General features: G+C 67.3%; 55 protein-coding genes, 1 tRNA gene and 1 pseudogene (1 of these 57 running past the window's edge). 8 read left to right on the forward strand and 49 right to left on the reverse strand.

Annotation, left to right across the window (positions count from 1 at the left end; translation table 11 throughout):
- The 3 genes and pseudogenes from AC36XV_RS09130 to AC36XV_RS09140 all read right to left on the reverse strand — a co-directional run.
- Positions 1–281, reverse strand: a pseudogene (locus AC36XV_RS09130) (hypothetical protein); the annotation flags it as partial.
- Positions 278–1,627 (reverse strand): TolC family protein, encoded by a 1,350-nt coding sequence (locus AC36XV_RS09135; RefSeq protein WP_492203378.1) that lies wholly within the window; start codon positions 1,625–1,627, stop codon positions 278–280. The pseudogene AC36XV_RS09130 and the gene AC36XV_RS09135, both read right to left, overlap by 4 nt.
- Entirely contained in the window at positions 1,624–2,253 is a 630-nt protein-coding gene (locus tag AC36XV_RS09140; protein WP_492203379.1) for a TetR/AcrR family transcriptional regulator, read from the reverse strand. The genes AC36XV_RS09135 and AC36XV_RS09140 overlap by 4 nt, the downstream gene beginning before the upstream one ends.
- A gap of 179 nt (positions 2,254–2,432) precedes the next feature.
- Here AC36XV_RS09140 and AC36XV_RS09145 point away from each other — a divergent pair, with 179 nt between their 5' ends.
- Positions 2,433–2,900, forward strand: a complete 468-nt coding sequence (locus AC36XV_RS09145; RefSeq protein ID WP_492203380.1) for a hypothetical protein — start codon at positions 2,433–2,435, stop codon at positions 2,898–2,900.
- An 82-nt stretch (positions 2,901–2,982) separates the two neighbouring features.
- Here the strand turns inward: AC36XV_RS09145 and AC36XV_RS09150 are convergent, their stop codons facing one another.
- The 7 genes from AC36XV_RS09150 to AC36XV_RS09180 form a co-directional block, all read right to left on the reverse strand.
- Complete coding sequence (locus tag AC36XV_RS09150; RefSeq protein ID WP_492203381.1) at positions 2,983–4,236, reverse strand: NHL repeat-containing protein; 1,254 nt, start codon at positions 4,234–4,236, stop codon at positions 2,983–2,985.
- A gap of 84 nt (positions 4,237–4,320) precedes the next feature.
- A complete protein-coding gene (locus AC36XV_RS09155; protein ID WP_492203382.1) occupies positions 4,321–7,476 on the reverse strand; it encodes an efflux RND transporter permease subunit in 3,156 nt (1,051 codons plus the stop codon).
- 72 nt (positions 7,477–7,548) lie between these two features.
- A complete protein-coding gene (locus AC36XV_RS09160) occupies positions 7,549–10,851 on the reverse strand; it encodes an efflux RND transporter permease subunit (RefSeq protein WP_492203383.1) in 3,303 nt (1,100 codons plus the stop codon).
- The gene (locus AC36XV_RS09165) at positions 10,848–12,224 is read right to left on the reverse strand and encodes a TolC family protein (RefSeq protein ID WP_492203384.1); all 1,377 of its coding nucleotides are present in this window, start codon (positions 12,222–12,224) and stop codon (positions 10,848–10,850) included. Before AC36XV_RS09165 ends, AC36XV_RS09160 begins: the two co-directional genes overlap by 4 nt.
- Complete coding sequence (locus tag AC36XV_RS09170) at positions 12,221–13,420, reverse strand: efflux RND transporter periplasmic adaptor subunit (protein ID WP_492203385.1); 1,200 nt, start codon at positions 13,418–13,420, stop codon at positions 12,221–12,223. Before AC36XV_RS09170 ends, AC36XV_RS09165 begins: the two co-directional genes overlap by 4 nt.
- 213 nt (positions 13,421–13,633) lie before the next feature.
- On the reverse strand, positions 13,634–14,758 hold the full coding sequence (gene cax, locus AC36XV_RS09175) for a calcium/proton exchanger (RefSeq protein ID WP_492203386.1): 1,125 nt from the start codon (positions 14,756–14,758) through the stop codon (positions 13,634–13,636).
- Between the two features lie 95 nt (positions 14,759–14,853).
- Positions 14,854–14,924 (reverse strand) — tRNA-Cys (locus AC36XV_RS09180).
- Positions 14,925–15,079: 155 nt separating this feature from the next.
- Here AC36XV_RS09180 and AC36XV_RS09185 point away from each other — a divergent pair.
- Positions 15,080–16,861, forward strand: coding sequence for a hypothetical protein (locus AC36XV_RS09185; RefSeq protein ID WP_492203387.1), 1,782 nt, complete (start codon positions 15,080–15,082; stop codon positions 16,859–16,861).
- Here AC36XV_RS09185 and recN read toward each other — a convergent pair.
- The 15 genes from recN to AC36XV_RS09260 form a co-directional block, all read right to left on the reverse strand.
- Positions 16,853–18,511 carry a DNA repair protein RecN gene (gene recN, locus AC36XV_RS09190; RefSeq protein ID WP_492203388.1) on the reverse strand — a complete coding sequence of 553 codons (1,659 nt, stop codon included), beginning with the start codon at positions 18,509–18,511 and terminating at the stop codon, positions 16,853–16,855. The two genes, AC36XV_RS09185 and recN, sit on opposite strands and share 9 nt — an antisense overlap.
- 7 nt (positions 18,512–18,518) lie before the next feature.
- Positions 18,519–19,406 carry an NAD(+)/NADH kinase gene (locus AC36XV_RS09195; RefSeq protein WP_492203389.1) on the reverse strand — a complete coding sequence of 296 codons (888 nt, stop codon included), beginning with the start codon at positions 19,404–19,406 and terminating at the stop codon, positions 18,519–18,521.
- A 1-nt stretch (position 19,407) separates the two neighbouring features.
- Positions 19,408–20,310, reverse strand: coding sequence for a polyprenyl synthetase family protein (locus tag AC36XV_RS09200; RefSeq protein ID WP_492203390.1), 903 nt, complete (start codon positions 20,308–20,310; stop codon positions 19,408–19,410).
- Between the two features lie 24 nt (positions 20,311–20,334).
- The gene (gene xseB / locus AC36XV_RS09205; protein WP_492203391.1) at positions 20,335–20,595 is read right to left on the reverse strand and encodes an exodeoxyribonuclease VII small subunit; all 261 of its coding nucleotides are present in this window, start codon (positions 20,593–20,595) and stop codon (positions 20,335–20,337) included.
- Positions 20,592–21,779, reverse strand: a complete 1,188-nt coding sequence (gene xseA / locus AC36XV_RS09210; protein WP_492203443.1) for an exodeoxyribonuclease VII large subunit — start codon at positions 21,777–21,779, stop codon at positions 20,592–20,594. Before xseA ends, xseB begins: the two co-directional genes overlap by 4 nt.
- A gap of 10 nt (positions 21,780–21,789) precedes the next feature.
- Positions 21,790–22,680 carry a bifunctional methylenetetrahydrofolate dehydrogenase/methenyltetrahydrofolate cyclohydrolase FolD gene (folD, locus tag AC36XV_RS09215; RefSeq protein ID WP_492203392.1) on the reverse strand — a complete coding sequence of 297 codons (891 nt, stop codon included), beginning with the start codon at positions 22,678–22,680 and terminating at the stop codon, positions 21,790–21,792.
- Between the two features lie 48 nt (positions 22,681–22,728).
- Complete coding sequence (gene rny / locus AC36XV_RS09220) at positions 22,729–24,294, reverse strand: ribonuclease Y (RefSeq protein ID WP_492203393.1); 1,566 nt, start codon at positions 24,292–24,294, stop codon at positions 22,729–22,731.
- A 243-nt stretch (positions 24,295–24,537) separates the two neighbouring features.
- On the reverse strand, positions 24,538–24,864 hold the full coding sequence (locus AC36XV_RS09225; RefSeq protein ID WP_492203394.1) for a cell division protein ZapA: 327 nt from the start codon (positions 24,862–24,864) through the stop codon (positions 24,538–24,540).
- 10 nt (positions 24,865–24,874) lie between these two features.
- Entirely contained in the window at positions 24,875–25,192 is a 318-nt protein-coding gene (locus tag AC36XV_RS09230) for a hypothetical protein (RefSeq protein ID WP_492203395.1), read from the reverse strand.
- The gene (gene pheT / locus AC36XV_RS09235) at positions 25,170–27,596 is read right to left on the reverse strand and encodes a phenylalanine--tRNA ligase subunit beta (protein WP_492203396.1); all 2,427 of its coding nucleotides are present in this window, start codon (positions 27,594–27,596) and stop codon (positions 25,170–25,172) included. The genes AC36XV_RS09230 and pheT overlap by 23 nt, the downstream gene beginning before the upstream one ends.
- Positions 27,596–28,639 (reverse strand): phenylalanine--tRNA ligase subunit alpha, encoded by a 1,044-nt coding sequence (gene pheS / locus AC36XV_RS09240; RefSeq protein ID WP_492203397.1) that lies wholly within the window; start codon positions 28,637–28,639, stop codon positions 27,596–27,598. Before pheS ends, pheT begins: the two co-directional genes overlap by 1 nt.
- Positions 28,636–28,992, reverse strand: coding sequence for a 50S ribosomal protein L20 (rplT, locus tag AC36XV_RS09245; RefSeq protein ID WP_492203398.1), 357 nt, complete (start codon positions 28,990–28,992; stop codon positions 28,636–28,638). Before rplT ends, pheS begins: the two co-directional genes overlap by 4 nt.
- 72 nt (positions 28,993–29,064) lie before the next feature.
- Positions 29,065–29,259, reverse strand: a complete 195-nt coding sequence (gene rpmI, locus AC36XV_RS09250; protein ID WP_492203399.1) for a 50S ribosomal protein L35 — start codon at positions 29,257–29,259, stop codon at positions 29,065–29,067.
- A gap of 19 nt (positions 29,260–29,278) precedes the next feature.
- Positions 29,279–29,791 carry a translation initiation factor IF-3 gene (gene infC, locus AC36XV_RS09255; protein ID WP_492203400.1) on the reverse strand — a complete coding sequence of 171 codons (513 nt, stop codon included), beginning with the start codon at positions 29,789–29,791 and terminating at the stop codon, positions 29,279–29,281.
- A 234-nt stretch (positions 29,792–30,025) separates the two neighbouring features.
- Entirely contained in the window at positions 30,026–31,222 is a 1,197-nt protein-coding gene (locus AC36XV_RS09260; protein WP_492203401.1) for an NHL repeat-containing protein, read from the reverse strand.
- 478 nt (positions 31,223–31,700) lie between these two features.
- Between AC36XV_RS09260 and AC36XV_RS09265 the strand changes: the two genes are divergently transcribed.
- Positions 31,701–32,972, forward strand: a complete 1,272-nt coding sequence (locus AC36XV_RS09265) for a 6-bladed beta-propeller (RefSeq protein WP_492203402.1) — start codon at positions 31,701–31,703, stop codon at positions 32,970–32,972.
- On the opposite strand, the gene AC36XV_RS09270 is transcribed toward AC36XV_RS09265, so the two are convergent.
- On the reverse strand, positions 32,969–33,739 hold the full coding sequence (locus AC36XV_RS09270; protein WP_492203444.1) for a nucleotidyltransferase family protein: 771 nt from the start codon (positions 33,737–33,739) through the stop codon (positions 32,969–32,971). The genes AC36XV_RS09265 and AC36XV_RS09270 overlap by 4 nt on opposite strands.
- Before the next feature lie 19 nt (positions 33,740–33,758).
- The gene (locus AC36XV_RS09275) at positions 33,759–35,204 is read right to left on the reverse strand and encodes a RapZ C-terminal domain-containing protein (RefSeq protein WP_492203403.1); all 1,446 of its coding nucleotides are present in this window, start codon (positions 35,202–35,204) and stop codon (positions 33,759–33,761) included.
- A gap of 16 nt (positions 35,205–35,220) precedes the next feature.
- Between AC36XV_RS09275 and AC36XV_RS09280 the strand changes: the two genes are divergently transcribed.
- Complete coding sequence (locus AC36XV_RS09280) at positions 35,221–35,850, forward strand: DUF6624 domain-containing protein (protein WP_492203404.1); 630 nt, start codon at positions 35,221–35,223, stop codon at positions 35,848–35,850.
- A gap of 32 nt (positions 35,851–35,882) precedes the next feature.
- Positions 35,883–36,548, forward strand: a complete 666-nt coding sequence (locus AC36XV_RS09285) for a CDGSH iron-sulfur domain-containing protein (RefSeq protein WP_492203405.1) — start codon at positions 35,883–35,885, stop codon at positions 36,546–36,548.
- Positions 36,549–36,612: 64 nt separating this feature from the next.
- Here AC36XV_RS09285 and AC36XV_RS09290 read toward each other — a convergent pair whose 3' ends face one another.
- Positions 36,613–38,334, reverse strand: a complete 1,722-nt coding sequence (locus tag AC36XV_RS09290; protein ID WP_492203406.1) for an aminotransferase class V-fold PLP-dependent enzyme — start codon at positions 38,332–38,334, stop codon at positions 36,613–36,615.
- Positions 38,331–39,413 carry an AI-2E family transporter gene (locus AC36XV_RS09295; protein ID WP_492203407.1) on the reverse strand — a complete coding sequence of 361 codons (1,083 nt, stop codon included), beginning with the start codon at positions 39,411–39,413 and terminating at the stop codon, positions 38,331–38,333. The genes AC36XV_RS09290 and AC36XV_RS09295 overlap by 4 nt, the downstream gene beginning before the upstream one ends.
- Before the next feature lie 120 nt (positions 39,414–39,533).
- On the opposite strand from AC36XV_RS09295, the gene AC36XV_RS09300 reads away from it, so the two are divergent.
- The 3 genes from AC36XV_RS09300 (at position 39,534) to AC36XV_RS09310 (ending at position 42,998) form a co-directional block, all read left to right on the forward strand.
- Positions 39,534–40,976, forward strand: a complete 1,443-nt coding sequence (locus tag AC36XV_RS09300; RefSeq protein ID WP_492203408.1) for a phospholipase D-like domain-containing protein — start codon at positions 39,534–39,536, stop codon at positions 40,974–40,976.
- 97 nt (positions 40,977–41,073) lie between these two features.
- Positions 41,074–42,174: an S-methyl-5-thioribose-1-phosphate isomerase gene (gene mtnA, locus AC36XV_RS09305; RefSeq protein ID WP_492203409.1), complete on the forward strand. Its 1,101-nt coding sequence runs from the start codon at positions 41,074–41,076 to the stop codon at positions 42,172–42,174.
- Positions 42,175–42,191: 17 nt separating this feature from the next.
- Positions 42,192–42,998, forward strand: coding sequence for a PhzF family phenazine biosynthesis protein (locus tag AC36XV_RS09310; RefSeq protein WP_492203410.1), 807 nt, complete (start codon positions 42,192–42,194; stop codon positions 42,996–42,998).
- On the opposite strand, the gene AC36XV_RS09315 is transcribed toward AC36XV_RS09310, so the two are convergent.
- The 20 genes from AC36XV_RS09315 to AC36XV_RS09410 form a co-directional block, all read right to left on the reverse strand.
- A complete protein-coding gene (locus AC36XV_RS09315) occupies positions 42,967–43,977 on the reverse strand; it encodes an NAD(P)H-dependent flavin oxidoreductase (protein WP_492203411.1) in 1,011 nt (336 codons plus the stop codon). The genes AC36XV_RS09310 and AC36XV_RS09315 overlap by 32 nt on opposite strands.
- The gene (locus tag AC36XV_RS09320) at positions 43,974–44,927 is read right to left on the reverse strand and encodes an MBL fold metallo-hydrolase (protein WP_492203412.1); all 954 of its coding nucleotides are present in this window, start codon (positions 44,925–44,927) and stop codon (positions 43,974–43,976) included. Before AC36XV_RS09320 ends, AC36XV_RS09315 begins: the two co-directional genes overlap by 4 nt.
- On the reverse strand, positions 44,924–46,864 hold the full coding sequence (thrS, locus tag AC36XV_RS09325; protein ID WP_492203413.1) for a threonine--tRNA ligase: 1,941 nt from the start codon (positions 46,862–46,864) through the stop codon (positions 44,924–44,926). The genes AC36XV_RS09320 and thrS overlap by 4 nt, the downstream gene beginning before the upstream one ends.
- 133 nt (positions 46,865–46,997) lie before the next feature.
- Positions 46,998–47,360: a cupin domain-containing protein gene (locus tag AC36XV_RS09330; protein ID WP_492203414.1), complete on the reverse strand. Its 363-nt coding sequence runs from the start codon at positions 47,358–47,360 to the stop codon at positions 46,998–47,000.
- A gap of 101 nt (positions 47,361–47,461) precedes the next feature.
- A complete protein-coding gene (locus tag AC36XV_RS09335) occupies positions 47,462–47,965 on the reverse strand; it encodes a hypothetical protein (protein WP_492203415.1) in 504 nt (167 codons plus the stop codon).
- Positions 47,966–48,037: 72 nt separating this feature from the next.
- Positions 48,038–48,967: a DNA-3-methyladenine glycosylase family protein gene (locus tag AC36XV_RS09340; RefSeq protein ID WP_492203416.1), complete on the reverse strand. Its 930-nt coding sequence runs from the start codon at positions 48,965–48,967 to the stop codon at positions 48,038–48,040.
- Positions 48,968–48,999: 32 nt separating this feature from the next.
- Positions 49,000–49,695 (reverse strand): VOC family protein, encoded by a 696-nt coding sequence (locus AC36XV_RS09345; RefSeq protein ID WP_492203417.1) that lies wholly within the window; start codon positions 49,693–49,695, stop codon positions 49,000–49,002.
- A 131-nt stretch (positions 49,696–49,826) separates the two neighbouring features.
- The gene (locus AC36XV_RS09350) at positions 49,827–50,693 is read right to left on the reverse strand and encodes an NHL repeat-containing protein (protein WP_492203418.1); all 867 of its coding nucleotides are present in this window, start codon (positions 50,691–50,693) and stop codon (positions 49,827–49,829) included.
- 80 nt (positions 50,694–50,773) lie between these two features.
- Positions 50,774–51,358, reverse strand: coding sequence for an AmmeMemoRadiSam system protein A (gene amrA, locus AC36XV_RS09355; protein WP_492203445.1), 585 nt, complete (start codon positions 51,356–51,358; stop codon positions 50,774–50,776).
- 2 nt (positions 51,359–51,360) lie between these two features.
- A complete protein-coding gene (locus tag AC36XV_RS09360) occupies positions 51,361–52,050 on the reverse strand; it encodes a class I SAM-dependent methyltransferase (RefSeq protein WP_492203419.1) in 690 nt (229 codons plus the stop codon).
- Positions 52,051–52,067: 17 nt separating this feature from the next.
- Positions 52,068–52,589, reverse strand: a complete 522-nt coding sequence (locus tag AC36XV_RS09365; protein ID WP_492203420.1) for a nuclear transport factor 2 family protein — start codon at positions 52,587–52,589, stop codon at positions 52,068–52,070.
- A gap of 119 nt (positions 52,590–52,708) precedes the next feature.
- Positions 52,709–52,975 (reverse strand): hypothetical protein, encoded by a 267-nt coding sequence (locus AC36XV_RS09370; RefSeq protein ID WP_492203421.1) that lies wholly within the window; start codon positions 52,973–52,975, stop codon positions 52,709–52,711.
- Positions 52,972–54,141 carry a serine hydrolase domain-containing protein gene (locus AC36XV_RS09375; RefSeq protein ID WP_492203422.1) on the reverse strand — a complete coding sequence of 390 codons (1,170 nt, stop codon included), beginning with the start codon at positions 54,139–54,141 and terminating at the stop codon, positions 52,972–52,974. The genes AC36XV_RS09370 and AC36XV_RS09375 overlap by 4 nt, the downstream gene beginning before the upstream one ends.
- Positions 54,142–54,197: 56 nt before the next feature.
- Positions 54,198–54,569 (reverse strand): VOC family protein, encoded by a 372-nt coding sequence (locus tag AC36XV_RS09380; protein WP_492203446.1) that lies wholly within the window; start codon positions 54,567–54,569, stop codon positions 54,198–54,200.
- A gap of 2 nt (positions 54,570–54,571) precedes the next feature.
- Positions 54,572–55,063, reverse strand: a complete 492-nt coding sequence (locus tag AC36XV_RS09385) for a bacterioferritin (RefSeq protein WP_492203423.1) — start codon at positions 55,061–55,063, stop codon at positions 54,572–54,574.
- A gap of 43 nt (positions 55,064–55,106) precedes the next feature.
- Positions 55,107–55,376 carry a DUF2277 domain-containing protein gene (locus AC36XV_RS09390; RefSeq protein ID WP_492203424.1) on the reverse strand — a complete coding sequence of 90 codons (270 nt, stop codon included), beginning with the start codon at positions 55,374–55,376 and terminating at the stop codon, positions 55,107–55,109.
- Entirely contained in the window at positions 55,366–55,929 is a 564-nt protein-coding gene (locus tag AC36XV_RS09395) for a dihydrofolate reductase family protein (protein ID WP_492203425.1), read from the reverse strand. Before AC36XV_RS09395 ends, AC36XV_RS09390 begins: the two co-directional genes overlap by 11 nt.
- A gap of 2 nt (positions 55,930–55,931) precedes the next feature.
- A complete protein-coding gene (locus AC36XV_RS09400; protein WP_492203426.1) occupies positions 55,932–56,219 on the reverse strand; it encodes a DUF3467 domain-containing protein in 288 nt (95 codons plus the stop codon).
- Positions 56,220–56,289: 70 nt separating this feature from the next.
- Positions 56,290–56,727: a DoxX family protein gene (locus tag AC36XV_RS09405; protein ID WP_492203427.1), complete on the reverse strand. Its 438-nt coding sequence runs from the start codon at positions 56,725–56,727 to the stop codon at positions 56,290–56,292.
- A gap of 38 nt (positions 56,728–56,765) precedes the next feature.
- Positions 56,766–57,071, reverse strand: the end of a protein-coding gene (locus tag AC36XV_RS09410; protein ID WP_492203447.1) for a saccharopine dehydrogenase family protein. Its footprint extends 831 nt past the window's final position; 306 of the gene's 1,137 nt are visible here — the last part of the coding sequence; the start codon falls outside the window, past its right edge; its stop codon occupies positions 56,766–56,768.

Genomic DNA, 57,071 nt, shown 5'->3' on the forward strand with positions numbered 1-57,071 from the left:
GCGGCCTGGGACCGTGCCGCCCGGAGAGCCGCGTTCAGTTCCGCCTGATCCAGCGAGGCGAGCTTCTCTCCGTTCGTGACGGGGTCGCCTTCGCGCACCGAGATCTCGGCCACCCGTCCGGCGATCTCGAATCCGAGGTCGGCCTCCGTGGCCTCGACCGTTCCGGAGGCCACGATGCCCTCGCCGTTGCCGTCGCCGCTGAGAAGCCGCCACACCGCGAAGGCCAGCGCCGCGAGGAGGAGGACAGGCAGCACGACGCGCAGCACACGCTTCGGTGTCATGGTAGGGTCTCCACGTTGTCTCGGACCCAGTCCGAGGTGAGCGTGCCGCGAGCACGCGCCAGCTCGGCTCTCGCCGCGATGTGCAGGTTGACCGCCCGCGCACGCGCGGCGCGAGTCTCCGCGAGATCGGCTTCGGCTCGTAGATAGTCGGTCTGAACGCCCGCGCCTTCATCGAGGGCTAGACGCTCGATACGCACGACTTCCACCAAGTGACGTTCAGCCGTGGCGAGCGCCTCCGCCGAAGCGGCGGCCCCGCGTACCGCTTCGAGCGCCCGATCGACCCGGTCGGCGACGACGAGCTCCGTCGTCCGGAGATCCTCGCGAGCCGCGACTTCCGCGGCCGACGCGGCCTGGACGCGGTGCGACCGGGCAAAGCCGCTGAAGATCGGGTACTCCAACCCGAGTGAGGCCTGCCATTCGGTGGTGAAGTCGGTGCTTCCGCCGCCGTAGGACCGCAGTCCCCCGGCCACGTACAGCCGAGGAAACCACTCCGAAGACACCTCGCTGTGGTCCGCTTCCGCCGCCTTCAGGGCCGACTGCGCGGCGACGATCTCCGGCACGACGACCTGGCCGTCCGACGCATCCGCCCGCGCGGTGGATTCGGGATCCGCCGTGGCCAGCGCCACCGCCTGGAGCATGTCGGGCAGCAGAATGCCATCCGGGAGGCCGACGAGGCGCCCGAGCTCGTGCGTCCTGGCGAGAAGCCCGGCCTCCAACTCCGCCACATCGGCCTCGGCGCGAGCGATCGAGGCTTCCGCCCGAAATCGTTCCACCTCGGCCGCCCGGCCCTGCGCGAGCAGCCGATCGACTCGATCCCGCTCCGCGTGCAGAGCGACCAGTCGGGCCTGCTGAGCGTCCCGCGCGGTCCGAAGGGTGAGCAGCCCGGTGTAGACGTTCACCACCCGCGACGTCAGATCCTGTCGCACCCCCTCCGCCCGGGCAGCCGCCGATCCGTACCGGGCTTCGGCCCCTCGGACGCGGGCCGATCGCCCCCCTCCCTCGAACAGGGTCCAGGTGAGGTCCACGTTCCCCCGGTAGAGGGTGCGATCGAATGCGGGAAGGACGGTGAAGTCGAGCCCGTGCAGCGGCGCCACCAGCATGGAGTCCTGAAACCGCGTGCCGACCGCCGACACCCCGAGGCTCGGGAACCACTGGGAGCTCGCGATTCCCTGTCGCGCCTCGACACCTTCGGCGCGCGCCTCCGCGGCGGCCACCGACGGGTACGTCTCGAGAGCCCGTCGCACGGCCTCCTCCAGCGGAAGGGACTCCTGCCCCGACACACTCCGCACAGGTACGACAAGAAGCGCGATGAAGACCAGGGTGGCACGCACAACGGTGGGGTTCATCGGGATCTCTCCGAACGGCTCGTGTGGGAAACGCTCAGCCCGGCCCGTACGAAACAGACGGCATTCTCCACCAGCTCATCGAGGGCGTCATCACGGTCGACGTCGATCATCCCCGATCCCCGGATGGCGGGCCGGGCGAGCCACAGCGTCAGAGGCTGCGAGGCGACGGCGAGTGCCAGCAGCTGAGGATCTCCGTCTCGGATGGAGCCCTCGCGCTGCCCGGTCTCGATGAGGGAGCGCATGGTACTGCTGTTGAACCGGATCGTCTCGAGCGCCGGCGGCGGCAGGGGCGGCGCCGAGGCGAGCACGTGGAGCATCAGCCCGTTCATCTCCGGGTGCTCCCGTGCGTAGGCGAACAGAGCACGCACGGCTTGCTCGATCCGTTCGAGCGCTGTGCCCTCGCTCGCTGCCGCCTCCGCCATCGTCTCCCGGAGGGGGCCGAGCTTGCTCTCCAGCACCGCGATCCAGAGACCGTGTTTGGACCCGAAGTGGTAGCCTATGGCCGCGAGGTTCGCGTCGGCCCGATGGGTGATCTCCCGCACGGAAGCACCGTCGAACCCCCGTGTGGAGAAGAGCTCCGTTCCGGCCGCGATCAGCGCACCCGCCGTACTCGACGATTCATACATACGTTTGAAACAGTACGGCGGTCGCGATCGCCGGTCAAGGCTCGCCCCGGGAGGCTCGTCTGCCGTTCGATCGATCGTGCTTGACCGCTTGCAGATCGGACACTTGTCCGCTATCGTCGCAACAGTGATTTTACGGTGTTCGGATCGACACCCGAGACGACCACACGCGGAGGACCTCGATGAAGAAGTTCGCAGTTGCGGCGGCTCTCGCCCTGATGTTCGTCTGGACGCCGGAGGCCCAGGCGCAGGACATGACGGTAGCGAACTACAAGGGCATGTGGACGCCGATCGGCCAGCTTCCGGCCGGCGTGCGCCACGTGACCAAGAATGCTCAGGAAGTCGGCGTGATCCTGCAGATCGAGACGAACAACCCGCGGGGCGCACTGCTCATGGGGAATTCGCAGTATCAGTGGAAGAACGTCGCGACTACCGGCACGCCGCCGGTGGATCACTTCTCGTTTTCCATGGAACTGCGCCCGGATTACTGGGTCAGCTGCACGCTGGCCAAGCGCGAAGCGGATGGAGCCCGCTACAGCGGTCTCTGCTGGGACGAGGCGCGCACCGAGGGCTGGCTCCAGATGAGCCGCCGCGCCGGTGCGACCAACCAGCCCGAGCCGGGACAGGGACGGCCGGACTCCGGCAAGTGACCCTGGGGCAGGTCCTCCTGCCTGTATAGCCTGAATCCACACGAAGGGGAGCCGTCGGCGCCGACGGCTTCCCTTTCGTGTGTCAGGCGTCGTTGCCGTCCTGCTCCCGTAGATCCCGGAACGGACGAACCACCCGGTAGCGGCGCGCAAACGGAACATCCAGGTCATCGGTCCACACTCCGTAGAGGTCATCGCCGCTCACCGCCGTGAGGCGGAACCCGTCCGGAAGGTCCAGGCGTCCCAGATACCTCCCGTCCGGCTCGAACACGTCGAGGGCGTTCACCCAGCCTTCGCCGGGAACGCTTCCCTCCTCCACGAACCTCTCTCCATCGTGGACCCCGATCCACAAACGCCCGTCCGGATCGGACACCCACACCCGGAGCACCTCCGGGACCGACGGTTCGTACACGGCATCCGCCAAAACCTGGTCGACCTTCCAGGCCGGGGCTCCACCGCTCGCCATCGTCCGCCGGAGGCGACCTTCTTCGTACGAACGGTGCTTCTCGGTGACCCGGGCCGGCTCGATGTCCCGTCGGACCAGGCGGAACAGCCCGGCCGAGGTTGCATGCAGCTCGATCTCGTAGGGCGATCCGGCGGACAGGGCGATCGTCCCATCCGGACCCGGCATCCAGGTCGTGATCGGCTCGAAGACCCGGGTCGCCTGTCCCGGATCGGCGTTCCACGTCCAGCGCAGCAGGGTATCCGCAGGCGCGTCGGCCTCCGGCTGCACTTCGAGGAGTTGGACAGGCATCTGACCGGCGGGCGCCGACGGGTCGATCACCTGGACCTGCACGAAGACTCGCCCCCCGCTGGTCACCTGCCAGAGCCCGAACTTACCGATCGTCATCGTGCCGGATTCGCCCCGGGCGGCCGGCAGGTAGGTGGTTCGCTCGTAAGTCCCATCGCTGCCCAACCAGTGAAGAGCGGGCGGGAACGTCTCAGCCACGGCGTAGCGCCCATCGGACAGCCGGGTGACGGTGGCCGGTCGCCGGAACTCTCCCGGCCCTTCGCCGACTCCGCCGAATCGGAGAACCGGAGTTCCGGCCGAATCGAAGACGTGCACCAGACTCGACTGCCCGTCGAGAACGAGTATGCCACGCCCGGGACCCGGAGCCACCCATCGGACCCGCCCGAACGCCAGAGGACCGTCCCGTTCCCCTACCTGGAGGTCCGGCTCGAGCCGCCAGCGTTCCCTTCTCGGCGATCCGGCACGGTGGTTCCAGACGATTTCGATTCCGGCCGAGTCCCGAACCTCGAAATCTTCGAGGCCCGAGACCACCGTCTCTTCGCCACCTTCACAAGCGGAGACCCCGGCCAGGCAGACGGCGACGAACATCGAGAACCGAACGGTTCGGAGTGACCCGGGGCGAGCCGCCCCGCGTCGTGAGGTGAAGTCCATGCGCCCCCCGAGATGGGTTGGTCAGGCCCTCCTGGCTACCAGGTACCGATAGGCCACGGGAATGGCCACGAGTACGAATAAAGTACTCGAGATCAGACCGCCTATCGTAGCCAGTGCCAATGAATTCCAAATGTTTTCATCCTGCGACTGCGCGAACAGGACCAGTGGAAGCAACCCGAAGACCGTGGTGAAGGTGGTCATCAGGATTGGGCGCACGCGTTCCAGGGTTCCCTGCAGGATGGCTTCGCGGGTCGGCAATCGCTGCCGGAGCTCGCCGATGTGATAGACGATGAGTATCGCGTTGTTCACCACGATCCCTGCCATCATGATCGTCCCGATGTAGGCCGTTCGTGTGAACGTAGCGTCTGCGTAGAAGAAGATCAGAAAGACGCCGATGAGGGCCAGCGGCAGGGTGAGCAGGACCACGAAGGGCGCCGCGAGCGATTCGAACAGTGCGGCCGTGACCATGTAGATGAGCAGGACGGCGAAGACGATGGCCACGTAGACCTGCGCCTTTTCCTCTTCGTCCCACCCCCACCGATCGTCTTCCTCGATCTTGTACCCGGGAGGCAGCGTCGTAGCCTCCACCACGGCGTCCCGAATCAGGTCGCCGAGTTTGCGTGGCCCCCTGAACTCCCAGGCCACGGTGCGCTGATACTGCTGATCCTCCCGGAGGATTCGAGACAGCACGTTGCGCCGCTGAACGCTCGCCACGTCCGCGAGACGAACCTCGCTCCCATCTCCGGCCGGGACGCGAAGCTGTCGCATGTCGATCAGATCGAAGTCGCGATAGCCCCCGAGCTTCACGGCGAACGGCAGCTCCTCTGCTCCGACGCGCAGCACCTGGGTGCGGGGCCGGTCGCTGGGCAGGTTGGCGGACACGAACCGAAGCAGCTCTTCGACCGAGATGTCGTGGCGTCCGAGCGCCTCACGGTCGACCTCGAGGTAGTATTCGAACTCCTTGTCCCGCTCGAACCAGCGCCCGCTGGCGTTCGGGTCCACGTCCTGGATCCGGCTGAATCTCTTGAGCCGGGAGGCCAGATCGTCGGCCAGCTCCTGGACCTCGAGATAGTTGTACCCGAGGATCTTGAGCGAGTAGTTGGGTGGGCTGCTCCCCCCGCCGTAGAAGGATGGCCCGTACCCGAACACGCGCACCTCGGCCCCCGAGAACTGGTAGCTGTAGGCGACCATCTGCTCCTTGATCGCGACCGGCACCTGCGTCGTCTCGAGCTCGGCGGGGAAGGTGATCCGCATGAACGCATACTGCGGCTGAACATACGTCTCGTACCGTTTGATCTCCGGCAGCGAGGAAACCTTGCCCTCGAAGGCCCGTGCCAGCTCGTCCGTGCGCTCGAGCCCGGCGCCGCGCGGAAACGTGATCTGCACGCTGATGTAGGTATCCTGGCCCCAGAACGCCGACCACCGGATCCCCCGGGTGACGTGCTTGTCGAACAGCCACCAGCTGCCACCGAGCGCAGCCAGACAGACGGCGCTCACCAGGAGCGGGTGGTCCAGCGCGAATCCCAGCACGGCGCGGTAGGCCCGGATGTAGGCGGGAACGACGGGCGCTCCGCTGCCCGTCCGAGGCCGGATTGATTCGACGGATTCCGAAATCGCTTCTTGCCCGGTCTCTGGCCCGTTCCGCCCACCGTTCCGGCCGCTGACCCCGTAGACCCGGGCCCGCCAATGATGGATCCGCCCCGCCATGGTAGGCACGAAGGTGAAGGCGACGAACAGGCTGGCCACGATCGAAAAGGCGACCGCGAATGCCAGGGGCAGGTAATAGATCCTGAGCTCACCCTGAAGGAACAGGAAGGGAACGAGGACGATTGCCGTCGTGGCCGTCGCCGCGACCACCGGCAGCATCACCTGTCGGGCCCCGTCGGACGCCGCCTGCTTCGCCGACTTCCCGAGATGCGAATGCCTCTCGACGTTCTCGAGCACCACGATCCCGTTGTCCACGATGAGGCCGAAGCCCCAGGCAAGTCCAGCCAGGGTCAAAACGTTGAGCGAAAAACCGCCGATGTAGAGAAGATTGACGGCGATCAAAACGCTGAACCCGATCGTGGCGAACACGACCAGGACCGCCCCCAGAGATCGAAGGAAGAGGGTCAGCACGAGGAAGATCACGATGGCAGCGGCGATCGCCCGGAGCCGCAGATCGGTGAGCTGCTGACGGATCTCCTTGCTCTGGTCCTCGTCCAGCTCCAGCGAGGCGCCAGGAGGCATGCGATCGACCAGCGGAGCTACGGCCTCCTTGACCGCGTCCGCCACGCGTACGGCATTCGTCCCCGACTCCCGGCTGATCAGGATGGAAATCGTGGGCTGCCCGTTGATCCGGAAGTATGAGGTCGGATCAGCCTCCTGCTCACGGATCGTTCCCAGATCGCGGAGTCGGACCGCGCCCTCCGGCCGCTGAAGGATGACCAGTTCCTCGAGCTCCGAGACCCGGTTGACGCGCGTCCGAACGGCGAGCGTCACCTGCCGACCTTCGAGCACCAGCGAGCCAGGGGCACGGAGAGTGGACAGATCCCGGATGCGCTGCTCCACGACCTCCGGCCTCAGGTTCAGGGCATCCAGCTTCGCCCTGTCCAGCTCGATGGCCACCTCCCGGTCCTGGTCTCCCCAGATCATCACTCCGGCCACGCCATCGACGGCGGCCAGGACCGGCTCGATCTCCTCCTCCGCCACCTCGGCGAGCCGGCCAAAAGTGTACGGGCCGTGCAGCTGGTAGCTCAGGAATCGCTGCTCTTCATCCGAGAATTCACGGGGCACGTAGGGCTGAATCTGCGGGTACACGGCCGGAGGCAGCTCATCCCTCAGGGACGCGAACCGTTCGCTCAGGTCCAGCTGCGCGAAGTCCATGCGCGCGTCGCGATCGAACTCGATGTCGATCTCCGCCCGCGATCCCGTGCCCCTCGGGTCGGCGCGCGAGGTGGACGTGATCTTCCGGACGCCCTTGACCTGCTGAGCGGCCGACTCGAGTGGCGACGTGACGAACGCCTCCATCGCCTCGGGCGACGCGCCCCCCCATGAGGCGTTGACCGTAAGACGGGGATAATCGACGTCCGGCAGAAGCTCCACCGGTATGAGCCGGAAGCTGTAGGCGCCGAGCGCCACCAGAGCGACGTAGATCGCCGCCGTGGCCACCGGCCTCTTGATCGACAGGTCGATCATATTGCCCCGCCCTCCTCTCCTCCCGCACACCGGCGAACGACGACAACCTCCCGGTCCCGCGTCATCGGATCCTCAAGACGGTCCGAGGGTCGCTTCCGACAACCGGGGCGCCGCCGAACGCCCTTTGCCGGAGTCCGGCGAAGTTCCGGCCCCGACGGCTTCGGTCGGCGACACCAGAAGCGAATACACCACGGGCACCACGATGAGCGTGAGGAAGGTGGCCGAGATCAGCCCTCCGATCACGGCTACGGCCAGCGGAGCCCTGAGGTCCGCGCCGGCTCCCCACCCGAGCGCCATCGGGAGGAGGCCGAACACGGTCGTGATCGTGGTCATGATGATCGGACGGAGCCTCAGGCGCCCGGCCTCGAGAATCGCTTCCCGCTTGGACGCGCCCTCGCCGCGCTTCTGGTTGATGAAGTCCACCTTGATGATGGCGTCGTTGACGACGATCCCGATCAGGATCACCAGGCCGATTCCGCTCATCGCATTGAGCCCGTCGCGGGCCAGCGCGAGGGCCGCCACCGCTCCGATAGCCGCGAGCGGGACGGACACCAGGACCACGATCGGCTGCACGAGCGACTCGAATTTCGCCGCCATGATCAGAAAGACCAGGAACAGCGCCAGTCCGAACGCGAAGACGAGCGAGCGGAAGCTGTCCCGCATCTCCTCGTTCTCCCCTCCCACCGTGAGAGCGGTGAGCGGCGGCATGTCGATGTCCGAAACGGCCGCTTCGATCGACGCCACGGCCGAGGCGATTCCGCCCCCTCGAACCTCGGCCAGGACCTGAACGGTCCGGTTCTGGTCGCTGCGCCGGATCTCCACCGGCCCATAGCCCTCTCTCGCCCTGACCAGCTCCCTCACGGGGACACCGTTCAGCGTGAGCCTCATCACGTCACCGAGCGCCTGCCGCTCTCCCTCGGGCAGCCGGACCCGTATGTCGATCTTTTCCGAAAACTCCGTGTAGGGCCGGTCCGTCTCGGCCCCGCGAAGATAGGCCTCGATGGCATCGGCGACTTCCGTGACCGACAGGCCGTAGCGAGCCGCCGCGGCCCGATCGACTTCGATCTCGAGCTCGGGCTGGGTGAGCTCGAGATCGAGTCTGGCGTCCGCGATGTTCGGCAAATCGCGGATCCGGACCAGCACCTCGTCCGCCACTCTCACGAGGCTGTCCAGCTCCTGTCCCCGCACCTTCACGGCGACATCGGCATCGCCGAGCCCGATGGCGCGGCCGAGCGACGTCGCCCTTCCGGTCTCGATCGTCACCAGCCGGGGATCGATCCCGCTCGCCACCACGATCGCCCTGAACTCGTCGACCACTTCGGTGACGTGGCGACCGCCCTCTTCGAGCCGAACGTCCAGCGCCGCGCTGTTCAACCCGGTCAGCTCCCGCGTGGCGAGCTCCGCCTCCCGCGCCCGGCCGACCCGGCTGAACACGGCCTCCACCCCGTTCATGTCGAGGAGAGCCGACTCGAGCCGGCCGGCTGCCTCGGCCGTCACCTCCAGCGGCGTCCCGACCGGAAGGTTGATCTCCACCCGGAAGGCCCCCTCATCCACCTCGGGCATCAGACTTCGCGGAAGGAACTGCCCCCCGAACACGGCGACCGCCAGCGCGGCAAAAGCGATCAGAAGCACCTGGCCCCGGTTCTCCAGTGCCCGCTCGAGCGATCTCTCGTACTGCTCGGCGAACCAGGCGAACCCGCGATCGAATCCGTCCAGCAGAGGATTGAAGAGAGCACGCAGGGCTCTCCCGAGAACCCCGAGGAGGTCGGAAAAAGTCAGTCGAACCGAGTCCACGACGAAGCGGAATCCGCGCCGCAGCCATGAGCCCGCCCGCCGCAGGATGCGAATCGGCAGCCAACCTCCGACCTGGACCTGCCCGGGCTGTGGCACCGGGCGCTCTTCGCGGACGCGGCCGACTCGGGCTGCCAGCACCGGCAGGAGGGTGAGCGCCACCAGCAGCGAGGCGAGGAGAGAAAACGCGACGGCGAGGCTCAGGTCTGCGAAGAGGGCTCCGGCCACACCCTTCACGTAGAGCACCGGGCCGAACACGGCGATCGTCGTGAACGTCGACGCGGCGATCGCTCCCGCGACCTCGTTCGCCCCGACCGACGCGGAGCGCTCGGCATCGACGCCCAGCTCCTCCCGGTGGCGAAACACGTTCTCCAGCACGACGATGGAGTTGTCCACCAGCATCCCGACGCCGAGGGCGAGCCCTCCCAGCGACATGACGTTGAGGCTCACGTCGAAGATGTAGCACAGCGCGAACGCCGCCATCACGGAAATCGGGATGGCGAGCCCGATCGCGACGGGGTACCGGGGGTCCCGGAGAAAGAAGAACAGCACGAGAAAGGCCAGCATGCCTCCGAACAGCAGCGCCTGCACGACGTTCGAGATCGCGTCGGCGATGAAGGTAGCCTGGCTGGAGGCCACCTCGATCCCAACCTCGGGGAACTCCTCGCGCAGCTGGTTCAGGGTTTCGTCCACCTGGTCGGCCACGCGGACCGTGTTGGATCCCGACTCCTTGTACACGAGCAGGCCGATCGCCGGCTCCCCGTTGAATCGCGCCTCCGTCTCACGCTCCGCTTCGCCCTCGTAGATCCGCGCGACATCCCGGAGACGGACGACTCCCCCACCCTGCGGGCGCGCCACGACCACGTCGCCGAGCTCCTCGACCTTCTGGAACTCTCCGAGCGTGCGCAGGCTGTAGCGAAAGCGTCCGCGGCGGATGCTGCCGCCCGGAGCGCTGTAATTGGCCCGGTCGAGGGCCTGCGTCACCTGGGCGATGGTGACGCCGTTCAAAGAGAGTCGATCCGCATCGACCTCGACCTGGATCTCCCGCACCGGCCCACCGGTGATGGAAGCCATGGCCACGCCGTCCAGCTGTTCGAGGCGGCGCTTGAACACGGCGTCCGAGAGGTCCCTCAGCTCTGCCAGATCGGCTCCGGTGATGGCGAGCGAGAGGATCGGGTCGTTCGTCGGGTCGGAGGTGAGAATGACCGGGCGCTCGGCGCTCTCGGGGAGAGTCCCGACCAGGTTGTCGAGGCGCTCCCGGACGTGGAGCATGGCGAACTCCATGTCCGTCCCCCAGTGAAACTGCAGTCGCACCAGCGACTGGCCTTCCCTCGACCTCGAGTCCACGGAGCGGACCGCAGGCACGCGGCTCACCACCTCCTCCACGGGCTCGGTGACGAAGCGCTCGACCTCCGCCGGACCCGCGTCCGGGTACGTGGTCCACACCGACAGGGTCGGGAACGCCACGTCGGGCAGGAGGTCGATGGGAAGTCGGGCGAACGAGACGACGCCCAGCACACCGATCGCCAGGTACAGCATGGCCGTGGCCACGGGCCGGCGAATCGACAGGTCGGGAAGCGTCATTGACCCGCTCCTGCGCTCATGTCCCCCCCGACCTTCTCCTCGAGGTTGGCCCAGCCGATCAGGTAGTCGTACTGCTCCCGGAAGAGCTCCTGCTCGCTCAGCGTGAGCTGGTCGATGGCCTGCTGAAGATTGAAGTACGGGATGCTCCCGAGACGGTACTGCTCCCGGGCGAGCTCGAGCCTCTCGCGCGCGAGCTCGACGCTCCGTGCGAGGATCTCGTATCGCTGGCTGCGTCGCTTGAGCTCTTCGACCAGATCGCGCACGTCCTTCTCGAGCTGCAGCTGGCCGGCCGTGAGCTGTGCGGCCGCCTGCCGCTTGCGCAGGTCGGCCTGTGCCGTCTGTCGCTTGCGGCTGAACCCGGAGAACAGGTTCCACGAACCCGAGATCACGAGCCCGTCGGAGGTGTTGGCGGGACTGAAGTCGAACAGGCTCTCGTCGCGCCCCAGCTCCTTGGACCGGCCGAACGAGTATCCGATGTTGATCGTCGGCAGATAGCTCGCCTTCGCGGACCAGAGCTCCGCGGCCGCCGCCTTCTCATCCATTTGCAGGGCGAGCAGCGTCGGGTTCGCCTCGACGGCTCCGGCCACCAGACGGTCGGAATTCAGCGGAGCCGCGTCGGGAATCTGCTCCACGTCGACCAGCTTCATCGAGTCGGGATCCGCTCGCGTGACCTGGACGCCCAGATTCACCTGGAGCTGGCGCAGAGCCATGGAGAGGGCGTCCTCCGAATCCAGCACCCGCAACTCTGCGTTGCTGAGGTCGATCTGGGCTCCGAGCAGGTCGCTCCGCGACGCAGCGGCGATCCGGTACCGCTGCTCCGTGACCTCCAGGTCCTGGCGTCTCGCCTCCAGCTGTCGCCTCGACACGTCGAGAAGGCGCACCTGCTTGAGAGCCTCGAAGTAGGCCCGTTTCACGTCGCGGACGACCGTCCTCTCCGTGGCGCTGAGCCGGTAGTTGGCGGCGTCCTCCCGGGCGCTGCCCGCCTTCACGTTCGAGATACGCTCCGGGTTCAGGATGGCGAGCCCGAAGGAGAGACTGCCCGAGCTGTTCTTGCGGGTCGACGTAATCGCCGGGTCGACCTCCTGGGCTACGCCGGTGGGATCCACGTAGGTGACCGTCGTGAAGTCCGTCTGCGAGAGCGAGGCCCTCAGGTCGACGGTCGGCAGAAAGGCTCCCCAGTCGGCCCATCGGGAGGACGAAGCCGCAGCCGCGGCGGCATTCGACGACTCGATGTTCGGATTCCGGGAAAGCGCCGTCCCGATTGCCGCCTCCAGCGTCGTCACCTGCTGGGCGGGCGCCGCCCGGGGGCTGATCGACAAGAGGGTCAACGACCCGAGAGCAAGGACCTTCAGGACCCCGATCGCGTTCTTCATGACGCGCCCTCCGACTCTCCGGCGGGCTCGGCGAGTCGTACGATCGCGTCGTGAGTGAGGGTCGTGTGGCCCCCGACGAGGACGATCTCCCCCTCCTCGAGCATGTCCGTTTCCTCGGAAGGCACGATCTCGACCGCATCTTCATTCTCGAGACCGGTCGTCACGTATCGCCACTTGGCACGACCGGTGTCCGACCCTTCGGCGTCGGGCTCGAACACGAACACTACCTCACGGCGACTGCGCTCCACGATGGCTTCCTTCGGCACCGACACCCGGTCTTCGAACAGTCGCCCCGCGATGCGAACGTTCGCGTGCATTCCGGGAAGAATGCGGGCCCCCGGATTGCGTAGCCGCACGGTCGCACGGCCGACGTGGCTGACCGGATCGACGACGGGATTCAGCGTCACGACCTCGCCGTGGAACTCTTCCCCCGGGAAAGCCGTGAAGGTGACGGTGGCCTCGCGACCCACGTCGAGTGCCGCGATCTCGCTCTCGAGGACCTGCACATCCACCTCGACGCTCGAGAGATCGACGATCGTAGCGATGGAGTCGTTGACGTTGAGCCGGGTACCCACGTCTACCGCGAGATTGGCCAGGCGTCCGGCGTAGGGCGCCCGGATGACCGTCTTCTCGAGGTTGTACTCGGCCTGCTCCAGGCGAGCCTCGGCCCCGACCAGGCCGCTCCGGATTCTCGCCTGGGCCTGCCGGTCGGCCAGGAGGTCCGCGTCGGCGATCGCCTCGTCTCCGAGCGTCAGATCCTGGTACGTGGCCTCCGCCTGTTCCAGCGCGCCCTGGGCCTCCTTGCGGCTGATCTCGTACTCGGTGGGGTCTACCCTCGCGATGACGTCACCCGCCGCCACCCAGCTGCCCTCCCGGACGGGAACCTCGACGACCGCTCCGGAGACCTGTGCGTGAAGTGGCGCCTCGCGCAGCGCCGCCGCCTGGCCTTCGGCATTGACCCACAGGACGAAGGTGCCTCGCTCTACCTCGGCCCCCTCCACCGGCACGGCCACCCCGGTCGCGAAAGCGGTAGCCGCGGCCGTGGACTGGGCTGCGGTGCGCGCCGAATCGACCGTCGCGCTGTCCGCCTCCTCCGGCGGCTCTTCGCTGTTCTCTTTCAGCCGCAGATAGATCCCGCCGAGGGCGGCCGCCGCGACCACGAACACCAGGATCGTCACGAGGTAACGAGACTTCATGGATCAGCGTCCCGGTTCAATGTTCACACAACTCGGTATACACCCTGGGGCGCAGAATCTTCTCGGATGGGTGTGCCGGTACGACATCAGTATTACAACACACGGCCCGGTCCGGGTGCTGAGCGCCCGCGCCGTTCTTGTCACGTTAGACCCGGCAGCCCCGTCCTCGGGTTGCCCCGGTCACCGGGCCGGCGGGCCGGCTCTGCAGGCGCTTCAGATGGGGAGAAAGAAGAACGCCAGCCCCAGCATCACGTACACCGCCAGGAGTTGGACTCCCTCCAGCCAGTGCGATTCACCGTCCAGCGAAACCAGGGCCATGACGCCACTGGACAGCACCACGGCCACGACTTCCAGCGAGGTGAAGTGCAGGTCCATCGGAGCCGGCCCGACGGCATAGCTCAGGAAGACCAGCAGCGGGGCCACGAACATGGCGATCTGTATCGACGAGCCCACCGCGATGTTCACGGCGAGATCCATCTTGTCCTTGGCCGCCATCAGCACGGCCGTAGAGTGCTCCGCCGCATTGCCGACCAGTGCGACGAGGATGACGCCCACGAACACCTGGTTCATGCCCAGATCGTGGGATGCCTCCTCGAGGGCACCCACCATGATTTCGGACATCAGTCCCACGGCGGCGGCCGAGAGCAGGAGCAGTCCGGCTGCTCGCCGGGCTCCGCCGCCGGAGTGTGAGTCTCCCTCGTCGTCGACGGTGGCAACGGCGGCCCCGGTACCCAGATACAGGTGGGAGTGCGTACGGAAGCTGAACAGGAGACCGAGTACGTACGTTGCCATCAGAACGATCGAGATGTCCAGGCTGAGGCCCCGCTCGAGCCGGGCCGCATCGTTCCCCGCCACCTCGTGAAAGATCGCGGGCAGCACGAGACCCGCCGAGGCGAGCAGGAGCATGGTGGCCCCCATGCTGGCTGCCGTGCGGTTGAACCGCTGAATCGGAGGATGTCGCAGCCCCCCCACCAGGATGCTGAGCCCGAGGACGAGGAGAACGTTTCCGATGATCGAACCGGTGAGCGAGGCCTTGACGACGTCGACGAGTCCAGCTCGCAGGGCCACGATGGCGATGATGAGCTCGGCGGCGTTGCCGAAGGTCGCGTTCAGGAAGCCCCCCCAGCCGGCGCCCACCTGCTCGGCCAGTCGCTCGGTGGCCCGACCCATGTAGCCGGCCAGCGGTACGATCGCCACGGCGCTGGCGATGAAGACGGGCGTCCCGTTCAGCCCGAGACCCCAGCGCATCGACAGAGTCAGGGGGACGGCCAACAGGAGGAGCAGTAGCACCCGGTCGACCGTCAGAACTCGGCTGTCCGCAGAGGTTGGACCGGTCACCTGCCCTCCCGGCTCGTCCGATCGGCCCCGAGGGTGAAGGCCCGGGAGGCCCGGGCGCAAAGCACAGGCCCTCTTGCCGGCCGTCGTGAAGGAGAAGGCGCCGTCCGGATTCGAACCGGAGTAGGGGGCTTTGCAGGCCCCTGCCTAGCCACTCGGCCACGGCGCCGCTGAAGGAACCCTCAGGCTCCCGCGGCGCGGAAAGTAGCGGCTTCCGGAACCCGTGGCCAGAGTGAAGTTTCGCTTGTGCGCTCTACCGGCGCGCCTCTATACTCCGGTCTTCGCGCACCACGAAGTGAGCAGGTTCACGCCACGGGAGAACACATGTCCCGGAGTCCGGCTCCAATCTGGCGTCGCCCCGGCTGGGCGGCCGGCGTCGCACTGGCGGCACTGGTCCTGGGTCCGGGCAGTCTCCTCGGACAGCAGAGGGACCGGGACGCCCGGATTCCGCAGGCGGGATCCCTCTGGATCGAGTTCGCACCCGAGTTTTACAGCTGGAACGAGCAGTTCGCCGAAGACAGCGATGTGGCGGACGATGGCCAGAGGGAGCCGGTCTACGCACACTACGACGGCACCCTGACGGAGAGGCTGTTTCCAGGCCTCGACCCGATGCTCGCGGTGGTGAACCAGGATGCCGGGGCGCTCGGGTTCACTCCGATCACCGCGGAACAGCTGAACCTGGGCGCTCTCGATTTCGGAAGCATCGATGTATTCGAGCGGCGAATTCCACTCGGGCTCCAGTTCGGCATCGGTGGCTTCGCCGCGATCGAGGTTTCCGCCCCCCTGGTGAAGACGGAGGTGGAAATCGGATTCAGCTTCGATTCCGCGGCCGCAGAACTCGTGCGCGGAAACTCGGTTCTGGCCGACCCGTCGACCTTCTTTTCCCAGTTCGACGCGGCCCAGGCCGAGCTTCAGGCGGTGCTCGACGGCGGCGGTCTGTCACCGGCGGATTCGGCGACCGTGCTTCAGCTCCTGGCGGATTCGCAGGCCTTCGAGGACGCCCTCGGCGCCCGGGTGATGTCCGGGCAATACCTGTTTACGTCGGGAAGCGCCGCCGGACAGGAGATCACCGGGACGTACGGGGGCTTCGAGACCGGCTTCCAGTCGTTCGGTGTCACGCTGCCCGGATTCAGCCTTCCGGCCTCGGCCGCCCGCGCGGACCTGAATGCCTACTTTCAATACGACCCCGTACTCGGCCAGCCGCTGCAGAACGTGACGCGCGGCTGGGCCATTCCGGAAATCGAGCTCGGGGTGCGCTTCAAACTGCTGGACACCTTCGGCTGGCCGGAACGTCCCGAGCCCGCCGCCGCGCCCGAGGAACCCATTGACCTGGAGCCGGTCACCGCAGGTGGACCGGCAGAGACCGATTCGACGGCCGCGGCCCCGGACACGGCCTCTGCGCCCCAGGACACGGCCACTGCGCCCCCGGACACGACCTCTACGGCCGCCCCGGATACGACCTCCGTCGTTCCTCCCTCTCCAGGAGTTCGCTGGCGCACGACCGTGGGCGCCCGGTATCGGCTCCCGCTCGGGAGTCCCGACGAAGACCCGTACACGAATCCGGACGTCTTCCTTCAGCAGCCGGTGGGAACGGGGACGGCCGACTTCGAACTGGAGATCTTCCAGGACATCGGGGTGGGGCAGCGGTTCCTCGCCGTGATCGGCGCGACGCTCGGCATACAGATGTCCGACGAACTCGTCCGACGGGTGGCCGCGCCGGGAGCTCCCTACGCGTATGCCTCCCAGAAGACGGAGGTGACGCGGGACCTCGGCAATTTCCTGCAGATCGTGGTATCGCCACGGTTCTCGATCACGGAAGCCCTTTCGCTGGCCGTCGAGTACTCCTTCTGGAACAAGAAATCGGACACGTACAGCTCGCAGGGATCCGTCGACGCGGCACCGCTCGAATGGGAGACCTCGCAGACGCGACACATGCTGGGCATCGGTGGCTACTATCGGACGACCCGGTTGTTCGCCGCCGGGCGCGCCGGATTACCGGTAGACGTGGCGTTCCTGTGGCAGACCGCCATCGCCGGGCAGGGAGGACAGACGCCGGCCTGGGGCGTGGTCACCGCCTCGCTGAGGGTGCCGCTGCAGCTATTCTGAGAGCAGCTCGGCGGCGTGCCTGCGGGACGCTTCCCGATCCGGATCCCCGCCGAGCATCCGCGCCAGCTCTTTCACTCGTGCCTCTCCTTCCAGCTTCGTCACGGTCGCGGACGCGATGTCGCCGTCGCGCGCTTTCTCGACTCGCAGGTGGACCGAGGCGCGCGAGGCAATCTGGGGAAGGTGGGTCACGACGAATACCTGGTGCCGTTCGGCGACCTCGGAGAGGCGCGTGGCCACGCTCAGAGCCACCTGACCGCCCACGCCGGCATCGATCTCGTCGAACACGAGGCTGGGAACTCCGTCCACGGCTGCGAGAACCGACTTCAACGCGAGCATGACGCGGCTCAACTCACCGCCGGACGCCACGCGAGCCAGCGGCGCGGGGTCGAAGCCGACGTTCAGACCGACCTCGAACTCCACCCGCTCGGCTCCGTGGGCCCCGGGCTGCTCCAGGTCCAGAAACCGGACCCTGAATCGACCGCCCTCCATCCCGAGCTCGTGGAGAAGGTCGGTCACCTGCACCGCCAGTCGCGAAGCCGCCTCCCGGCGGAGCGCCGAGAGTTCGGACGCGGCGTCGAACAGCTCGCCTCGCGCCGAGTCCGCCTCCTCGGACAGGGTCTTGAGGTCGAACACGCTCCGGTCGGCCTCGTCCAGCTCGGCCCGGGCGGCTCGGCCCGCCTCGAGCACCTCCTCGATCGAACCCCCATACTTGCGCTTGAGCCTGTGGATCAGGTCCAGTCGCTCACGGACGGCCGCCAACCGGTGAGGATCGTGCTCCACCGAGCCCCGGTAGCGCTCGAGGCGCGTGCCCAGCTCGGCGAGCAGCGTGCGGATGTTATCGAAGATCTCGGCTACGTCCGCCGCCTCCGGATCGATGCGGACCAGCTCACCGATCGGACGCGACAGAGCGCCCGTCGCCTCCACGATGGCTCCTTCCTCGCCGTACACCCCCTCATACAGGGAAGAGGCGAGCTCCAGCAGTTCCTCCGAGTGTTCCAGTCGCCTCGCTTCCGCACGCAGCGTTTCCTCTTCGCCGGGCTCCAGCGCCGCGGCCTCGATCTCCCGAGCCCTGAACTCGAGGAATTCGGCTCGTTCACGCGTCGCCTCCGCGCGCTCCCGCCCGGCGGCGATTCGGGCACGAAGGGCCGTCCACCGTTCGAAAACCTCTGCGGTGCGCCGTGCCACGTCGCCCGCTCCGGCGAACGCGTCGAGAATCTCCCGCTGCGCGTCGCGAGCCAGCAGAGCCTGGTGCTCATGCTGTCCGTGGAGATCGACCAGTCGCTCCCCCAGCCGTCCAATCAGGCTCGCCGTCGCCGGAGAGCCGTTGACCCAGGCCCGGTTGCGCCCCTCTCGGAGGACTTCGCGCCGCAGGATCAGCCAACCGTCTTCGAGCTCGATCCCCTGCTCCTGACACTCACCGGCCAGCTCCGGCAGCGCCGACAGGTCGAAGACGCCTTCGACGAGCGCGCCTTCCTCGCCCGTCCGCACGACGTCCGACGAGGCTCGCTCCCCGAGAAGCAGCCCCAGCGCTCCCACGATCAGAGACTTGCCGGCGCCGGTCTCCCCCGTGAGCACGTTGAGGCCGGGCCCGAGGTTGAGACGCAGATCATCGATCACCGCATAGTTGCGGACGCGAAGCTCGGTGAGCATGGAGCGGTCAGTCGGCCGAGGGACGCACGTCGCCCCAGCGCAGCTTCTGTCTGAGAACGGAGAAGAAGTTCTGGTCCGGCATCCGGATCAGGCGAACCGGATGTGGCGATCGCCGGACCGTGACTCGTCCACCGCCCCCGAGGCGTCCTCCGCTCTGCCCGTCCACCGTGACGAGAATGCCATCCATGCGGCTCAGGATCTCGACGTGGATCGTCGCACCCGCCGGCACCACCACCGGACGAATGGCCATCGTGTGCGGGCAGATCGGGGTCGCCACCAGGGCGTCGAGCGAGGGCACGAGAATGGGACCGCCGGCAGAAAGGCTGTAGGCCGTCGAGCCGGTCGCCGTGGCGACGACGATGCCATCGGCGCTGTACTGGCCGACCTCCTCCTCATCCACCCAGACCCGCATCGCCATCAGCCTCGCGAAGCCCCCCTTGTGCACCACGGCATCGTTGAGCGCGTAAAAGGACTGCCGGGACTCGGCCGGCGCGTCGCCGTCGGAGTCCGCTGCGGGATGGAGACCCACGTGCAGAGCCAGGCGGCGCTCTTCGGCATAACGCCCGTCCTCGAGGCGACGCAGGAGATCTTCCAGCTCATCCAGGGGCACCGACGTGAGGAAACCCAGCTTGCCGAGATTGCACCCTACGACGGGAACGTCACGCGGCCCCGCAAGCCGGGCTCCACGAAGCAGAGTGCCATCGCCGCCGAGGGTGAGAAGAAAGTCCACCTCTCCAACGACATCCTCGAGGGCCGGTCCCTCTCCCCCCGTCGAAGCCAGCAGGTCCGCCGCGAGGACCAGCTCGGCGCCGATCTCGTCCGCGCAGACCCGGAGCCGATCCACGATCTGGTGAAGCGCGGGATGATGGGGCTGGGACAGCACTCCGAGTCGCATGTCAGTGGGTCCTCTCGATGACGTAGGACGCGATGGCGCGGAGTTGCTCCGACTCGCCGATGCCTTCCAGCTCGGAGATCGCCGCCCGGGCGAATGCCCGGCTCATACGCTCGGTCTGCTCCACGCCGAAGAGCGAGGGATACGTGGCCTTGCCCAGGTCGCGGTCGCGCCCGCTCTCCTTGCCGAGCTGGCCCGAGGTTCCCCTGAGATCCAGAATATCGTCCACGGCCTGAAAGGCCAGTCCGAGATTCAGACCGTAACGCTCCAGGGCATCGAGCTTCGCTTGCTCCGCCCCCGCCGCGATGCCTCCCATCACGACGCAGGCCGCGATCAGACGGGCCGTCTTTCCGGAGTGGATCCGCTCCAGCTGCTCCTGCTCCACGACCCTGCCCTCCGCCCGCAGGTCGAGCAGCTGACCGCCGACCATGCCGGAGGCGCCGGCGGCCGATGCGAGGGTGGTGACGAGGCGGTCCACGGTGCTCGGGTCGAGCTCGAGGCACGAACCGCTCCGCACGATGGAGCGGACGGCCAGCGGCATCAGCGCAGCCCCCGAGAGAACCGCGCAGGCGACCCCGTACTTCACGTGAACCGTGGCTCGTCCCCGCCGCAGCACGTCGTCATCCATGCAGGGAAGGTCGTCGTGCACCAGGGAGTAGGCGTGCACGAGTTCGACGCTGAGCGCCAGATCGGCAATGGCGGGATGGCTCCCACCCAGGCAGCGATAGGCCGCCATCAGAAGAAGCGGGCGGATTCGCTTGCCCGGGCTGGTTACGGAATAGCGGACGGCCCCGGTCACCGCCGGGGGAAGTGGCCCGAGCTCCTCCGAAAGAAAAGTCTCGAGGGCGCGATCGAACTCGAGCCTCAGCTCCTGGAGTCCATGCACGGTGCCGGTCGAGTCGGTCACGGTCGGGATCCCTCTCCCGGGCGCCTACTCGGAGTCCGGTCCACCGTCGCCCTCCTCTCCCTCGCCGACGGGACGAAGCTCCCACGAGCCGAGAGCCGACTCGATGAGCTCCTCGACCCGGCCATTGGCGGTATCCAGCTTCCGTGTCGCATGACGCAGGTGTCCCACCCCCTCTTCGAACAGGGCGAGCGCTTCGTCCAGGCCGAGGTCCCGTCTCTCGAGGGCATCCACGATCGATTCCAACTCGACCATGGCCTCCTCGAAGCTTCGGTCCTCCTCCATCATGTAACCTCGCCGTTCAAAGGTAGATCGCGCGCCTCGACCGTCACGCTCCGCACGATGCCGTCCGCTACCCGCAATCGATACTCCCGTCCCGGCTGAAACATGTGGGTCCGCCGGAGCACCGTGCCGTCATCGGACAGCGGAACGGCGTATCCCCTCTCCAACGTGGCCAGCGGGCTCAGGGCGTCCAATCGGGCGGACGCCATCGACAGGGCGTGGCCCTTCTCTCCGAGAACCTCGTGCGTGGCCCGGGCCAGGCGGTCCGCATCCTCCCGGGCTCTCTCGAGACCCCGGCGGACCCGATCGCGAAGCGCCTCGACCAGCTTCCCGGCCTTCGCATCCAGATCCCGGTAGAGCGATCGGACCTCGGGTACGACCGTCTCCGCAGCCGCGGAGGGCGTTGGCGCACGGTGGTCGGCCACCAGGTCGGCGATGGTGAAGTCGATCTCGTGCCCCACGGCCGATACGACCGGGACGGGGCTGGCGGCGATCGCTCTCGCCACCGACTCCTCGTTGAAGGCCCACAGATCCTCGACCGATCCACCCCCTCTCGTCACGATGATGACGTCGACGGAACCGTGGCGCACGACCCGATCAAGCGCCGCCACGATCTCGGGCGCAGCCTCCTTGCCCTGCACGCGGCAATCCGAAACCACGATGCGCGTCCACGGGGCTCGGCGGCGAACGACGGCGACCACATCCCTGAGCGCAGCCCCGGAACGTGAGGTCACCACGCCCACCGCAGCAGGGACGGCCGGAAGGCGTCGCTTGCGATCCGGGTCAAGGAGCCCTTCCGCCGCCAGTGCGGTCCGCAGCCGTTCGAACGCGAGGCGCCACAAACCCTCCCCGACCGCCTCGATCGCCCGAACGACCAGCTGGTACTTCCCCCCCGCCGGATAGACGGTCACCCGACCGAAGGCACAGACCTCCATGCCATCGTCGGGATCGGTGGGAAGGCCGCGTGCGTCGGAGCGGAACATCACGCAGTCGATCTGCGCATCCCGGTCGCGGAGCGCGAAGTAGCAGTGGCCCGAGCGATGTCGATGCCAGCGGCCGATCTCGCCCCTCACCCACAGGGGCGCGAACGACGACTCGAGCACCTCACGGACCGCCTCGTTGACCTCGCCTACCGGAACGGCGGAAGCGGGCGTGCGGCCGGGTTCCCCGGACCTGGTGGCCGGATCGATGTCGCTACCCTCAGGCGAGGCTGGAGAGGCGCCTCGCTGCCGTGACCGTGTTCTTCAGCAGCATGGCGATCGTCATCGGCCCGACGCCTCCGGGCACGGGCGTGATCCACGATGCCTTGGCGGCCACCTCGTCGTATGCGACATCGCCCACGAGGCGGTATCCGCGCTCCCGGGTATCGTCCTCCACCCGGTTCACGCCCACATCGATGACGACCGTGTCCTCCGACACCATTTCCCCCGTGACGGCGTCGGGTCGCCCCACCGCGACGATGAGGAGATCCGCCGATCGGGTGATCGCTCCCAGGTCCTCGGAACGGCTGTGCGCCATCGTCACCGTCGCATTGGCCCACGGGGCCTTCTGTGACAGGATGGCGGCCATGGGCCGCCCCACGATGTTCGAGCGGCCCACGATCACGGCGTGCTTGCCGGACGGGTCGTAGCCGATGTGCTGCAGCATCACCTGCACGCCGGCTGGCGTGCAGGGGCGGAAGGCATCGGGGTCCCCGCTGGCGAGCCGACCGACGTTGATCGGATGGAATCCGTCGGCATCCTTGTCCGGACGGATCCTCTCCATGACGGTCTTTTCGTCCACGTGGTCCGGCAGCGGAAGCTGGACGAGGATACCGTGAACCGCGGGGTCCTCGTTCCACGCATCGAGAATCCCCAGGATCTCATCCTGCGAGGTGTCCTCGGGGAGCCGCCGGTCGACGTTCCGGATTCCGACCTCGGCGCACTTCTTTTCCTTCATTCCGACGTAGACCTTTGACGCCGGGTTCTCGCCTACGAGCATCACGGCCAGGCAGGGCTCGATCCCCTCGGCCTTCAGTTCATCGACTTCCCGACTGACTTCGTCGCGCACCGCCTGCGCGATCGCCGTACCGTCTATGATCCTGGCGGACATGGTCCTCTCCTGTGATTACGACCGGCGCATCGCTCGGACGACCGGTTCTTACCGGGCGAAGTTCACGGCCCGGGTCTCCCGGACCACCACGACCTTGATCTGACCCGGATACTGCAGTTCCTCCTCGATGCGGCTGGCGGTCTGTTCGCTCAGAGCCGCCATCTCTTCGTCGGACACCTTGTCGGGTATCACCATGATGCGGATCTCCCGACCGGCCTGAATGGCGTACACCTTGGACACGCCCGTGTAGGAGCGAGCGATCTCCTCGAGCTTCTCCAGCCGCTTGACATAGTGCTCGAACGACTCGCGGCGGGCTCCCGGTCGCGCCCCGGAAATCGCGTCGGCCGCCGTGACCAGGAACGTCTCGGGATACTGCGCCGGCTCCTCGCCGTGATGCGCACGGATCGCGTTCAGGACGGGATCGTCCTCGCCGGCTCGCTTGCACAGCTCGTAGCCGATCTCGACGTGGCTCCCTTCCTGCACGTGCGTGAGGCCCTTGCCGATGTCGTGGAGGAGGGCCATCCGCTTGCACATCGCCACGTCGAGTCCCAGCTCGGCAGCCATGTTGCCCGACAGCAGGGCCACTTCTCGGGCGTGTGCCAGCTGGTTCTGTCCGTAGCTCGTGCGGAACTTGAGGTTACCGAGCGCGTCGAGGAGGGACTCGGGAAGGTCGTGGATCCCGAGCTCGTACAGGACTTCCTCGGCGGCCTCGCGCATCTCCCCCTTCACGTCTTCGGCCGCCTTCTCCACGACCTCCTCGATGCGACCCGGGTGAATGCGGCCGTCCGCGACGAGTCGCTCCATGGCGATCCGGGCGACCTCACGGCGGATGGGATCGAAGCTGGAGAGAATGACGGCTTCCGGAGTGTCATCCACCACCACGTCCACTCCGGTCGCGGCCTCGAACGATCGGATGTTCCGTCCTTCACGCCCGATGATCCGCCCCTTCATGTCGTCGCTCGGAAGCGGGACCACCGACACGGTGATCTCCGAGGAGTGGTCCACGGCGAGCCGCTGAACGGACATGGCGATGATCTTCCGGGCCTCTCGCTCCGCCTCCCGCCGCGCCCGCTCCCTGATGTCGCGAACGGTTCGCGAGGCTTCCGCGCGGGCCTCATCCTCGATCTGCGCGACGAGCTCGGCCCGGGCCTCGCGCGCCGTGAGCCCGGCCGTCTTCTCGAGCGTGACCGTGAGGGCCGTACGGTCGGCTTCGAGCTTTTCTTCGCCTGCCTTCAGCTCATCGCGGCGCTGGGCGACCTCCTCTTCCCGCTTCGCCACCCGCTCCTGTCGCTGATCGAGCACGTCGAGCTTTCGCTCGAGCCCCTCTTCACGCTCGAGCAGCCGCTTTTCGGTCTTCTCGAGCTCGACCCGCCGCTGCTCCGCCTCCTCCAGCAGTTCCTGCTTGAGACGGTACCCTTCCTCTTTTCCTTGAAGCTCGGCCGAACGCCGGAGGTTGTCCGCCTCGGTCCGGGCGGCATCGACGATCGCCGCAGCCTCGTCCTCGGCGGAACGTTTAGCTGCGGCGGCACGTCGGGCGTAGAGAACCCGGCCGACCACGACGCCGGCGATCAGAGATACGGCCGCGGCAAGAATGGTGATGAGGTTGATGTCCATCGCCCGCTCCATCTATGTACAGGGAAGAGGAACGCGACGCCGGGGATCGGGTCCGGGGTCGCGCACCAGCCCATCGTTCACCGACCTAAAAAAGACGAGGCCGGCGGCCCCGCTGAGGCCCCGCCGGCCCGATGCACGCTCCTGCCCGCGCTATCCCTCTTGCGCGGACCGTGCCATCTATGCGTCAACTCGACCGTTCGCGAAAGCCAGCGCCTGCCTCGACGGAGACTCCAAGTTGCCCGGTCAATCGCCCGACCGCAAGCCGCCGCCGCTGCCCTCGACCACCGCATCGACATCCTTCCGCAGGTCGGTCAGCCGTCCGAGGACACCTTCCGTCTGGGCGGTTAGATCCCTGCGGCTGCGGAACAGCTCATCGGTGATCTGGAGAGCCGCGAGGACGGCGGCGCGATGCGGTTCGGCCACCTGCCCGTGCACGTGCGCCTTCTGGACGGCTTCGTCCACGTAGCGGGCGCACTCCAGCGTATACTCCTCGGGAGCGTCCGAGCGAATGGCATATTCTTCGCCGAAGATCGTGACGCGAACCGTAGCCTTTGCCGGCCCTTCACTCATCGCTCACTCCTCAGCCCGCGGACTCGTCTTCCATCACGATCAGCCGCGCGCGGATGCGGCCCGCTCGCGCTCGGGCCTCGCGCAGCACTTCCTTCAGTCTGGAGTTCTCCTCCGTCAACTCCTGGAGGCGTCGATCGAGCGAGCCCGGATCCGACGCATCCACACCGGACCGCTCGAGCAGTCCACGAAGCCGCGCGTGCTCCTCCTCTGCGACCGACGCCCGACCACGATATTCCTCGAGCTCCCGAACGAGCTTGCCGATCCCCTGCTCGAGGGCATCCAGCTCACCCGCCACGGCAGCAGGATCATGAGGAGCGGATTCTGGCATCGAATCGTTCCTCCAGGTTGACGGTGATCGACTTCACGGCCCCCTCCACTTCCTCGTCCGTCAGGGTCCGGTCCGCGGCCCGGAAAACGAGCCGCCAGGCAAGGCTGCGCTTCCCCTCGCCCACCCGGTCCCCTTCGTAGACGTCGAACAGGCTCACGGATTCCAGCGTGTCCGGTCCCGCCGACCGGATCGCCGCCGCCACACCTTCGGCCGGCACGTCGCGCCCGAGAACGATGGCCAGGTCACGGGCCACGGCGGGGAACGTGGGAAGATCTTCGTACGGTCGACGATCCTCCAGCTGCACGGCCGCGAGCCTGTATTCCGCGGCGTACACCGGTGCCCCCCACACCGGGGCGTCGACGGCCTCGTCGCGGACCCGACCCGCCACTCCCACCGGCCGGTTCCCCTGCAAGATGCAGAGCGACTCCGACGACAGCCACTCCGACCCGATCGGAAGCCCCTCCCATTCGGGGGCCGCGTCGCGCGGCTGGAGCCGTCCAAGCCCGAGATCGTCAGCCAGTGCCTCCATCCAGCCCTTCAGGTCCCAGATGTCGACGTCCGCGTCGTCTGTGCTCCAGTGCGCAGGGGCGCGCAGGCCCGTCGCCACGAGCGCGACCCGCATCTCCTCGTCGAAAGGAACCGATTCGGCCGACCCGGCCTGGAAGACGGTGCCGATCTCGAACAGCCGGACGTCCCGCCGACCGCGGGACCAGTTGTGTTCGAGACGGCCGAGGAGCACGGGCACCAGATCGGTCCGAAGATACGACTCGGACTCCGACAGAGGTTTCAGAAGTCGAGCCGGCCGGCCGGAGGTGCGGTTGGCCGCCACGAAGCTCGAGCTGCGGGCTTCCAGGGCCCCCAGCCCGACCATCCTGCGACGCGCCCGGTCGGCGCGCCGCCACGTCGAGCTGTCGGAAACCGCGCTGGGCCGGAACGAGCGCTTCTCCTCCGGGAACGAATCATACCCGTAGGTGCGCGCGACCTCCTCGAGCAGATCGGCTTCCGTCCGCACGTCGCCCCGCCAGGTGGGCACCGTCACCGTGAGGTCGTCCGGGCCGGAGGGCACGACCTCGAATCCGATCGGTGACAGCAGGTCACGCACTTCGGGATCCGACAGGTCGAGGCCGAGCACGGCGCGAACTCGAGACCGTCGGAGAGTCGCGAGCGCCGGGGCCTCCGGCGCTCTCCCCACCCGGATCGCCACCGGATCGGCCCGGCCGCCAGCCGTGGCGAGAATGAGCTCCACACAGCGCTGCAGAGCCACCTCCATGGCCGACTCGTCGATCCCCCTCTCGAAGCGATAGGACGCATCCGTGGCGAGGCCCGCGGCCCTCGCCGTATGACGGGTGTGGCGAGGGTCGAACGCGGCGCATTCGATCAGCAGATCGGAGGTCCCCTCGGACACTTCGGAATCCGCACCTCCCATCACGCCGGCGAGGGCCACGGGTCGCTCGGCGTCCGCGATGACGGTCACCTCGGCTCCGAGCCTGTGGTCCTGGCCGTCGAGCGTCCGATGCGCTTCATCCCGAGCGGCACGGACCCGGATCTCGGGCCCATCGATCCGGTCGAGATCGAACGCGTGGAGCGGTTGATTCTGCTCCAGGAGGACGTAGTTCGTCGAATCCACGACGTTGTTGATCGGGCGAGAACCGGCCGCCCGTAGCCGCGACTGAAGCCACTCGGGCGACGGACCGACGCGAACGCCGCGCACGATCGCCGCCAGGTAACGGAAGCAGCGATCGGAGTCCTCGATCGTTACCCGAACGCCGCCCGCGGCCGTCGAGCGGGGATCCGACTCCCATTCGGGCTCCCACGACGGACCGCCGAATGTCGGCAGGGTCAGGGCGGCGGTCCCGCCGGGCGCGAGCTCTCTCGCGACCCCGAGGTGGCAGGCGAGGTCGATTCGATTCGGGGTCAGGTCGACCTCGAGCCGGGCGTCCGGCAGTCCGAGGGCGACCCCGAGCGGATCCCCGGGCGTGTGGCCGTCGGCCAGCCTCATGATCCCCGCGGCATCGCGTCCGAGCCCCAGCTCCTTCTCGGAACACAACATCCCGTTGCTGATCTCGCCCCGGATCTTGCGGCGCTCGATCTTGAACCCGCCCGGCAGGGTGCCACCGGCCGGAATGAAGGGATAGAACGCACCCTCCACCACGATGGGTGCTCCGCAGACCACGTCGAGCGGCTCGGCGCCACCGGCATCGACCCGGCACAACCACAACCGATCCGCGTTCGGGTGCCGCCGGACCTCCACGACCCGCGCGATCCGCACGTCCGTCAGCCCCTCGCCGACCGGCTGCACCCGGTCGACGGGCACGGCACGCGAGCTGAGCCGCGACGCGAGCTCCTCCGCGCTACCCTCCAGATCGGGAGCGAGAGCCCGGAGCCAGCCGACGCTGATGTCCATCAGGCGAACTGCTCCAGGAAGCCCGCATCGGCCTCGTACAGAATGCGGATGTCCGGAATCCGGTACCGCAGCATCGCGATGCGTGCCGGTCCCATGCCGAACGCGTATCCGGTGTACCGCTCCGGATCGTATCCCACGGCCTCGAACACCGCCGGGTTCACCATTCCACTTCCCATGATCTCGATCCACCCCGTGCGCTTGCAGGTGGAGCACCCCGACCCCTCGCAGATGAAGCAGCTCACGTCCACTTCCGCCGAGGGCTCGGTGAAGGGGAAGTACGAGGGCCGAAACCGTGTCCGGGTCCGGGGGCCGAAGAACCGGTGCACGAAGTAGTCGATGGCGGCCCGGAACTCGATGAAGTCGATGCCCTCGTCCACCGCGAGACCCTCGACCTGCTCGAAGGCGGGAGCATGAGAGGCATCGTAGGGGTCACGCCGAAACACCATACCGGGAGCGAGAATCCGGACCGGAGGCTCGTGCTCGAGCATCACGCGCGCTTGAACGGGCGACGTGTGCGTGCGCAGGAGAACGCCATCGTCCAGGTAGAAGGTGTCGTGCATGTCCGCCGCCGGATGGTCGAGCGGGATGTTCAGAGCGGTGAAGTTATGCCAGTCGGTCTCCACCTCGGGACCTGCGGCTCTCGTGAAGCCGAGCTCGCGAAAGATCTCGCAGATCTCGTCGATCACGAGGCTGACCGGATGAGCCGCACCGCGCCAGGAGGGACGACCCGGAAGGGTGAGATCCAGCTCCTCTCCGGTCTCCGGCTCCAATAGCTTCGCCAGCTCTTCCGTACGCAGCTGGAGAGTCGTCTCGAGCGTCTGCTTGACCTGGTTGGCCGTCTTCCCCGCCTCGGGACGCTCCTCGGCGGGCAGCTGCCGGAGCCGCGAGAGCGCCCTGGAGAGAAGCCCGTTCCGGCCCAGGAAACGGACGCGGGCCTCCTCGAGGGACGCCTCGTCCTCCGCCCCCTCGATCGCCTCGACGGCCTCGATTCGGAGGGTCTCCAGGGTCTCCCGGAGACCTGCGGATTCGTCCGTACCGGTCAATGACCGTGCTCTTTCGCCAGACGCGCGAGCTCGGCGAACGCTTCCGGTTCGCGCACCGCGAGATCGGCGAGCGCCTTGCGGTTCAGATCCACACCCGCGTTCCGCAGACCCGCGATGAAACGGGAATACGAGAGATCGTGCTCACGAGTGGCCGCATTGATTCGAGCGATCCAGAGCCGCCGGAAGTCCCGCTTGCGGCGACGTCGGTCCCGGTAGGAATACGCCCATCCCCGCTCCACCGCGTTCTTCGCCGTGCGGTAGAGCTTCGACCGGGCCCCGAATTGCCCCCGGGCCTGCTTGAGTACCTTCTTCTTGCGCTTCTTCCGAGCTACGCTCGTGGTGACACGCGCCATGTCGATATCCTCTTCCCGATGTCTCTATTCCGTTGCTCGCCGCCGACCGCCGTGGGCCGATACAGGCCGGGATCAGCCGCCGAGCAGTCTTCGAACCCGGCTCTCGTCGGCCTTAGCCACCAGCGTCTTCTTGCGCAGGTTTCGCTTCCGCTTCGGGCTCTTCTTCGTCAGGATGTGGCTGTGATACGCCTTGTTGCGTCGAAACTTGCCCGTCGCCGTCTTGCGAAACCGCTTGGCTGCGGACCGGTTGGTCTTCTGCTTCGGCATGATCTGCTCTTCCTTTCAGCTATCCCTTGGGACCGATGAGCATCGTCATGGTCCGACCTTCTCTGCGTATGTCCGTCTCCACGTTACCGAGCTCCTCGAGCTCCTCCTTCACTCTCTCCAGGACCCGTTCACCGAGCTCGGGGTGCGTCATTTCCCTGCCCCGGAACCGGAGCGTGAACTTCACCTTGTCACCGTCCTCGAGGAAGCGCCGCGCATGCCTCAGCTTGAACCCGAAGTCGTGGTCCTCGATCTTCGGCCGCATCTTGATTTCCTTGACGTGGATGACGTGCTGCTTCTTCTTCGCCTCCCGCGCCTTCCGGGCCTGTTCGTACTTGAACTTCCCGTAGTCCATGATCCGGCAAACCGGCGGCCGGGAGTTCGGCGCCACCTCCACGAGATCCAATCCGCGCTCGGCGGCGATCGACCGGGCCTCGTCGGTGGACACGATTCCGACCTGATCTCCATCCACGTCGATCAGTCGGACAGGGCTGATGCGGATTCTGTCGTTTACGCGCAGTTCTTCCTGGCTCACTTCACCTCTTCCGGGGCCGTGTAGATCGATCGCCGCTCCGGCAGGCCCGATACGAAGCGCCGAACACGAAAAAGCCCGCTCGACGAACGCCGACCGGGCACGCACAAAGACGCGACCCGTGATCGGATCGCGGCTCCGTGAATCTACCCGGCAGCTGAGCCGACTCCCCGGAGTCGGACCCGCCGAAAGGTGGGAGCAATCGCTCCACTTTCCGTGTTTTTCAGGGGCGAGAAGTTAGGGCGCTCCCCCCGGGGTGTCAACGCGCGCTCCGCGGGACCCGTGACCGCTCGGAGCTCCTTTCCAGGTCGCCTTGCGAACCCGGTCGACCCCGAGCTCGTCCCGCACGACGGCCCACAAGGTATCTCCACGCACGGCGGGTCTCGGTTCGAGCTCGAGGCGGCTTTTCGAGCGGAGGCGTATCCACTCCCCTCCGGTCTCGAGTAGATCGAATCCGAGCACCGGGGGCTGCTCGATCGGTCGAACGAGGAGGCGCCCCTTCCCGTCCGCGAAGAATCCCTCCAGCACCGGCCAGGTCCCGGGAATGCGGCTCCGGTCATAGTCGAGATCCGGGCTCGTCCGCTCGCCGAGCACCGAGAGCGCCGAATCGAGCTGGTAGGGAGACACCGGCAGGGCGGACGCCTCTCGTTCCACGCGGCGCAGCGTGTCGCCGCCGGGAACGAATTCGATCAGGCGGAATCGGTCCGTTCTCGCCTCCCACACGTTGCCGCCGGGGGAAAGCTCCCGGCGAAGCCCCGCCGTGAACGGAATGGCGACCGACACCTGCCGCCTGCGACCCGAACCATCGATCTCCGTGACGATGAATCGGTCCGCGGGTGGACGCGGGAGCGGAAAGGTGTCCGTCGGCTGTACCGCCGCGGGCCGCCCGTCCGCGCGGCGGAAGATCTCCAAACGTACGAGGATCAGCTCCATCTCCTCCCCGGCTGGACGAAATGTGACGTCCAGAAGGCGTCCTTCTCCGTCGAACCCTCCCATCCACGGTCGGGAGAAGCCGCTCGCCGGACGTCGGATGTCCGCCCGGTACAACCCCGCGGTGTCGTAGACGGACCAGCGGTTGTTCGTCACGTCGAGGATCCAGATCTCGCCCGCACCGGACAGGGCAAGGCCGGCAGGGCCGAGCAGTTCTCCCGGACCGGATCCCGGTCCGGCGTAGGTCCGCACGTGAGCACCCTGCGGGCCGAACACCCGAACCTCTCCCGCCGACACGTCCAGGACGTGGACGCGTCCGAGAGAATCCACCAGGAGTCCGCCGATGTCTCCGAACAGGTCCGGACCGGCCCCCTCGGCTCGGCCGACGGTCCAGATCTCGGACAGGACAAACGACTGTGGACCGGACTCGGGCCCGGCCGAATTCTCGGTGCAACCCGAGAGCGATGCGATCAGCGCGAGACTCGCCGGGAGTGTTCTCGACATCACTTTACTCAAAACCGTTTAAGCGATTGCAATGATTGAAGTGTGCAACACGCATGCACTCGTCCGACGCCCCTCTCGGGTTCGGCGAATCCGGAGCGACCGAATGCGCGGGTCACGCCGGACCTCGAGAGCGCCCCGAAGGCGAGGGTCACCTGTAGGGACATCTGGAGGCCCGACCGCGTTTAGGTCGATGTAACTTTTCGGCCTCGAGCGGCAAATAGAAGATGAGCCGACACGCGAGTCGGTCGGAAACGGCGGCTTTCGCGAGGACGCTCACGCTGAATCTGGTCCGGAGGCCGGTGCGGGGCGCAGCGAGCCTTTGGCTCGAGCCGGTCTCCGGTCAGGTTCCGCGGTCCGGCCGCGATCCCCCTTCCAGAAGCCACCGACCAACCCTATGCCGTCCCGTAGTGTCCTACGGGCGTACGGGTGCCCGTGCTCGGGCGCCTCTGACTACCCGGATGCCCGCAGGGAGAGCGCAATGATCGGCCAGCCCCGCCCCTGGCGTCTCTACGATGCCTCCGCCCGTCGTCTCCTCGTCATGGCCTGGGCTCTGCTCGTGGTCGTCATTCTGGGGCTGACCGTGGCCGCCTGCGCCGATGAGTCGGCCGCCAGCGGCTGGGGCGGAACGGTGGACACGCTCGCCAGCGGCGAGATCTCCGTCTACAACCCGAACCGTCCCCTGTGGGGTCCTGACGAGGCCTGGACGCTCGACGAACAGCTGCGAATCGGAACGCTCGACGGAGAAGGCCCCGACATGTTCGGAGCGATCACGGACTTCGACGTGGACGCGTACGGCCGATTCTGGATCTTCGAGGGCCAGGCCCAGGAGCTGCGCGTGTTCGACCCTCAGGGAGGCTATCTCAAGACGGTGGGCCGCCAGGGTGAGGGCCCGGGCGAGTTCAACCGGGTCATCGGCATGGAGTGGGGGCCGGACGGGAATCTCTGGATCGTCGATCCGTCCAACAACCGCCTCTCGGTGGTCGACACCACCGGAGCCTTCGTGGCGAGCCACCCCACGATCGGCGGCGTCGTCGTAATGCCTTGGCCGGGTGGGTTCGACGATTCCGGTCGTTTCTACACGTACGGGATCGACACCGCAGCCGAGGAGGAAGTGGGGCTGGTCATGGTGCGGTACGGCTCCGATCTCCAGCCCATCGACTCCGTCGCCCCCCCGGAGTATCCCGGGGAGCGACAGTTCTTCGAGCTCCGAAACGAGAACAACTGGTGGAGGACGGGAGTGCCGTACACGCCGTCTCTCGAGTGGCGGCTGAATCGAGACGGGACCTGGTGGGCGGGCCTTACCGGAGACTACCGGATCTTCCAGCTGAGCTGGGAGGGCGACACCCTGAGGTCGATCCGGCGGGATTACGAGCCCCTTCCCGTCACCACCGCCGACGTGGATGAGGCGAGGGAGAACCTGGAAGAATTCGTGAAGGCCGGCGGTAAGCCCGACTGGTCGCGGATTCCGGACGTGAAGCCGGCCTTCGACGAGTTCCTGCTCGACGACGCCGGCTACCTGTGGGTGAGGCTGGTCTCGAGCGAGGAATCGGAAGACCGCCTGTTCGACGTGTTCGATCCGGAGGGACGCTACCTGGGCCAGGTGGTTTCACCCTTCCCGATCGCCTTCTACCCACCGCCGATCATCCGAAACGGCTACCTCTACGCGGTCACCCGGGACGAGCTCGAGGTCCCCTTCGTGGTGGGCGCGGTGGTCGGGAAGCCGGCGGTCGGATCCGCTCCGAGCGGCTAGACTCCCCGGCCCGCCTCGATGACCCGCCGGGCGCGGGCCAGGCGCTCCGGGGAACCGATGTCGAGCCAGAGATCTCCCGTGGCGTCGAAGGGCAGAATCCGCGCGCCGGCGGAAGCGAGTCGAAGGTAGGCGGTCATGATGGAGAAGGCGCCGTCCTCGATGAGCTTCTCCGGAAGGTCCGGGCGCAGAGCGTGGATGCCCGTGAAGCCCGCCCTCCAGGTCGGCGCGGCAGGCTCGCGAGCCCACTCCTCGGCTCCACTTTCGGCGTCGATTCGCCCGCACAGCCCCAGGGTGTCGAAGACCAGGTAGCGGCTGGCCTCGCGGCGTTGGACCACGAGCGTCGCCAGGGCGTCGCTGGACTCGTGCGCACGGGCCACACGGCCGAGGTCGACCTCCGAGATCACGTCCACATTATGCACGAGAATCGTTCGATCGCCGCGGAAGAAGCGTCTCGCCTGCCGGATCCCCCCGCCGGTGTCGAGCCGCCTGTCCTCCTCGAGCGACACGACCACTTCGACCGGTTCCCGGGCATCCGGTGTTGCGACCGATCCCGAAGTCCGCCCGCCACTCGCAACGGCCCCGGCCAGATGGCGTTCGATGAGGCCGGCGTGGTGATGCACGTTCACCACGACGCGATCGCAGCCCGCCTCCCCGAGTCGCGACAGCGTGCGGTCGAGCTGCGTGACCCCGTCCACCGTCACCAGGGCCTTGGGGACCTCGTCGGTGAGGGGACGCAGCCGGGTTCCGAGGCCGGCCGCCAGAATCATCCCGTCCACGGCGCGACCCTTACTCGCCGGCCCCGCCGGCCGGCCAGTACGGTGCCTCCCGGTGGTGCACGTGGACCCGCACCTCGGGAAATGCCTCGCGCACGTGGGACGCGAGGCGCTCGGCGAAGTACACCGAGCGATGCTGGCCGCCTGTGCAGCCGAAGGAAACGGTGAGGCTCTCGAACCCGCGCCTCTGGTATTCGGCCACGTGCCCCTCGCACAGGGCTCGCACGCTCGCCCAGTACCTCTGGGTCTCCTCCCTCCCCGCCAGGAATCGCACGACCTCCTCGTTCGTGCCCGTGAGCCGCCGATAGACGGCCTCGCGGCCGGGATTGGGAACCGATCGGCAATCGAACACGAATCCGCCGCCGTGACCGTCCACCGGCTCCGGATAGCCCCGGCGATAGCTGAAGCTGAACACGTGCAGGACGAGGCCTCCGTGTCCCGGCTCGGAGTCGGGCATGGACCAGGCGGACGCGATGCGCGCGAACACGCGCTCGAGCTCGGGAACTTCGACCGGGAGACCCCGGTTCAGCAGAGCACCGAGGTTTCGGGCGGCAAAGGGAACGCTGCGCAGGAAGCGCGGTTTTCGCTCGAAGAACCCCCGGTAACCGTAGGCGCCCAGGGCCTGCATGATGCGCACGAGCACGTAGCCGGGGTACGAGAGCCGGAACCGGTCCGGATCGACCGTCGTCTCTTCCGAAAGCGCCGCGAGATACTCGTCCAGGAGCTCGTCCCGCAGGTCGTCCGGCAGGTCGGCCTTCGCATCGTAGAGGATCGATGCGATGTCGTACTCGGGCGCCCCGCGCCGGCCGCCCTGGTAGTCGATGAAGCGCGGAGCACCGTTCTTCAGCATCACGTTTCGTGATTGAAAGTCACGATACATGAAGTGGTCGCGGTCGCTTCCGAGGAGGAACCCGATCAGGGTCTCGAAGTCGTGCTCGAGTCGCGCTTCGTTGAACGGAACGTGCGCCAGCTTCAGGAAGTGATACTTGAAGTAGTTGAGGTCCCAGAGGATCGACTGGCGATCGAACGCCTCGCGCGGGTACGCGTCCCGGTAATCCACCACCTCCCCACCCCGCACCTGGAAGCGCGGGAGCCAGCGAACTACCTCCCGGTACCGGGAAGCGATCGGCTCCGGGAAAGTCCCCCCTCCGGACGCGCGCGCCTCTTCCAGCGCGTCGAACAGCGTGACATCCCCGAGGTCCTCGAGCAGGTACACGCCACCCTCCTCGTCCGCTGCGTACAGGTCCGGCACGGGCAAGCCGATGCCGAGGAACGCTCGCGTGAACGAGAGGAATGCGCGATTCTCCTCCGGGTCGGGGCCCATGACCCCGATGACCGGCTCGTCGCCGCCCAGCAGCCTTCGATAGGCGCGGTTCGAGCCATCGCCGGCGAGCGCGAGCACCGCCGTCGGAGCCGCCCCGAATTGGGCCCGATACAGTTCGATCAGACGTTCCTGCATGGTGGGGGAAGAAGGTATGGCCGAGGATGCGGGGCGCAACCGCAAGAAGATCGATACCGAAGCGGTCGCGCGGGAGCTTCGGTCCATGCGAGAGGAGGACCGACGCGTTCGCGACGAGCTCGTGGCCCTCGGCGTCCTGTTCGACACGTACCACGCCCGCATGGAGAGGGTACACCTGCGGAACGCCGAGCGCCTCGACGGGATACTCCGGACCTGCGGCTGGCCGGATGCGCGGAGGTTCGGAGAGGAAGCCGAAGAGGCTGCATGGATCCTGCTCATGCACTCCATCTCGCGGCCGGACATCCTCCGGCTGGGCCGGCGTCTGCTCGAGATCGCAGTGGGCCGTGGCCAATCCGATCCAGGTCGGCTGGCGCGCGTGGAGGATCGTATTCGCACTCTGGAGGGCAGGCCGCAGCGCTACGGAACCATCCTGGACTGGGACCGGAACGGCGATCTGTCTCCCCTGGAGTTGGAGAGGCCGGAGGATGTGGACCGGCGGAGAGAGGCCGTGGGCCTTCCGCCGCTTGCCGAGCACGTCGAGAGTGTCCGGCGCGACGCGGAAGCCCGAGGCGACCGTCCCCCGTCGGACCGGGACCGCAAGCAGCGGGAGTACGTGCAGTGGCTGGTCGACCGCGGCTGGCGCTGACGAGCACCTGAACGAGACACCACGGAGGACGAATGGGGAAGGTCCGGGAATACGAGGGATCGGGAATCCGCGTCGCCTGGGACGCGAAGCGGTGTATCCACGCGGCCGAGTGCGTGAGCGGGCTGCCTGAGGTATTCGATCCGAATCGAAAGCCGTGGATCGAGGCCGGCGCCGCCCCGGCCGAGAAGGTGGCCGAGGTGGTGAGGCGGTGCCCCACGGGAGCCCTGACGTACGAGCGAACCGACGGAGGCGAGGAGGAGACGGCCGAGCCTCCGAACGAGTTGCGCGTGAGTCCCGGAGGCCCGGTGTACGCCTCGGGGGACCTGCGCATCGTGGATTCCGACCGTGTCGAGATCATGAAGCTGGCGAGAATGGCGCTTTGTCGTTGTGGCCATTCGGACCACAAGCCGTTCTGCGATGGGAAGCACGCGGAGGCCGACTTCGACGACCCGGGATACCTCGACGACCCGCGGGTGCGTCCCGCCGGGGACGACGACTCCACTCACCTGACCGTTCGACTGCGGACCGACGGCCCGCTGGTGCTCGAGGGCCGCTTCCGGATCGAGGGGGACGACGGCGCGGCAGCCGAGGGAGCGGCCTGCGCCCTGTGCCGGTGCGGGCACTCGGGCAACAAGCCTTTCTGCGACGGGAGCCACCGCGAAGCCGGCTTTCGGACCGACGACCCGACGGCGGGGTGACGAACGAGCGCACCGACGAACGTACCGCGACCCCACTGAACCCGCGCGCCCTGGGGGTCTATCGCTATCGTCCGGCGCCGCACTCCCCCGGCAGCGGAAACCACCGCAGGTGCTCGAAGTCCTCCGTGAGGACGTCGGCGCACCGTCCGGACGGACCCCCGTCCTCGGCCCGAGCCACGATCTTGGCCGCCTCCTCGAGGTAGCTCTCCAGCTCCGACTCCCCTGCCGCGGAACGGTGACGCGGGCATTCAATCCCGGCCGGGGTGTACCGGATGTCCCACAGGCTCATCGGAGGGCGGGTGCGCCCCCGGCTGTGGGTCCACAGGCCGGAGTGTGGATCGAAGTCGTACTGCTTCAGCAGCTTTCCGCCGTGGTTCGCCACGAAGTGGACGGCATCGAGGATGAACTCGAACACCGCTTCCGAGATGAAGTAGTTGAAGTTCACCCGAACCCAACCCGGCTTGATCCCCTCACACCCTCGACCGATCTCCCGTTCGAACTCGCGGGAGGTCTCGACGTCGATACCCAGAAGTCGGTGCCCGTACGGACCGGCGCACGAACAGCCTCCGCGAGACTGGATTCCGAACAGGTCGTTCAGCAGGGCCACGACCAGATTGTGATGCAGGTACTGGCCCGAATCTCCCTGGCGGATCACGAAGGAAACGATCGACAGCCGCTCGTGCGCCCTGTCCCCGAGGATCTCGATGTTCGGGTTCGCGCTCCAGGAATCGATGGCCCGCCGGATGAAAGACTCCTCCCGCTCGCGGATGACCTCCTGGCCCACGGCTTCCTTCAGCGCGAAGACGAGACCGGCCCGAATCGCCCCTATGATCTGGGGTGTACCGCCCTCCTCCCGCTGCTCCGGGTCTTCGAAATACCGGTGATCATCCGGATTCACGTACCAGACGGTCCCCCCTCCCGGGACCACGGGAACGCGGTTCGTGAACAGCTCGCGCCGCGCCACGAGGATGCCCGGCGTATCCGGCCCGCCGATCATCTTGTGGGGCGAAATGAAGACGGCGTCCTTGTAGTCCAGCCGGTCCTCGCCGGTCTCCCCGGCCGGGCCCATGCGGATTCCCACGTAGGGCGCTGCAGCCGCGAAATCCCACAGGGACAGTGCGCCGTGGCGGTGCAGAAGCACCGAGACCTCGCGCACGGGGGTGGTGATGCCGGTCACGTTCGAAGCGGCCGAGAAGGAGCCGATCTTCAAGGGACGGCCCTCGAACTCCAGCAGCCGCTCTTCGAGCTCACCGAGGTCGATCCCGCCGTGAAGGTCTTCGTGAATGGTGACGACGTCCGCGATCGACTCTCTCCACGGCAGCTCGTTCGAGTGGTGCTCGTACGGCCCGATGAACACGACCGGCCGCTCTTCGGCGGGAATGTGCTTCGAAAGCTGGTACCGATCGTCGAGATCGGCCGGGATGCGCAGATTCAGGACTCCGATCAAACGATCGATCGCCCCTGTGGACCCCGTGCCGCAGAAGATGACGGCGTGATCGTCGGTGGCGCCTACGCACCGGGCGATGATCCGGCGGGCGTCCTCCCGGAATCGCGTCGTCTGAAGGCCCGTGCCGGAGCTCTCCGTGTGCGTGTTCGCATACAGGGGCAGGACGGACTCCCGAATGAAGTCCTCGATGATCCCCAGAGATCGCCCGGAGGCCGTGTAGTCCGCATAGGTGACCCGCCGGGGACCGAACGGACCCGGCACGGCCTCGTTCTCGCCGATCACGGAAGACCGGATCAGTTCGACGAGCTCACTGCCGTCCCCGGGACCGAACTCGATCACGTGCCGACCCACTCCGCCGGGTCATCATCCGGCCCGCCCACGACCACGTCCGCGGGTCGGGACCCGAGGAGAACGGCGATCCAGCGAGTCTCTTCGTTGGCGGCCAGGATGATCTTCATGATCATCGTGAGGGGCACCGAGAGGAGCATCCCCACGGGTCCCAGAACCCAGCCCCAGAAGATCAGGGAGAGGAACACGACCAGGGTCGAGAGCCCCATTCCCTCGCCCATGACCCTGGGCTCGATGATGTTCCCGATCGCCGTGTTGATCACCAGATAGCCAATCGCCGTGAGGATGCCGTCACCCGGCCCGAACTGGAGGAAGGCGAGCATGACGGCCGGAATGGCCGCGATGAACGAACCGATGCTGGGCACGTAGTTGAGCAGGAACGCCAGCAGGCCCCACAGGAGTGCATAATCGACACCGATGATTCGGAGCCACACGGCCACGAGCACGCCCGTGGCGAGGCTCAACAGGGTCTTGAGCGCCAGGTAGTGGCGGACCTTGTCGTTGATTTCCGCGAAAGGAAGCAGGTTGCGGCCCGCGCGCGGGAAGGCCAGCCGCAGCTTGCCCGGGAAACCCGAGATCTCGAGCAGTATGAACAGGGTAATGATGAGGATGATGGCGATCTTGCCGAGAACGTCGCCGACGCCGGTGAATATGCGCCCCACCACGCGCAGCAGCTCGCCCGGATCGAAGGAGTCGGCCAGCAGCTGGCCAGAGACCTCGAATCCGTGCGAGGCGAGCCACCGCACCAGCTCGTCCACCTTCAACTCGAGGCGCACCTGATACCCGGGCAGCGACCGGGTGAAGTCGATCAGCGAGGTACCGATCACGGTGCCCGTGATCGTCCCGATGCTGAGCAGCATCAATACGATCGCCAGCACCGAGATCCACGTCGGGAGCCCCTTCCTCTGCATCCAGCGCAGCGGGGTGGCGCAGATCACGGCGAGCATCACCGCCAGGAGGAACGGCACCACGATGGACTCGGCCGTCCGCACCCCGGCGACGAGCACCACGAACGCCGCCCCGTACAGGAGGAAGCGTCCCGCCCTGCTGATCCCCGTCCCGTTGGTCATCCGTTTTCTCCGCACTCGATTGCGGCCGGCGGAACTGTTGCGGCCGTCCGCGAAACCGTAAGGTAACGTGCGATATGGTGCTGTCGTCAACGGCGATTCAGAAAGGCGGAGCCGGCGGCCTTGACTCGACTTCTCTCGACATGGCCTATCGTCGCGGCAGTCCTGACCGTGGTGCTCTCGGTCATCGTGTCGGGACACGTGCTGCTTCACAAGCGCGAGGTGCGGGCCGCCATCGGCTGGATCGGGCTCGCATGGCTCGCCCCCGTGTTCGGGTCCCTGCTCTACCTCCTGTTCGGGATCAACCGGGTCAAGCGGCGCGGCTCGGAGATCCACGCGAGCATGGACCGTGTGCCGGCCCGGCACCGGCTCCCGCCCGCCCTCGTGCCTCCTTCCGACTCGCCTCCGGTCGAGAATTCCCTTCGATCTCTGGCCCGCGCCATGGATCGGGTGACGCAGAACGAGCTCTTGCCCGGCAATCGGGTCCGCCCGCTCCGGAACGGGGACGAGGCGTATCCCGCCATGCTGGAGGCGATCGACGCGGCCCGCTCGTCGGTCGGGCTCGTCACGTACATCTTCGATGTGGACCGGATCGGCTGGAAGTTCGTCGAAGCCCTCTCCCGGGCCGCCGCGCGGGGCGTCCAGGTCCGGGTCCTGATCGATGGGGTGGGGGCCGCCTACAGCAAGCCCCGCGCTCCCGGGGTCCTCGCGGAGCGCGGGGTCCGTGTCGCCCAGTTCGGCGGCAGCATGGTCCCGTGGCACATGGCGTACCTCAACCTGAGGAACCACCGGAAGATCCTCGTGGTAGACGGACGCATCGGGTTCGCGGGCGGCCTGAACATCAGGGAAGCATCCTGTCTGTCCATCGAGAGCCGGCAGCCGACGCGAGACCTGCATTTCGAGCTCGATGGACCGGTGGTGGGCGAGCTGGTGGATGCCTTCGCCAAGGACTGGACGCACACGACGGGAGAGCACCTGGACGGGGATCCGTGGCGTCCCTCCCTGCCCCGCTCCGGTCCGACGACCGCACGCGGGGTCAGCGACGGCCCCGACGACGACTTCGAGAAGCTGCACTGGACCATCCTGGCCGCGCTCCGGTCCGCACGGAGTCACGTACGGATCCTGACGCCGTATTTTCTGCCCGACCAGGCCTTGATCAGTGCACTGAACGTGGTCACCCTGGGAGGCGTGCGTCTCGACATCGTGATTCCCGAGGTCAACAATCTCCGGATCGTCGGTTGGGCGATGAGAGCACAGCTGGCCCGCGTGATGGAGCACGGAGCGAGGGTATGGTTGAGTCCACCGCCATTCGACCACTCGAAGCTCATGCTGGTCGACGAAGGGTGGGCCCTGTTCGGCTCCGGAAACTGGGATCCCCGCAGTCTGCGCCTCAACTTCGAGTTCAACGTCGAGTGCTATGATCGCGAGCTGGTGTCGCAGCTCGACGGCATCGTGGCCGAGAAGATCGACGATGCGCGTCCCCTGTCCCGGGACGAACTGGACCGACGGAGCCTGCCCGAGAAGCTGAGAGACGGTACCGCGTGGCTCTTTTCTCCTTACTTATGATCGAGAATGGCGGGACAAAGCGAATGGAATCGCGCAATCGGCACCGGACCGTCGTGACCGCGAGGCTCGGGCGGTCGGGCCCCGGGGATCGGCCGTCATGCTCGTAGGCGGTGTGCAGACCCGTTCGATCCGTGAAGTGGAGGGTCCGGGTGGACCCCTCATCGAGGTCATCGACCAGACCGCCCTTCCCCACCGCGTACGCCGGGAGACGCTGAACACGGTGGAGGATGCCGCCCGGGCGATCCGGGACATGTGGGTTCGTGGCGCTCCCCTGATCGGAGTGACCGCTGCATACGGGCTCGCCCTGGCATGCCGTATCGATGCGTCGGACGCCGGCCTCGGCGCGGCGGCGAGCCGCCTGCTGGACACGCGGCCGACCGCGGTCAACCTCCGCTGGGCGATCCAGGAGACCCGGGAGCGACTCGAGGCGCTCCCGCCCGCGGAGAGGGAGTCGGCGGCCTTCGCCCGGGCCCGACAGATGGCGGACGAAGACGTGGACCGGTGCCGGGCGATCGGACGACACGGCGGCGAGGTGCTCGAGGCGATCGCCCGCGGAGCCGATCGGAAGCGTCCTATCCAGGTGCTGACCCACTGCAACGCAGGCTGGCTCGCCACCGTGGATTGGGGCACGGCCCTTGCCCCGGTGTACCGGGTGCATCGCGACGGTATTCCCGTGCACGTGTGGGTCAGCGAGACGAGACCGAGGAACCAGGGGGCCTCGCTCACCGCATGGGAGCTCCGCGAGGAGGGCGTCGATCACACCGTCGTCGTGGACAACGCCTCCGGACACCTGCTCAGAACCGGTCGCGTGGACGTGGTGATCACCGGCACGGATCGGACCACCGCCGCGGGCGACGTGTGCAACAAGATCGGCACCTACATGAAGGCCGTCGCCGCCCGCGACGCGGGCGTTCCCTTCTACGCCGCGGTTCCGGGCCCGTCGATCGACTGGGAGATCGGAGAGGGCGAGGCCCACCTTATCCCGATCGAGGAGAGGGACCCGACGGAAGTCTCCGAGGTGGGCGGCTTCGGTCCCGATGCCCGCCCATCCAGCGTTCGAATCACTCCTCCGGACACCCCGGTGTTCAACCCCGGCTTCGACGTGACCCCGGCGAGGCTGGTCACCGGCCTGATCACGGAGAAAGGGGTATGCGAGGCCGGTTCCGACGCCCTCCGGGCGCTGTACGCCTCCACCTGACGGAAGAGATGAGGAGCATGAGAGTACTGCAGATCGATGCCTTCGCGGACGAGCCCTTTTCCGGAAACCCGGCCGCCGTGTGCCTGCTCACGGGTCCGACGGACCCCGGCTGGATGCAGAGCGTCGCCCGGGAGATGAACCTCTCGGAGACGGCCTTCGTGCACGCGAGGGAGGAGGGACATGCACGTCCTCTGCGCTGGTTCACCCCGGAGGTAGAGGTCGAGCTGTGCGGTCATGCGACGCTGGCGGCGGCACATGCGCTGTGGGAGGAAGGTCTCGCCGACCCGGAGGAGCCGCTTCTGTTCGACACCCTCGGGGGGCGATTGGCAGCCACGAGGCGAGGAGACGGGATCGAGATGGACTTCCCGGCCGAGCCTGCCGAGCCCTGCGAGCCTCCTCCCGGACTGCTGGAGGCCCTCGGCGGCCTGGCCCCGGTCACGGTGGCCAGGAACCGCTTCGACGTTCTGGTCGAAGTGGAGGACGAAGCCGTCGTCCGCGGCCTGCGGCCCGACTTTCAGCGCCTGTCGAGCGCTCCGGTCCGCGGCGTCATGGTCACATCGGCGGCAGGACACGATCTCGTGGCCCGTGGGGTGGACTTCGTGTCGCGCTTCTTCGCCCCTGCGGTGGGCGTCGCCGAGGACCCGGTCACCGGCTCGGCTCACTGCTGTCTCGGGCCATGGTGGGCCCGGAGGCTCGGCACGGATGACCTCGTTGGCCGTCAGCTCTCCGAGCGAGGGGGCACCGTGGGAGTTCGCGTTCGGGACGATCGGGTTCTGCTCTCCGGCCGGGCCGTCACCGTGCTGGAGGGCCGCCTCCTGGCCTGACGGCCGCGGCCGCGAAACGGCGCACGATGTCGCCGGCGGGCTCGATCGAAGCGATGCCGGCGACGCTCTTTCCCGCCTGCCAGAACTCCAGACGCCCGGATGAGTCGCGGTTCGCACGGGCGAGCCGACGTCCCGACCGCACCGCATAGAACCACCGCATCCAGTGCTTGGTCCGAGGGTGACGCAGAAGGGCCCTGGCGATGGGTCCCGCCCGAGTGCCCATCGCCTCGACGTAGGGCGTACGGATCACCGAGAGCGGCACACCGGTCACCCGGTCGCTCAGCACCACATCCGCCTCGGATGCCTCGAGGATTGCGTGCTTGTACGCATCGGACGCCGTGCACTCGGAGGTGGCGATGAACCGGGTGCCCATCTGAACGCCGCAGTATCCGAGGCTCAGGGCCTCGACGAACTCGGCCTCGGTGGACACGCCTCCGGCGCAAACGACGGGCAGGCCCAGATCTTTCACCTGTCCGAGGAGGCGATCGGCCGGCATCGGACCGGCGTGCCCGCCCGCGCGGTCGTTCACCGCGATCAGACCATCCACTCCCGCGTCCACCGCCTTCTCGGCCCACTTGCGTTCCGTCACGTCGTGATAGACGACCCCGCCGGCGGATCGGACCTGCTCCACGACCCAGGCGGGCTTGCCGAGCGACGTCACGAAGAAGCGTATTCCCTCTTCGAGCGCGACATCGAGCCACCGGGCCATCCGGTCCGCGTAGCGCCGGGAGGACTTCTCGATCAGAACGTTGAACCCGATCGGCCGGGAGGTGAGGGAGCGAATGTAGCGAAGGCCGTCGCGAAGACCGTGGCCGTGAACGTACGTGAGGGACACGGGCTGGACGATCCCGATCGCCCCGGCCTCCGACACCGCGGCGACCAGCTCCGGGTTGCCACACGGGTACATCGCCCCACCGATGAGGGGAACCTGGATGCTCGCGTGGCGGGTGAGGGGCGTCTCCAGGGGGCCGGCCGTCACAGATCGAATCTCTGCCCGGCTCGGGCGACCTCGAACCCGGCCTCGATCACGGCCTCCCGTTCGGGGCCACCCTCGTCCAGGAGTGGATTCGAGTTGTTCAGATGAGTCAGCACGATCCGGTGGTCGCCGGTCAGCGGACCCAGCCGGCGCATCGTGTCCCGCACGAGCGGGTGAGGGACCTCGGACTGGCTTCTTCCGGGCAGCTCATCCATCGAGTAGAACGAGGAGTCGAGCATCGCGATGTCCACCCCGGCCACCACCGCCGAGATGTCGCGGTCCCACGCGTCCCAGCTGTCGATGTCGGGAAGGTACAGCAAGGACGCTCGCTTGCCGCGAAACACGAACCCCACCGTGTCCGAATACTCCTCCCTGTGCGGAACCTCCAGCGCCGTGACCTCGAGACCCGGCGCGAGCACCACGGGTCGATCCGGATGCAGGACCCTGAGGTCGAGCCTGCCCTCCCGAACCATCAGGTCCCACGGACCGTTCGTGCTCAGGAAGTGCGCCATGCGTTCCGTGCAGAAACAGGGGGTGCTCTCGATCCCCAGCCCCTCCCGGCCCAGTAGCGCGAGCCCGAGGTAGTGCCCGATGTGAGCATGCGTCAGGAGGATCCCCTCGAACGGTCTCCGTTCGGAGGCACGACGGCGAAAGGCCTCCCCCGGGATGAGATCCATCTGCCGGACCAGATCCGGAGACGCGTCCACGAGCCAGGCCCGCCCCGAGGTCGGGTCGACGATGGCCAGGGACGCCACGAAGTGGGGATCAATCCGGGCCCGATCACATCGCTCCGTCCAGCAACCCGCCTGCGGAAGGCCACCGTCTTGAATCGAGCCCAGGACAAGGCACTCGTACTGCGGCGTGTTCGGGAACCACGGAAGGCTTCGAGCACCGAGGACGGCCGACGCACCGGCGACCGCGAACTGCCGGCGAGTCCAGGCCCCGTGGGTCACGGCGCCAGGGCCCTCGATCCGATCTCTTCGCGGATACGCTCGACGAATGCCTCGACCGGCATCACCACCTGCTTCTTCTCGGCTCCCCGGGCGCGAACTGCGACCGTCCCGCTCTCGAGCTCACGACCGCCGACCACCAGCAGGTACGGGACCTTGCTGAGCTCACCGTCCCGGATCCGGTAGTTGAGGGTGTCCGAGCGGACGTCGAGCTCGGCGAGCACGCCCGCCTCCCGCAACCTATCCACCACCGCCTGCGCGCCCTCCGCCTGTTCGTCCGTGATCGGAAGAACGCGGACCTGCTCCGGAGCGAGCCACACGGGAAACGCACCCGCGAAGTGCTCGATCAGGAAGCCGGTGAACCTCTCCAGAGTCCCGAAGATCGCTCGATGGATCATCACCGGCCGGTGCGGCCTGTTGTCGGTTCCGACGTATTCGAGCTCGAACCGCTCCGGGAGGTTGAAGTCCAGCTGGATGGTCGCGCCCTGCCACTCCCGTCCGATCGCGTCCTTGAACTTGATGTCGATCTTCGGTCCGTAGAAGGCACCGCCCCCGACATCTATCCCGTACGGCCGGCCGATCCTGTCCAGCGCCCGCTGAAGGTCGGCCTCTGCCCGATCCCACACGGAATCCGCGCCGATTCTCTTCTCTGGACGCGTGGAAAGATCGAGTCGGTACTCCAGGCCCAGCGTTCCCATCACCTCGTCGATCAGATCGATGCAGGTGAAGATCTCGTCTTCCACCTGGTCCGGCGTGCAGAAGATGTGACCGTCGTCCATGGTCAGCATCCGAACCCGGAGAAGCCCGTGCAGGGTGCCCGAGCGCTCATATCGGTAAACGTTGGCGATCTCCGACAGCCGCAGCGGGAGGTCGCGGTAGCTGCGCTGCCGGGCCTCGTAGATCATCACGTGGCCAGGGCAGTTCATCGGCTTCACCCGGAACGCCTCGCCCTCTCCCTCGCCCTGCATGCTCGGGTACATGTTCTCGGCGTAGGCTGGCAGGTGGCCGGACCGGAGGAAGAGCGCTTCGCTCGCCAGGTGAGGCGTGAAGACGAACTCGTATCCCTGCACTTCCAGGAGGTCCTCGATCCAGCGTCGCAGCCGGTGCTGAATGCGCGCCCCCTTCGGGTGCCAGGCGACGAGGCCCGGTCCGAACTCCTCGTGGAAGCTGAACAGATCCAGCTCCTGACCGAGCCTGCGGTGATCGCGCTTCCTGGCCTCCTCGAGCTGGTCCAGATAGGCGTCGAGAGACTTCCGATCGTAGAACGCCGTCCCGTAGATCCGCTGCAGCATCTGGCGGGTCTCGTCGCCTCGCCAGTAGGCCCCGGCTCCCGACAGCAGCTTGAAGTGGCGGATCTCGTCGGTCGAGGCCACGTGCGGTCCGCGGCACAGGTCGGTGAATGGACCGTCGGTGTAGGTGGAGATCGTTTCGTCCTGTGGGATTTCGGCCAGTCGCTCGAGCTTGAGCGGATCGTCCTCGAACAGGCTCTCTGCCTCTTCTCGGCTCACCTCCTGCCGCTCGAAGGCGTATCCCTCTTGCACGATCTCGCCCATGCGCGCCTCGATGCGCTCCAGGTCCTCGGGCGTGAACGGCTCCGGCACATCGAAGTCGTAGTAGAACCCGTTCTCGATCGGAGGTCCGAAGCCGATGCCCGCACCCGGATACAGGTCGCGCACGGCCGTGGCGAGAACGTGGGCGGTCGAGTGGCGAAGCGCGTACAGCGCGTCGGCGTCGTCGTCTCCCCGCGTGACGATCGCCACGGTCGCCCCATCCGGCAGCGGACGATCGAGGTCCCGAAGCTCTCCATTCACCTTCGCCGCCACGGCGGCGCGGGCGAGCCCGGGACCGATATCAGCGGCCAGTTGTCTGGCGGTCGAGCCCGCCGGGAGCTCCCTGCTGGATCCGTCCGGGAGAGAGACGTTCATGCTGGAATCGCTCATCGCGTACCCGTCGATGATTCGAGTGACGGCAAACGGCGGATCCCGATTCCGATCCGGCGAACCGCCGATACGAAGGGCGGGAAGGTAGATCGTATGCCGCCGGTTGGCCAGCTTCCGACCGTCCGCGACCGGCTCAGTCCTCGTCGGGAGCGAGCCGAATGCGATCGGGGAGGTTCGGGACCATGCAGAGGAACTCGAAAGGACCCGACGGGTCGGCCAGGTACCAGTGGGGCACGCCCGCGGGGATGAAGACGGCATCACCGGCTTCGACCTCGAAGACCTCGTCTCCGATGCCGACCTTCGCACGGCCCTTGAGGACGTACTGCTCGTGCTCCACCTCGTTCGTGTGCCGAGGCATGCCGCCTCCCGGTTCCATGATGAACCGGCGCATCTGGAAGTGAGGACCGGTGTCTTCGCTGATCAGGACCTGACGACCGGTTCCCCGCCCGGCCGTGACCGGCTCGATCGGCACGCTGCCTGCCTTACGTAGATGCATGTAGCTTCCTTCCGTATCCCTTCACCCTACGGCCCCTCGGGCGCGGCGGAGACGCCAACACGGTGGCCGCCGCGGGATGCGTCGCCCGTGCGCCCGCGCGGTCAATCGCGCAGAATGCCGTAGCGGGTGACCGTAACCTGGTCGCGCCCCAGAACGGCCCAGATCTTCGCCCCGAGCTGCGTGGCCAGACGGTCGCTGACGTCGACCCGCACGACACCGCCATCATCCATCTGGATGAAATAGCCCTCCGCATCCTGACCCAGAATGCCGACTACGGGAACCTCTCCGTCCACGGAGATGATCCGGTACTGCGTCACGTTGAGGGCCGCACCGTACGGAGAGTCCGCCGCCGTGCCCGAGACCCACGCCTCGGCGCCCGCGATCCGCGCCAGCTCGGGCTCGTAGTCCCCCAGGACGACCACCGCCTCGTCTCCCTGGATGACCGTGCGGACGGATCCCTCGCTGCCGAGCCGGCGGACCGTGCCGCTCGCGGTCGCCTCGGCCTGGCCCGCCGCCGGACCGCTCTCGACGACCGCCTTCCGGGAACACGAGGCCGCCGTCAGAACGAAGATCACGACTCCGACTCCCGCGAGCATCCGACGCATGGGTGCTTCTCCTGTCGATAGTTTCGCTGAATTCCTCCGGCCACCGTTCGAGCAGATTCCGGGCCACCGGGGCTACACCGTCTCGTCCGCCCCCTGCCACAGGTCGAACCAGTACCCCAGATACTTCCACCGGCCCCAGTCCTCGTACACGGCCGCGGCCTCCGAGTCGGAGGGGCGCCGGCCGCCGAAGTAGCGCTCCGACACGAACGTCCGGTACACGGAATCGACGGCAAGATGGTCGTATCGCCCGAGCAGCATCAGGAGCGTGGCCGCCGCATAGGACCCTACACCCTTGATGCCCAGAAGGGCCCTCCGGACATCGTCGGTGCTCCGACTCTCGTCGTCCAGAGCCGATAGATCCAGGTCGCCCGACCCCACCCGCTCCGCCAGCTCCCTCACGTATGGAGCCCTGTAACCCAGCCGCGTCGCTTCGATCTCCGCGGCACCGGCGGCCGCGATCCGTTCCGGCGTCGGAAAGGCATTGGAGAAGCCGCCTTCCCCCCCGCTGAGCGGTCCCGCCTCGCCGAGGCCGCGGACGAGCTGGCGGACCATGGCCCGGGTTCCTCCCCACTGGATATTGGTCGTGCAGATCGTCTTGATCACGTCCTCGAACAGGGTGGGCGACCGGAGGAGTCGGCCGAGGCCCCGGCTCGCGCGCTCCCAGCGTCCACCGATCGCCCGACACCGCTCGTGGAACGGGCCGAGATCCTCGTCGAGCCTCAGCATCCTCCGAACCGAGAGCACGATCTCCTCCCTGCCCGCGACTTTCAGCTCTCCGTGGTGCGCGACCTCGATCCGTACCCGTGAATCCCGGCCATCGCCCTCCATACCGCTCACCTCCAGGTGCACCACCGATCCGGAACCGAGGCGTTCGGTCCTCTGGAGACGCTCCCGGTCGGAATCCCACGCATTGGGATCGAGAACCGCCCACCCGTGAGAATACACCGTGCCGGCAAAGTCGAACGGGCTCGGGGCTTCCGTGATGAGCGTGCTTCGGTGCAACGACCCGCCCCCGGATCGGTCTCCGCCGCACATCACCGGCCGCCCTCCCACTCGAAACGGACCCCGCCGGCCCGGACCTCGTCGTGCGGTTCCTCTCCCTCCAGCGTCAGCCCGACGATCCGCCCCCGTTTCGATTCCGGCTCGAGCGGAGCCAGCACCAGAGAGCCGTTCGCCAGGCCGATTTCCGATATGGAAATGCCGGCCGGGTCGCTCCACGTACCGCACCACCGCCCCCCGAGCGGCGCCAGCAGGTGTTCGAGGCTCTCGGGCGCCTGAACCTGGAGCCACACCCGCGCCAGCCCCTTCGCTCCGTTGGCGTGCTCGCGGAGCGCCGGCGGATCCGGAGTGTGCGACCGAATGTCCACGAAGAATACCGGGTGCAGAGGGTGGCCTTCGGGAAACGCGAGCCAGTCCACGGCTGGCCCGCGAGTGATCGTTGCCCCGTCCGCCGGTTCGCCGAGCCGGACGAGCACGGAATCGACCGGTCCGGCCGCCAGCGCGACGAAGGCGCCCCCCTCTCCTGCCGCCAGAAACCTCCGATACAGCTCGGAGAGCGCATCCGACGTCCCCTCCTCGACGGTAATCAGCTCCACAGCGGACTCGTCGGCAAACTTGACGTGCGCGTTGCGGAGACCATTCCGGTGCACCGTTCCGGGCTTCATGGTGAAGCCGAGGTCCCGTTCGAAGGTGGAGATGGCTCGGGTGAGGTCGGTCACGGCGATCGTCACATGGTCGATCCGCACCCGGGCTGAGTCGGCGCGACAGGGCCCCGAGGCCGGATGCTCCCCCGCCGTGATGATCAGGGGCACAAGGAGCGCGAACAGGCCGCACGCCCACGTCGCGGCCCGACCCGCGGCGATCAGTACACTCGCTCCGTGCCGTCGTCCATGATGCGCCGGACCCGGATCTCGTTGGAGTCGGACACTTCGAGCAGCCAGAGACTCTCATCCGGACCGACCATGCCTCCGGAGGGCGACCATCCCTCCGGCGAGCGCACGTGCACCGACACGGACGCGTCGGGATCGATCCGAAGAACCGCGGCTCCCGAAAAACAGGCGACGTACACCCTCGACTGGGCGTCCAGCCACAGCCCGAGGAGAGCATGACGGTCCGCCACGTCGACCACCCGCGGTGTGACGTTCGCCAGCCGCTCCTTCCAGACGGTGGCGCGTCGCCATCTCGGGTCCACTCGAATCAGGTCGACCCCGGACGTCACGAGCACACGGCCATCCGGCGTCGGGAGGGCGAAGCCGGGCTCGGGCCGTGGCAGGGTATACCGCTCCACGCGGCCGGTGGCGCCGAGCCGTAACAGGGCTGCCCCCCCGGTCTGCTGCAGGAGATACGCGACGCCCATGCGGTCGTGCACGAAGCCGAAGTCCCCGTAATCCCACAGGTAGCCGGGCCGGAACGGAATGACGTCGGTCAGCGTCCCATCGGGGTCGAGGCGCCACACGCGATGATAGGGGCGGCCCGTCGCGTCGTCGTTCCTCGCGTCCTCGCCGAACAGCCGGTTGTCGCCGTCCACGTAGAGCTGGTGCGTGTGCACGCCGATGACCGCGATCGAGCGCGTGCCGGTGGGAGAGATCCGCCAGACGTTCTGAAGATCGGAGTAGTAGACGTAGCCCCGGCTGTCCATGACGATACTGACGGGCGGGTGCGCTTCGAGGGCCCCGGCGAAGCCGACGAAGACCGTTGCCGCCATCAGACCGAACCACCGGATCTTCATCGGGGACCTCCCTCCTCTGCCTGAGCCGGACTCCGCCACATTGGGGCCGGTCGGCCCTTTCCAGCAAGCCTGCCGAGGGCTCACTGCGTCCCGTCTGCCGCGGGGCTCGGGCCACCACCGTCGGACCACACCTCCGCCTCGAACGCACGGAGCGAAGCGCCGGCGTGACGCCAGCGATCTCGCGCGAGCCCTGCCTTCCGGCACAGCGCATCCAGGAAGGTCTCGGCATCCCATCCCTGTTCGACCGGAACCTGGGGAAGAAGCAGCCCGGCCACGCCGTCGGCTACCAGGATCAGGCCGTGCCGGCCGATCCGTATCTCCTCCGGGCAAATGGGAATCGGGTCCGTGAGGGCGCTGATCTCGAACCGGAGATCCGGCAGTTCCTCCCGGGTCACGGGAGTGAAGCGCGGGTCTTCGAGCGCCGCCGCCACGGCCACGCCGCGAACGCACTCGGCCAGGGGCCGCCGTGCCGGACATTCTCCCCGGCACCCTCTGAGCTCGCCCGTGTCCCGGTGGCGGAGGGTGACGAAGGCAGCCCGCGGAGCGGATACGGCCGCGAATTCCGGGCCGACCATGGGTGGAGGCAGGCCGTCCAGTGCCCGGAGGACGGAGCCACGGGCGAGGTCGAGGAGAGCCGTGCGAACCGCCGGAGGCACGGCAGGCATGCTCAAGGGCTTTCCCTGTGGTACAGGCCATTGACCGTGACCCGCCGCCCCGCCCCCATCTCGACCTCGACCTCCGACGTCGGGACCGTGGGAAGGAGCCCGTGCTCGGACAGGGTTCGATCCAGCGCCGTCGAATCTACGAGATAGTGTCTCCCGGAATGGAACCCTTCATACACGTGCTTCTCTCCATCGACACGCACCAGGTCGACGCCGTCGGGACGGGATCGAGGACTCCAGGCCGCCACCAGCACCTGACCCTCCGGCTTCAGGACGCGAGCGATTTCGGCGATCGCCGACGTCCACTCCCTCTCGCTTGCCGCCTGGTGCAGGATCCCCAGGGCCACGACCAGATCGAACGACGCGGTTCCGAAGCCGCCGAGGTCCGACATCGAGCAGCGAGAGATACGCTGCCGCGCTTCACGAGGACCGAGGATGTCGGCGACACGTTCGCGTGTCCGGGCGACCATCGCGCGGGAGGCATCGACCGCGTACACGTCGAAGCCACGTCGGGCCAGTTCCACGGCGTTGCGTCCGGCGGCGCAGCCGAGGTCGAGGACGCGGGTTTCGCGGGCCGGCGACAGGTCCTCGAGGAGCTCGAGGAGGCGAACATCGGGATCGCGGGCCTCGAAGCGCGCGACCGCCTCGGCCGTCTCCCAGAAGGAATCGACGCCTTCGTCGAGGGGTCCGTTCATCGTTCCTCCGATCATACCTACAGCTTCGGCAGCGGCAGGTCTTCCCGTGGCAGCTCGTTGACCACGGAAACGACCTTCCACTGGTCCTCGATTCGGATCAGTGACCAGAGGTCCACTCCGGGGCGTGGCGGGCGCCCCGAATCCGGAATACTGGATTGATACACGACCTCTACCTGTGCGATGTCTCCGAACACCATCACCCGGGTCTCGAGGACCTCTTCCTTGAAGCCCGTGGCGCCGGCGGCGGCAAGCTGGTTCTCGAACCGCAACCAGTCGAGCAGGAAGCCATCCACGCTCATGACCTGCAGATCCGGCGGATACCGGAGGACGATGATCGCCTCGGGGATGAACACGTCCCGGACGACCTCCCAGTCCGGCGTGTTTCCGTTCGTCCAGGAGACGAGGTCGTAGACATCGCGCACCACCTGCTCCACCGCGGGTGGTTCCGGTCGATCCGGCTCGGGGTCGGCGCCTGCGGGCACGGAGAAGGTGACGTTCGGGGATGGCAGCAGCATCAGGACGGCGAGGAGTCCCCACATTTCGAGCTCCTTTCAGGACGATCCGTCGTACGGAACCCCATGACCCGACAGGGGGGAAGCCGGGGTGATCTCGTTGAATTGAACATCCGGCAGGCGACGGACGCTGAACAGACACCCGACTAGGCGACCGCCATGCGCAGTGCGATCCACAGCACAGGCAGCGCTGCCACTCCGATCGCGATCCAGTCACGGCCGTGACGTCCGCCGCCGACCGGGCGGCTCACGAGCAGGAAACCGGTGCCGACGAACAGAAAGCTGACCGCCACCGGAACCAGCAGCAACGGGGCGGACGCCCAGGCGCCCCAGCCGTCGTATCGCTCGGTGATGGCCCGGGCCCAGATCCACAGTGCGGCCGGTACCCAGCACAGGATCCTGAAGATCGTCACCGCACCGGCGCCCCTTCCGCGCCCCAGCCGACGCGAAACGCCGGCACGACCGATCGATCGAAGAACCGCCACATGCGACGCGTGTGGCCGCGCTCCCGGTCGCGGAGCGAAGAGGTCGCCACGACGACGAGATCGAGTCGGGGCACGACCACGATGAACTGCCCTCCGTACCCCCAGGCGAAGTACGCCCGCTCGCCCCCCCACCGGCGGATCCACCACAGGTAGCCGTAGCCGTGACCATTCCACGGAGAACGACCGGTAGGCCGCCAGGACTCCTCGATCCAGGTCTCCGGGACCAGCTGTCGATCCTCGAAGCGTCCCCCGTTGGCATACAGCTGGCCGAACTTCAGCATGTCTCTCGGTCTCAGAGAGACGTTGTTGCCGCCCAGGTAGCGTCCCTGGGGGTCCCGGTCCCACTCGCCGAGCGGGATTCCCATCGGGCGGAAGAGCTCCTCCAGCATGTACCCTCGCAAACTTCGACCCGACTGACGTGTGAGGATGACGGAGAGCAGGTGGGTGTTGCCGGTGGAGTAGATGTGGCACGTTCCGGGGTCGCAGACCATCGGCCGGCGCAACTGGTCGTATGCCCAGTCGGACGAAGCGACCCACGAACCGTAGTTGCCGAAGCTGGTCGTCTCGATGCCTGTGCGCATGCTCAGAAGGTGCCTGACCCGGATCTCGTTCTTCCGTGGATCGAGCGACCCGCGTCTCTCGAGCGCCTCGTAGTAGTCGGGAAGAAGCTCCACCAGCGGCTGGTCGACACCCTCGATGAGACCTTCGCGGATCGCGATCCCGACGAGGGGTGACAGAAGGGTCTTCGACACCGACTTGACGTTGATGGTCAGTTCCGGACCCAACCCCCGGTAGTACTTCTCGACCAGCACGCTGTCCCGACGCGAGATCAGCAGGCTCGTGAGCGCGCCCATTCCCTCGGCGTCGGCCAGCAGGCGGTCCATCCGGTCGGCGATGAACAGGGGCGGAGGGGGAGGTCCGACGAGATCACCCCGCCCCGATCGGACGACCGGGACCGCGGACGAGTCCGATGCCCCCTCGCCGACCGGGGCGGCGCCCTGGGCGATCAGCGGCGGTGCGGGCGCGCCGAGGAACAGAGCGCCGCACGCCGCCCACGTGGCGACGACCGCCGGTTTCAGGTCGAAGAGCCGCATGTCCTGACCCTAACCGGGGGCGCCCGTTCTGTTCCTCGATCCGAACGAGCCACCCGTCAGAAGAACTGGTCGATCAGGATCGGGTTCCCATCGGGGTCGAGGAAGGCGACGTGGGCCGCTCCTTCGGAGTCCGGGTCGGCCCGCTCGGTCAGCTCGATGCCCTGTTCCTCCAGCCGCGCCTGGATCTCGCGGACATCGGTGAACTCCTCGAGCCGCTCGCCGTCCGGGCGGAGGCCCGGGTTGAACGTGAGGATGTTCCGGTCGAACATCCCCTGGAACAGCCCGATGATCGTGCCGCCGTTGGCCATGATCAGATAGGAGTGCTCCTCGTCGCCGCCGGTGACCTCGAATCCCAGCGTCTCATAGAACGCCCGGGAGGTCGGAAGATCCTTCACCGTCAGACTGACGGAGAAGGCCCCCAGGTCCACGATCACTCCCCTCCCGAGGACATCGCCTTGCTCCGCTCGATCGACTGAAGCGCCAGGTACTTCTCCCCGAACCGGTCGAGGTTCGAGATCTCCTGGTCGAACTGATCGTAGTGGCGCTCCTCCTCGGCCACGAGCTGCTCGAACACCTTTCGGGTGGCGGCGTCGTTGTTCTGAGACGCCAGGTTTGCCCATTCGTTGTATTCGGCGATGCTCTCTTCCTCCATCTCTCGCGCCTTGACGAGCATCTCCCGGACGTCCCGGATCTTCTGGACCTCGTGGGCCGCCTTCATCTCCACCTCTCCGCCGAGGAAGAGGATCCGCTCGGCGGCTTCCTCCACGTGGTGCATCTCGTCGATCGAGGTCTTCCGGAACAGCGCTGCCAGCAGGTCGTATCCCTGATCGTCGCAGTGGAAGTGGAAGTACATGTACTGGTGAATGGCCGAGAGTTCGTCGCCCACCACTCCGTTCAGCAGCTCGATGCTCTTCTCTTTCATCGTCCCGTTTCCCTGTTGGATCCACTGAGTCGAGAGCCTGACTTCAGCTCGAGAACCTCCGTCTCGCCTTCTCTTTCGCCTTCTCCGCCTCTCGCTCCCGGTCTCGGGCCGGTGCTCTCGTGACCAGGGAATCGAGAAGCCGGTCCACCGTAACCGATACCTCCCGAACCGCCTGGTCGAACGCCTCCCGGTTTGCCCGGGATGGCTGCGAGAAACCGCTCACCTTCCGCACGAACTGCAGCGAAGCGGCGCGGATCTCCGCATCGGTGGCCGGGGGCTCGTAGTTGAACAGCGGGCGGATGCTACGACACATCTGGCTCATTCCCTTCGTCCGCGACTCCATCGTCGGCTCGCGTGCCGTAGCGGAGACCGACGACCCCGTTCTCCCACCTCGCCACGGATTCCAGCGTCAGCCCGCGGGGTGGGTACGGCGTCGGGAAGAGCGGTACCCCGTCACCGAGAAGAACCGGAATCACGAACAGATGATACTCGTCGATGAGCCCCAGCTGCCCGAACGAGCGGATCGTCTCCCCTCCACCGACGACCCAGCAGTCGCCCTCCGGCCCGTCGGCCTCGAGCTGTCGGGCGAGCGCAGCGGGTGTGTCGGTCCAGGCGTGGACCGAAGGCGGCAGATCCGCCGGCGGCGAGCCCGCGAGCACGTGGACGTCGAAGCCCTCGTAGGGCCACTCCCCGAACCCTCGCACCTGCTCGTACGTCAAGCGGCCCATCACGGCACAGCCGACGCCCGCCACGAAGGAGGCATACCCGTAGTCCTCTTCGAAAAACGGCTCGAGCCAGGCCACGTCCCCATCGGCATCCGCAATGAAGCCGTCGAGGCTCAACGCGATGTACACGCGAAAGCGCATCGTCAGTGAAACTGCGGCTGGCCCGGATCGGGCGTGACCACCTCGCCGAAGTTGGCCTCGTACTTCTGCATGTTGTCCACCAGCGCCGCGATCACCCGCTTCATGTGCCCCGGGCTGACGAGCACCCGGGAGACGAGCTGCGTCCCGTTCGGCGCCGTGAGCAGGTAGTCGAGGATGAACTCCTCGCGAGTATGGGTGACCAGCATGTTGTTCGTGTATCGTCCGCGTGCCACTTCGTCGCTGGCATTGATCTGCACCTGCGGCGCGGAGCGTGGTGACTTTTCGTCCATCGAAAGGCAACTCCGTGGAGGTGAAGGGCCGGAAACCGCAGGCCCAAGCTAACACGCTCCGGGGCGGGCGTCAGCCTGCGGGGGGCACGTCCCTCAGATCCACGCTGGCGCTGCCGGCGCCCCTCCACACGAGGAACAGGGCCATGAGGATCACCGCGATCGGAACGACGGGCTCGTGCGGCTGAAACGGAAACAACGACGGATCATCCGCGACCGCGTGGACGTAGATGGCTACCGACATCACGGTGATGATCACCAGGGCGACGATCCGCGTGACCACGCCCACCATCAGGGCCAGACCGCTTCCGATCTCGACGAGCGGCACGGCCCAGCGGAAGAAGCCGACGAGGGGAATGTGAGCCGCGCTCAACTGGCCGAGGAACGCATCGGCGATCATCGGCACGGCGAGCTTCATCACGCCGGTCATCAGGAAGAGAGCGCCGAGGGCCATCCGAATCGCCCCCGCGACGCTGTCGTCGCGAGTCCTGCGAAGGTCCCGAAGATCCATCCTTCCCCTTCCGCCTTTCGGGCGGGACGCGGCCGAGTCTACGACCCCTCGGCCAGATCGGTCCAGTGTATGTTCCGTGCCTCCAGTCCCGCGAGCAAGTCGTCCCAGCACTCGTCTTCACGTCCCACGAACTCCGGCGGGTTGATCCCGGGCCGGCGAAACAGGCCGCGCGCCACCTGACGCGCTACGATCGAGCAGGTGAATCCGGTGGTGCGGGCCATCGACGTGGTCCCGGTCCGTGCATCGTACCGGTCGAGCAGATGGAAGGTGTGGCGAACCTGCCCCCCACTCGACATCCCCTCCACCTCGACCCGCATCACGGTGAGATCTTCCTCGTCTTCCCG

Source organism: Candidatus Benthicola sp. (assembly GCF_058719085.1).

Coding starts and splice junctions, on each gene's coding strand:
- AC36XV_RS09260 (WP_492203401.1), bottom strand. CDS start 31,222: ATGTCGAGAACACTCCCGGCGAGTCTCGCGCTGATCGCATCGCTCTCG.
- AC36XV_RS09270 (WP_492203444.1), bottom strand. CDS start 33,739: ATGATTCTGGCGGCCGGCCTCGGAACCCGGCTGCGTCCCCTCACCGAC.
- thrS (WP_492203413.1), bottom strand. CDS start 46,864: ATGAGCGATTCCAGCATGAACGTCTCTCTCCCGGACGGATCCAGCAGG.
- AC36XV_RS09230 (WP_492203395.1), bottom strand. CDS start 25,192: ATGCCAGAATCCGCTCCTCATGATCCTGCTGCCGTGGCGGGTGAGCTG.
- AC36XV_RS09150 (WP_492203381.1), bottom strand. CDS start 4,236: ATGTTCGTCGCCGTCTGCCTGGCCGGGGTCTCCGCTTGTGAAGGTGGC.
- AC36XV_RS09360 (WP_492203419.1), bottom strand. CDS start 52,050: ATGAACGGACCCCTCGACGAAGGCGTCGATTCCTTCTGGGAGACGGCC.
- pheT (WP_492203396.1), bottom strand. CDS start 27,596: ATGGACATCAGCGTCGGCTGGCTCCGGGCTCTCGCTCCCGATCTGGAG.
- AC36XV_RS09265 (WP_492203402.1), top strand. CDS start 31,701: ATGATCGGCCAGCCCCGCCCCTGGCGTCTCTACGATGCCTCCGCCCGT.
- AC36XV_RS09285 (WP_492203405.1), top strand. CDS start 35,883: ATGGGGAAGGTCCGGGAATACGAGGGATCGGGAATCCGCGTCGCCTGG.
- AC36XV_RS09155 (WP_492203382.1), bottom strand. CDS start 7,476: ATGATCGACCTGTCGATCAAGAGGCCGGTGGCCACGGCGGCGATCTAC.
- AC36XV_RS09185 (WP_492203387.1), top strand. CDS start 15,080: ATGTCCCGGAGTCCGGCTCCAATCTGGCGTCGCCCCGGCTGGGCGGCC.
- AC36XV_RS09195 (WP_492203389.1), bottom strand. CDS start 19,406: ATGCGACTCGGAGTGCTGTCCCAGCCCCATCATCCCGCGCTTCACCAG.
- AC36XV_RS09385 (WP_492203423.1), bottom strand. CDS start 55,063: ATGAAAGAGAAGAGCATCGAGCTGCTGAACGGAGTGGTGGGCGACGAA.
- AC36XV_RS09350 (WP_492203418.1), bottom strand. CDS start 50,693: ATGAAGATCCGGTGGTTCGGTCTGATGGCGGCAACGGTCTTCGTCGGC.
- AC36XV_RS09160 (WP_492203383.1), bottom strand. CDS start 10,851: ATGACGCTTCCCGACCTGTCGATTCGCCGGCCCGTGGCCACGGCCATG.
- AC36XV_RS09335 (WP_492203415.1), bottom strand. CDS start 47,965: ATGCGTCGGATGCTCGCGGGAGTCGGAGTCGTGATCTTCGTTCTGACG.
- AC36XV_RS09400 (WP_492203426.1), bottom strand. CDS start 56,219: ATGGACGAAAAGTCACCACGCTCCGCGCCGCAGGTGCAGATCAATGCC.
- AC36XV_RS09375 (WP_492203422.1), bottom strand. CDS start 54,141: ATGCGGCTCTTCGACCTGAAACCGGCGGTCGTCGCCACGTGGGCGGCG.
- amrA (WP_492203445.1), bottom strand. CDS start 51,358: ATGCCTGCCGTGCCTCCGGCGGTTCGCACGGCTCTCCTCGACCTCGCC.
- AC36XV_RS09330 (WP_492203414.1), bottom strand. CDS start 47,360: ATGCATCTACGTAAGGCAGGCAGCGTGCCGATCGAGCCGGTCACGGCC.
- rplT (WP_492203398.1), bottom strand. CDS start 28,992: ATGGCGCGTGTCACCACGAGCGTAGCTCGGAAGAAGCGCAAGAAGAAG.
- AC36XV_RS09145 (WP_492203380.1), top strand. CDS start 2,433: ATGAAGAAGTTCGCAGTTGCGGCGGCTCTCGCCCTGATGTTCGTCTGG.
- rny (WP_492203393.1), bottom strand. CDS start 24,294: ATGGACATCAACCTCATCACCATTCTTGCCGCGGCCGTATCTCTGATC.
- xseB (WP_492203391.1), bottom strand. CDS start 20,595: ATGATGGAGGAGGACCGAAGCTTCGAGGAGGCCATGGTCGAGTTGGAA.
- folD (WP_492203392.1), bottom strand. CDS start 22,680: ATGTCCGCCAGGATCATAGACGGTACGGCGATCGCGCAGGCGGTGCGC.
- AC36XV_RS09365 (WP_492203420.1), bottom strand. CDS start 52,589: ATGTGGGGACTCCTCGCCGTCCTGATGCTGCTGCCATCCCCGAACGTC.
- AC36XV_RS09225 (WP_492203394.1), bottom strand. CDS start 24,864: ATGAGTGAAGGGCCGGCAAAGGCTACGGTTCGCGTCACGATCTTCGGC.
- AC36XV_RS09165 (WP_492203384.1), bottom strand. CDS start 12,224: ATGAAGAACGCGATCGGGGTCCTGAAGGTCCTTGCTCTCGGGTCGTTG.
- mtnA (WP_492203409.1), top strand. CDS start 41,074: ATGCTCGTAGGCGGTGTGCAGACCCGTTCGATCCGTGAAGTGGAGGGT.
- AC36XV_RS09275 (WP_492203403.1), bottom strand. CDS start 35,204: ATGCAGGAACGTCTGATCGAACTGTATCGGGCCCAATTCGGGGCGGCT.
- AC36XV_RS09395 (WP_492203425.1), bottom strand. CDS start 55,929: ATGCGCTTTCGCGTGTACATCGCGTTGAGCCTCGACGGCTTCATTGCG.
- AC36XV_RS09135 (WP_492203378.1), bottom strand. CDS start 1,627: ATGAACCCCACCGTTGTGCGTGCCACCCTGGTCTTCATCGCGCTTCTT.
- rpmI (WP_492203399.1), bottom strand. CDS start 29,259: ATGCCGAAGCAGAAGACCAACCGGTCCGCAGCCAAGCGGTTTCGCAAG.
- AC36XV_RS09310 (WP_492203410.1), top strand. CDS start 42,192: ATGAGAGTACTGCAGATCGATGCCTTCGCGGACGAGCCCTTTTCCGGA.
- AC36XV_RS09405 (WP_492203427.1), bottom strand. CDS start 56,727: ATGGATCTTCGGGACCTTCGCAGGACTCGCGACGACAGCGTCGCGGGG.
- recN (WP_492203388.1), bottom strand. CDS start 18,511: ATGCTCACCGAGCTTCGCGTCCGCAACTATGCGGTGATCGATGATCTG.
- AC36XV_RS09140 (WP_492203379.1), bottom strand. CDS start 2,253: ATGTATGAATCGTCGAGTACGGCGGGTGCGCTGATCGCGGCCGGAACG.
- AC36XV_RS09280 (WP_492203404.1), top strand. CDS start 35,221: ATGGCCGAGGATGCGGGGCGCAACCGCAAGAAGATCGATACCGAAGCG.
- AC36XV_RS09390 (WP_492203424.1), bottom strand. CDS start 55,376: ATGTGTCGTAGCATCCGCCCGCTGTTCAACTACGAGCCCCCGGCCACC.
- AC36XV_RS09295 (WP_492203407.1), bottom strand. CDS start 39,413: ATGACCAACGGGACGGGGATCAGCAGGGCGGGACGCTTCCTCCTGTAC.
- AC36XV_RS09170 (WP_492203385.1), bottom strand. CDS start 13,420: ATGAAGTCTCGTTACCTCGTGACGATCCTGGTGTTCGTGGTCGCGGCG.